41 protein-coding genes (2 of these 41 cut by a window edge) are annotated in these 57,671 nt (G+C 45.6%); 8 read left to right on the forward strand and 33 right to left on the reverse strand.

Annotated elements, in window-relative coordinates:
• On the reverse strand, window positions 1-794 hold the 5' portion of the coding sequence (gene rfbB, locus GPK60_RS04220; RefSeq protein ID WP_022119984.1) for a dTDP-glucose 4,6-dehydratase. 286 nt of this gene lie to the left of the window's left edge; only the first 794 of its 1,080 coding nucleotides appear in the window; its start codon is at window positions 792-794; the stop codon falls past the left edge of the window.
• A gap of 210 nt (window positions 795-1,004) precedes the next feature.
• On the opposite strand from rfbB, the gene GPK60_RS04225 reads away from it, so the two are divergent.
• Window positions 1,005-1,925 (forward strand): sugar phosphate nucleotidyltransferase, encoded by a 921-nt coding sequence (locus GPK60_RS04225; RefSeq protein WP_215658914.1) that lies wholly within the window; start codon window positions 1,005-1,007, stop codon window positions 1,923-1,925.
• Window positions 1,926-2,121: 196 nt separating this feature from the next.
• Window positions 2,122-4,011 carry a lectin like domain-containing protein gene (locus GPK60_RS04230; RefSeq protein WP_276572157.1) on the forward strand — a complete coding sequence of 630 codons (1,890 nt, stop codon included), beginning with the start codon at window positions 2,122-2,124 and terminating at the stop codon, window positions 4,009-4,011.
• A 136-nt stretch (window positions 4,012-4,147) separates the two neighbouring features.
• Here GPK60_RS04230 and nagA read toward each other — a convergent pair whose 3' ends face one another.
• The 8 genes from nagA to GPK60_RS04270 form a co-directional block, all read right to left on the reverse strand.
• Window positions 4,148-5,251: an N-acetylglucosamine-6-phosphate deacetylase gene (gene nagA, locus GPK60_RS04235; protein WP_215658916.1), complete on the reverse strand. Its 1,104-nt coding sequence runs from the start codon at window positions 5,249-5,251 to the stop codon at window positions 4,148-4,150.
• Window positions 5,252-5,995 carry a glucosamine-6-phosphate deaminase gene (nagB, locus tag GPK60_RS04240; protein ID WP_022119988.1) on the reverse strand — a complete coding sequence of 248 codons (744 nt, stop codon included), beginning with the start codon at window positions 5,993-5,995 and terminating at the stop codon, window positions 5,252-5,254. It abuts the gene before it with no gap.
• Window positions 5,996-6,021: 26 nt separating this feature from the next.
• Complete coding sequence (locus GPK60_RS04245) at window positions 6,022-6,642, reverse strand: carbohydrate-binding family 9-like protein (RefSeq protein ID WP_147632015.1); 621 nt, start codon at window positions 6,640-6,642, stop codon at window positions 6,022-6,024.
• Window positions 6,643-6,738: 96 nt separating this feature from the next.
• Window positions 6,739-8,211: an N-acetylglucosamine-specific PTS transporter subunit IIBC gene (gene nagE / locus GPK60_RS04250; protein WP_330592701.1), complete on the reverse strand. Its 1,473-nt coding sequence runs from the start codon at window positions 8,209-8,211 to the stop codon at window positions 6,739-6,741.
• A 26-nt stretch (window positions 8,212-8,237) separates the two neighbouring features.
• The gene (locus GPK60_RS04255; RefSeq protein ID WP_022119991.1) at window positions 8,238-9,092 is read right to left on the reverse strand and encodes a PRD domain-containing protein; all 855 of its coding nucleotides are present in this window, start codon (window positions 9,090-9,092) and stop codon (window positions 8,238-8,240) included.
• A gap of 408 nt (window positions 9,093-9,500) precedes the next feature.
• Complete coding sequence (locus GPK60_RS04260) at window positions 9,501-10,880, reverse strand: FAD-dependent protein (protein WP_022119992.1); 1,380 nt, start codon at window positions 10,878-10,880, stop codon at window positions 9,501-9,503.
• Window positions 10,881-10,980: 100 nt separating this feature from the next.
• Window positions 10,981-11,547, reverse strand: a complete 567-nt coding sequence (locus GPK60_RS04265) for a hypothetical protein (RefSeq protein WP_215658917.1) — start codon at window positions 11,545-11,547, stop codon at window positions 10,981-10,983.
• A 163-nt stretch (window positions 11,548-11,710) separates the two neighbouring features.
• Window positions 11,711-12,598, reverse strand: coding sequence for a LysR family transcriptional regulator (locus tag GPK60_RS04270; protein WP_022119994.1), 888 nt, complete (start codon window positions 12,596-12,598; stop codon window positions 11,711-11,713).
• A 294-nt stretch (window positions 12,599-12,892) separates the two neighbouring features.
• Here GPK60_RS04270 and GPK60_RS04275 point away from each other — a divergent pair, with 294 nt between their 5' ends.
• The 3 genes from GPK60_RS04275 to GPK60_RS04285 all read left to right on the forward strand — a co-directional run bounded on the left by GPK60_RS04275 (window position 12,893) and on the right by GPK60_RS04285 (window position 17,832).
• Window positions 12,893-14,299, forward strand: coding sequence for an alanine/glycine:cation symporter family protein (locus GPK60_RS04275; RefSeq protein WP_215658918.1), 1,407 nt, complete (start codon window positions 12,893-12,895; stop codon window positions 14,297-14,299).
• A 33-nt stretch (window positions 14,300-14,332) separates the two neighbouring features.
• A complete protein-coding gene (locus GPK60_RS04280) occupies window positions 14,333-16,222 on the forward strand; it encodes a fructose-1,6-bisphosphatase (protein WP_173896788.1) in 1,890 nt (629 codons plus the stop codon).
• A gap of 200 nt (window positions 16,223-16,422) precedes the next feature.
• Complete coding sequence (locus GPK60_RS04285; RefSeq protein ID WP_147632008.1) at window positions 16,423-17,832, forward strand: amidophosphoribosyltransferase; 1,410 nt, start codon at window positions 16,423-16,425, stop codon at window positions 17,830-17,832.
• 245 nt (window positions 17,833-18,077) lie between these two features.
• On the opposite strand, the gene GPK60_RS04290 is transcribed toward GPK60_RS04285, so the two are convergent.
• On the reverse strand, window positions 18,078-18,395 hold the full coding sequence (locus tag GPK60_RS04290) for a hypothetical protein (RefSeq protein WP_173898404.1): 318 nt from the start codon (window positions 18,393-18,395) through the stop codon (window positions 18,078-18,080).
• 391 nt (window positions 18,396-18,786) lie between these two features.
• Here GPK60_RS04290 and GPK60_RS04295 point away from each other — a divergent pair, with 391 nt between their 5' ends.
• A complete protein-coding gene (locus GPK60_RS04295; protein ID WP_215658919.1) occupies window positions 18,787-18,945 on the forward strand; it encodes a hypothetical protein in 159 nt (52 codons plus the stop codon).
• Window positions 18,946-18,983: 38 nt separating this feature from the next.
• On the opposite strand, the gene nrdD is transcribed toward GPK60_RS04295, so the two are convergent.
• The 22 genes from nrdD to GPK60_RS04405 all read right to left on the reverse strand — a co-directional run bounded on the left by nrdD (window position 18,984) and on the right by GPK60_RS04405 (window position 52,250).
• Window positions 18,984-21,116, reverse strand: coding sequence for an anaerobic ribonucleoside-triphosphate reductase (gene nrdD / locus GPK60_RS04300; RefSeq protein WP_252191288.1), 2,133 nt, complete (start codon window positions 21,114-21,116; stop codon window positions 18,984-18,986).
• Window positions 21,117-21,237: 121 nt separating this feature from the next.
• Window positions 21,238-21,672, reverse strand: a complete 435-nt coding sequence (locus tag GPK60_RS04305; protein ID WP_022120000.1) for a hypothetical protein — start codon at window positions 21,670-21,672, stop codon at window positions 21,238-21,240.
• 177 nt (window positions 21,673-21,849) lie between these two features.
• A complete protein-coding gene (locus tag GPK60_RS04310) occupies window positions 21,850-23,262 on the reverse strand; it encodes a radical SAM protein (protein ID WP_022120001.1) in 1,413 nt (470 codons plus the stop codon).
• A 247-nt stretch (window positions 23,263-23,509) separates the two neighbouring features.
• Window positions 23,510-24,520 carry an ECF transporter S component gene (locus GPK60_RS04315; protein WP_252191289.1) on the reverse strand — a complete coding sequence of 337 codons (1,011 nt, stop codon included), beginning with the start codon at window positions 24,518-24,520 and terminating at the stop codon, window positions 23,510-23,512.
• 13 nt (window positions 24,521-24,533) lie between these two features.
• A complete protein-coding gene (locus GPK60_RS04320) occupies window positions 24,534-26,360 on the reverse strand; it encodes an ABC transporter ATP-binding protein (RefSeq protein ID WP_022120003.1) in 1,827 nt (608 codons plus the stop codon).
• A gap of 16 nt (window positions 26,361-26,376) precedes the next feature.
• The gene (locus tag GPK60_RS04325; RefSeq protein ID WP_022120004.1) at window positions 26,377-27,321 is read right to left on the reverse strand and encodes an energy-coupling factor transporter transmembrane component T; all 945 of its coding nucleotides are present in this window, start codon (window positions 27,319-27,321) and stop codon (window positions 26,377-26,379) included.
• Between the two features lie 22 nt (window positions 27,322-27,343).
• Window positions 27,344-28,615, reverse strand: a complete 1,272-nt coding sequence (locus tag GPK60_RS15615; RefSeq protein ID WP_346727711.1) for a DUF4430 domain-containing protein — start codon at window positions 28,613-28,615, stop codon at window positions 27,344-27,346.
• Window positions 28,612-30,501: a prenyltransferase/squalene oxidase repeat-containing protein gene (locus GPK60_RS04335; RefSeq protein WP_173896386.1), complete on the reverse strand. Its 1,890-nt coding sequence runs from the start codon at window positions 30,499-30,501 to the stop codon at window positions 28,612-28,614. The genes GPK60_RS15615 and GPK60_RS04335 overlap by 4 nt, the downstream gene beginning before the upstream one ends.
• Window positions 30,479-32,455: an AraC family transcriptional regulator gene (locus GPK60_RS04340; RefSeq protein WP_215658921.1), complete on the reverse strand. Its 1,977-nt coding sequence runs from the start codon at window positions 32,453-32,455 to the stop codon at window positions 30,479-30,481. Before GPK60_RS04340 ends, GPK60_RS04335 begins: the two co-directional genes overlap by 23 nt.
• 421 nt (window positions 32,456-32,876) lie before the next feature.
• A complete protein-coding gene (gene ppdK, locus GPK60_RS04345) occupies window positions 32,877-35,510 on the reverse strand; it encodes a pyruvate, phosphate dikinase (RefSeq protein ID WP_215658922.1) in 2,634 nt (877 codons plus the stop codon).
• Between the two features lie 128 nt (window positions 35,511-35,638).
• Window positions 35,639-36,874 (reverse strand): 6-phosphofructokinase, encoded by a 1,236-nt coding sequence (locus tag GPK60_RS04350; RefSeq protein ID WP_215658923.1) that lies wholly within the window; start codon window positions 36,872-36,874, stop codon window positions 35,639-35,641.
• A 295-nt stretch (window positions 36,875-37,169) separates the two neighbouring features.
• Window positions 37,170-38,558 carry a glycine--tRNA ligase gene (locus GPK60_RS04355; protein ID WP_022120010.1) on the reverse strand — a complete coding sequence of 463 codons (1,389 nt, stop codon included), beginning with the start codon at window positions 38,556-38,558 and terminating at the stop codon, window positions 37,170-37,172.
• Between the two features lie 159 nt (window positions 38,559-38,717).
• Window positions 38,718-39,485 (reverse strand): hypothetical protein, encoded by a 768-nt coding sequence (locus GPK60_RS04360; protein ID WP_173865663.1) that lies wholly within the window; start codon window positions 39,483-39,485, stop codon window positions 38,718-38,720.
• A 128-nt stretch (window positions 39,486-39,613) separates the two neighbouring features.
• The gene (recO, locus tag GPK60_RS04365; RefSeq protein WP_252191290.1) at window positions 39,614-40,402 is read right to left on the reverse strand and encodes a DNA repair protein RecO; all 789 of its coding nucleotides are present in this window, start codon (window positions 40,400-40,402) and stop codon (window positions 39,614-39,616) included.
• Between the two features lie 57 nt (window positions 40,403-40,459).
• Entirely contained in the window at window positions 40,460-41,374 is a 915-nt protein-coding gene (gene era, locus GPK60_RS04370; protein WP_022120013.1) for a GTPase Era, read from the reverse strand.
• A gap of 17 nt (window positions 41,375-41,391) precedes the next feature.
• Entirely contained in the window at window positions 41,392-44,304 is a 2,913-nt protein-coding gene (locus GPK60_RS04375) for an insulinase family protein (protein WP_215658924.1), read from the reverse strand.
• A gap of 61 nt (window positions 44,305-44,365) precedes the next feature.
• Window positions 44,366-44,674, reverse strand: a complete 309-nt coding sequence (locus tag GPK60_RS04380; protein WP_215658925.1) for a hypothetical protein — start codon at window positions 44,672-44,674, stop codon at window positions 44,366-44,368.
• A 93-nt stretch (window positions 44,675-44,767) separates the two neighbouring features.
• Window positions 44,768-47,422, reverse strand: a complete 2,655-nt coding sequence (locus GPK60_RS04385; RefSeq protein ID WP_173865666.1) for a calcium-translocating P-type ATPase, PMCA-type — start codon at window positions 47,420-47,422, stop codon at window positions 44,768-44,770.
• Window positions 47,423-47,534: 112 nt separating this feature from the next.
• Window positions 47,535-48,125 (reverse strand): TerD family protein, encoded by a 591-nt coding sequence (locus tag GPK60_RS04390; RefSeq protein WP_022118219.1) that lies wholly within the window; start codon window positions 48,123-48,125, stop codon window positions 47,535-47,537.
• Between the two features lie 63 nt (window positions 48,126-48,188).
• A complete protein-coding gene (locus GPK60_RS04395) occupies window positions 48,189-48,770 on the reverse strand; it encodes a TerD family protein (RefSeq protein ID WP_173865667.1) in 582 nt (193 codons plus the stop codon).
• A 54-nt stretch (window positions 48,771-48,824) separates the two neighbouring features.
• Window positions 48,825-49,967 (reverse strand): toxic anion resistance protein, encoded by a 1,143-nt coding sequence (locus tag GPK60_RS04400; protein WP_022118221.1) that lies wholly within the window; start codon window positions 49,965-49,967, stop codon window positions 48,825-48,827.
• Window positions 49,968-49,970: 3 nt separating this feature from the next.
• Window positions 49,971-52,250 (reverse strand): YceG family protein, encoded by a 2,280-nt coding sequence (locus GPK60_RS04405; RefSeq protein WP_215658926.1) that lies wholly within the window; start codon window positions 52,248-52,250, stop codon window positions 49,971-49,973.
• A 406-nt stretch (window positions 52,251-52,656) separates the two neighbouring features.
• Between GPK60_RS04405 and GPK60_RS04410 the strand changes: the two genes are divergently transcribed.
• On the forward strand, window positions 52,657-53,322 hold the full coding sequence (locus tag GPK60_RS04410) for a TerD family protein (protein WP_346727712.1): 666 nt from the start codon (window positions 52,657-52,659) through the stop codon (window positions 53,320-53,322).
• A gap of 32 nt (window positions 53,323-53,354) precedes the next feature.
• Window positions 53,355-54,062: an AIM24 family protein gene (locus GPK60_RS04415; protein WP_022118224.1), complete on the forward strand. Its 708-nt coding sequence runs from the start codon at window positions 53,355-53,357 to the stop codon at window positions 54,060-54,062.
• Window positions 54,063-54,155: 93 nt separating this feature from the next.
• Here GPK60_RS04415 and nifJ read toward each other — a convergent pair whose 3' ends face one another.
• Window positions 54,156-57,671 carry the 3' portion of a pyruvate:ferredoxin (flavodoxin) oxidoreductase gene (nifJ, locus tag GPK60_RS04420; protein ID WP_173896132.1) on the reverse strand. The gene runs 42 nt beyond the window's last position, so only the last 3,516 of its 3,558 coding nucleotides appear in the window; its start codon lies beyond the right edge, outside the window; its stop codon occupies window positions 54,156-54,158.

A 57,671-nucleotide genomic window follows, 5' to 3' on the forward strand; every position in this document is an offset into this window, starting at 1 on the left:
ATGATCTCGATGTTCTGTTTTTCGTTGTGTCCGCCGATGTTGTATGTCTCAAACAGACGACCCTGTTCCTGAACCATATCAATGCCCTTTGCATGGTCTTCCACATACAGCCAGTCACGCACATTTTTGCCGTCGCCGTAGACCGGAAGCTTTCTGCCGTTTAATGCATTGTTGATGATCAGTGGGATCAGCTTCTCCGGGAACTGATACGGTCCGTAGTTGTTGCTGCAGTTTGTGATATTTGCCGGGAATTTGTAAGTATCCATATAGGCTTTTACCAGCATATCCGAAGATGCCTTGCTTGCAGAATACGGGCTGTGAGGATCATAAGGTGTCGTCTCGTAGAAATATTCCCCCTCGTTCTCCAGAGAACCGTAAACTTCATCCGTGGATACATGTAAAAATTTCTTGTCTGCCTTGAATGTGCCGTCCTCAAGCTCCCAGGCTGCCTTTGCCGCATTGAGCATGACCAGAGTACCAAGCACGTTTGTCTTTACAAAAACTTCCGGGTTGCGGATGCTTCGGTCTACATGGCTCTCTGCTGCGAAATGAACCACACGGTCAATGTCATTTTCATCGAAGATCTTGTTGATCGCCTCGCTGTCGCAGATATCTGCTCTTACAAATGTATAATTGTCACGATTCTCCACATCTCTTAAATTTTCCAGATTGCCTGCGTAAGTCAGCTTGTCAACGTTGATAATACGGATGTCATCCCCGTATTTTTTAAACATATAGTGAATATAATTAGAACCAATAAAACCGGCACCTCCGGTTACAAGATAAGTTCTCATGTTCTTTTTTACCTCCATCAGTCAGTTCGTTTCTCTTATTTTTCCATACGGATTCTTTATATTATACCATCTGGGGCAACAATATTCAACCGAAAAACTCCTTTTGGCAAAGCTTCCAATAAAGCCTTGCTTTTTCCTTTGCTTTTCAGACATTCTATGATATAATATAGCCACTGTTATCGTAAAAAAGACTTGAGAGGAGCATTATTTATGAAAGAAACAACACTTGTTATCCTGGCAGCAGGCATCGGAAGCCGTTTTGGCGGCGGCATCAAACAGCTGGCACCGGTCGGACCTTCCGGTGAGATCATCATGGACTATTCTATCTATGATGCCTTAAAGGCAGGATTCAATAAAATCTTATTTATCATCCGCAAGGATATCGAAGAGGACTTCAGACGCATCATCGGGGATCGCATCTCTGAAATTGCAGACGTATCTTATGCCTTTCAGGATCTGTCCGCTCTGCCGGATGGTTTTTCCGTTCCGGACGGCCGCACCAAACCATGGGGCACCGGCCAGGCTCTTCTGTGCTGCAAGGGCGTGATCGACACACCGTTTGCTGTCATCAATGCAGACGATTACTATGGAAAAGAAGGTTTTAAAAAAGTGCATGATTTCCTGGTAGAGGAACACAGCCAGGATGACCTGCTGCATTTTTGCATGGCAGGCTTTATCCTCGGAAATACCTTAAGTGAGAACGGCGGCGTCACACGCGGCATCTGTCAGGTAGATGACAGAGAACTTTTAACTTCCATCGTTGAGACCCACGATATCACCAAAACAGCAGACGGTGCCGGTGTTCCGGATGGAAACGGCGGTTTTGCACCGCTTGATACAAACAGTCATGTTTCCATGAATATGTGGGGATTTACACCGGAAATCCTCGATTATCTGGATCAGGATTTCGCAGCGTTCCTTTCTGCACAGAAAGAAGGCGATCTCAAATGCGAATATCTGATCCCGACCGTTGTCGATGACATGCTGAAAAAACAACTTGCTGATGTGCAGGTACTGGAGACACGTGACCGCTGGTTCGGTGTCACTTACGCCGAGGACAAGGCTTATGTCACAGACTCCATCCAGGCACTCGTAAAAGGAGGGATCTACCCTGAAAAACTCTTCCAATAAACGGGCTTCTCTTTTCCTGCATGGATTTCTGCTTACCCTTGGCATCACATTTGCCCCGGTCAGCGTCCACGCCGGGGAAGCTCTCCTACACCCACAACTTCCGGCTGTTCCGGTTTATGAATTTCTCTCCGATACTTCAGCGGAAGGTGATCTGCAGACAGATACTCTGGAAAACAACGCAAAAAGAGCGACGGTACTGCCCTCCAGATACAATGCGGCAGAGCACGATCTGGTGACACCGGTCAAAGATCAGAATCCCTACGGAACCTGCTGGGCATTCTCCGCCCTTTCCGCCTGCGAGACGAGCATGATCAGAAAAGGACTGCAAGATACCAGCTTTGATCTGTCCGAATTCCATTTCGCCTACTTTTTCTTTCACACTCAGGAAGACGCTCTTGGTGGTACCGCCGGTGACTGTACCCTCCTTGCAGACCCAGATTACATGGATGTCGGCGGTACAGATGCCTGTACAATGTTTGCACTCTCCAAATGGACCGGAGCTGCTGCGGAATCCCTTGCCTCTTATCCATATGAACAGCTTTATACCCCATCTTCCAGCCTGGCTTACCAGGATGTCGGCCACCTTCAGAATGTCCGCTATGTAAACGGTTCTGACACTGCCAGTATCAAACGTCTGATCCTGCAGTACGGTTCGGTATCCGCCCCGCTCTGTGTAAACCTGAAAAAATATTATTCAAAGTCTACCGGTGCTTATTACTGCAACAACAACACCGGAACAAACCATCAGCTCACGATCGTCGGCTGGGATGATGATTATTCGACGGCAAATTTCACAAGTGGCATACGTCCGAGCAAAAAAGGTGCCTGGATTGCAAAAAACAGCTACGGCGAAGATTTCGGCAATGATGGCTATATTTATATTTCCTATCAGGACAACAGCCTGAACCACCAGAAGAAATCAACCGCTGATTCGGATTCTCTGGTATTCGCCTATGATATGGAAAACAGCGATAATTATTCCCATAATTATCAATATGACGGTTCCGCTTCCTGTACATACATGCCAATCCCATCCGGAAGTTCCCTTTCCAATGTTTTTACTGTAAGTGGAAATCCGAACGGACAGGAAAAATTGAAATCCGTTTCCTTTGCCCTGGCATCCGAAAATATCCAGTATGCGATCCAGATCTACAAAAATCCAACAGCCGGTGACCCAACAAGCGGCATCGCAGTCCTCGACCGTGCACAGAGCGGCGTGACCACTTACTGCGGTTATTATACGATTCCTTTAAATACAGAGATCGTCTTCAATCAGGGTGACCGATTTTCCGTTGTGATCTCCTTTGCATCGCCGACCAACCAGACACTGTATGCCTTTATCGACAAAAGCAGCTCTCTGGAATCCCTGCATTTCGTTTCCAGTGCTGAGATTGGCCAGAGCTACTACCGCACAAAAGCCAATGGCTGGATGGATATCAGTTATCAGCAGATCAATAACCGCATCAAAGCATTTACGGAAAATACAACGGAAGCTGCCACCGAGATTCTGGCAAATGTCTCTGCTCTTCCAAAATCCTCAATCCGCAAGATAAAAAGCAGTCGCTGCTCTTCTTTACGGCTTTCCTGGAATGCGGTACAGTATGCAGACGGCTATCAGATTTTCCGCAGCACTTCCAGAAAGAAAGGCTACACACTGATCGCTGACACAAAAAAGACTTCTTATTCCGACAATACTGTCGTTCCCGGCAGGAAATACTACTACCGGATACGTGCCTATGCCAGAAGCCGCTACAACGATATTGTATACAGTCCTTATTCCCAGGTGAAAAATCAGACACTGAAGCCGGAAAAAGCACAGATACGCTCCCCGAAAAAAAAGAGCAGCAAAACCTACCTTCTGAGCTGGAGAAAAGTCCCCGGTGCTGATGGCTATGAAGTTTTCCGGCAGATTTCCGGCAAAAAATGGGAACTGTTCAAACGTATCAAACGAACCGGCACCCTGAAACTGAAACTTTCTCTCGCTTCAAAAAAAGACTGCTTCTACCGGGTACGTGCCTATAAAAAAACAGCTAAGGAAAACATTTACGGTTCTTTCTCAAAAAAAGTAAAAATTTCTGCAAAATAAAGCCGAAAACAAAAGCCTCCGCCCATCCTATGATGAGCGGAGGCTTTTTCTATCTTATCCTTTTCACACACTCCTACAGAATGGATTTCCCAGGTCCATCCTGCATCTCTGTAATTATCTCTAATTACAATACTTATTAAAACACTTGCTTTAAATGATACTCGTCATCTACCAGCAGCATATCGGCCTCTTTTCCGACACTGATAGAACCGACTCTGTCATAGACACCTATGCTCTTTGCCGGATTTCTTGTTGCTGCAAAAATCGCATCTGCTTCCGGAATATCGAAAGACATTGCAATCTTCATGCAGTCGTACAGGCAGGTTGCGGATCCTGCGATGGTTCCGTCTGCCAGTGTTGCTTTACGGTCTTTCATAAATACTTTCTGACCGCCCAGTTCATATTCTCCATTTTCCATACCGCATGCCATCATGGAATCACTGATCAGAACGATACGTTCCGGTCCGAACATACGGAATGCTGCACGGATCGCACTGCCATGAATGTGCAGACCATCACTGATCAGCTCGGCATATACATGATCGTTGTCTGCAGCTGCTCCGATAACACCCGGTGCTCTGTGATTTAATGGCGGCATTGCATTGTACAGATGTGTTACATGATCTGCACCGGCCTCAAATGCTGCCTTTGCAGTATCATAATCTGCGGTTGTATGTCCAACAGAAATATGCACTTCATCTTTGAGTTCCTTAATAAATTCTACGGAACCTTCCATCTCCGGTGCCAGAGTCACCAGTTTGATCAGTCCGCCGCTTGCCTGCTGGCATGCACGGAACGTCTCTGCGGACGGTGCCTGAATATAAGCACCATTCTGTGCTCCCTTTTTCTCCGGTGCGATAAATGGTCCTTCCATATTGATACCAATGACACGTGCTCCGTCTGCGATGCCGTCTGCTTCTTTTGCGGTCGCAAAAATATCAACCAGCATCTCTTTGGAAAGTGTCATGGATGTCGGGCAGTAAGAAGTGATACCATGTGCTTTTTCAAAACGTAAAATCTCTTTTACGCCTTCTACGTCGCAGTCACAGAAATCATGACCGCATGCACCATGGCTGTGTACATCCACAAGACCAGGAATCAGTTTGTATCCGTTTGCGTCTACCACCGTCTTATCGCTTACTTCTGCTTCCGTTGCCACGATCTTATGATCTTCTACAAAAACATCTTTTACCTGAAATGTTCCGTCTTCACAAAAAACGGATGCACCTTTAATGATCATTTAGATCACTCCCTTCTCTCTGCACAGGGACAGTGCTTCTTCATCTGCAATTACGATCACATCGTTGTGAAGCTGCAGTACAGAAGCCGGTACGCCAGGTACGATCGGTCCGAAGAAGGATTCATAAACTGCCTTTGCTTTGTTCTTTCCGCTTGCCAGCAGCAGAACTTTCTTGGCTGACATGATGTTCTTGATACCCATGGTGTATGCATATTTCGGCACATCATCCATAGTTTCAAAAAATCTTGCGTTTGCTTTGATGGTATCTTCTTTCAGTGCTACACAGTGTGTCAGGCTCTCGAAAGCTGAACCCGGCTCGTTAAATCCGATGTGTCCGTTTCCGCCGATACCAAGCAGCTGCAGGTCGATGCCGCCAACGCTGTCGATGATCGCATTATATTTTGCACATGCAACTTTGCTGTCCGGTTCTGTTCCATCCGGTACAAAGGTACGTGCCTTGTCGATATTTACATGATCAAACAGATTTTTGTTCATGAAATAACGGTAGCTCTGATCATTGTCTCCGGAAAGTCCTTTGTATTCGTCCAGGTTTACAGAAGTTACCTGTGAAAAATCGATGTCACCTTTGTTGTACCATTCAACCAGCTGTTCGTATGCACCTACCGGTGTAGAACCTGTTGCCAGACCTAAAACAGCGTTCGGTTTCATGATAACCTGGGCAGAAATAATATTTGCTGCCTTTCTGCTCATATCCTTATAATCTTTTGCCTGATATAAAACCATATTCCTCTTCCTTTCTGATTTCAGGTTTATTCCACTTCCGCTTTTGCAAAAAAGACCGGAAGATGGAAGTTTGGCTTCTCACTGTCAATTGGTGAAAAGCTGATATAATGTTCAACAGCCGGATCTTCTGAAATTTTATAGAAATTACAGTATATCTCCTTGCCGCTGCCATCCGGTAAATAATCGCAGACTTCCTTCAGAAACTTCTCCGGAATGAGCAGGCTCATTGTCCAGTGATCCTTTTCAATCACGGAATTTACGCCTGTTTCCTTATAAACTTCATCGGAAAGGAACTGTCTTCCCTGTCTGCCAAAGCCATATTTTGCATACATGGCTCCGTTTGCATTCACTTCAAAGTTCAGATACATATCATTGTTGGTAAGTTCCTTTCCTTTTTCTGCGAATGCCAGAAACACTTCCACTGCACTGTCTTTGCAGACCATTTCGTGATGCTCTGTGCATCTTGCAAGCGGATCATGCTCCTCTGTGCAAATCTGCACATAGAGTCCTTCCCCCTTCAGATACCCCATATAACCACAGGCTTTCGGAGGTGTGATCGCATGATGCCACTGCACATGGTCAATCTCAAAACGATTGCAGTTCACAATCTCTTCTTTCGAAGAAATCGTCTTAATCTTATATTCCAATGTATGTCCTCCTTCTAACGGCACGAGTACCAAAAGGGGGACACCCACTACGGCGTCCCCCTTGCAGGTCAGATTTCAGACCATTATATCAAGCTATTATTTGCACAGTTTCTTGAACTCATCAGCTACGAACTGAACCTGAGTTCCGATGATAACCTGTACACTTGTTTTGCCTGGGCGAATCACACCAGCTGCTCCAGCTGCTTTGATTGCTTTTTCGTTTACTTTTGTAGTATCTTTCACTTCCAGACGAAGTCTTGTGATGCAGTTGTCGATAGAAGTAATGTTTTCTTTACCGCCGCATCCAGCCAGAACTGCTTTTGCAACTTCTGTGTAGTTGTTGTTAGACAGTTTGATGCTCTTTTCAGCTTCGTCAATATCATCATCTTCACGTCCCGGTGTTTTCAGGTCGAATTTTGTGATTGCAAAACGGAATACTACGTAGAATACTACAAATGCTGCAATACCCAGAGGGATGATCAGCCATGTCTTAGCTGCTGCCGGAAGGGAAGCAGAGAAGACCAGGTCAGTTAAACCAGCGGAGAAACTGAATCCGGCTCTGAATCCAAGTACAACTGTGATTACTGTGAAGATAGCGTACAGCAGAGCGTATACTACATACAGTCCAGGAGCCAGGAACATGAAACCAAATTCGAACGGCTCAGTTACACCACAAACAAATGCTGCGATTGCTGCGGAAGAAAGAAGACCGATTGCAACTTTTTTCTTGTTTGATTTTGCTGTATGAACCATAGCCAGAGCAGCACCCGGGATACCAAACATCATACATGGGAAGAATCCTGACATGTACATACCAAGGCTCCATGAAACATCTGCAGATGTTTCACCAGCCCAGAAGTGAGACAGGTCACCAAGACCGATGGTATCAAACCAGAATACGTTGTTCAGTGCGTGATGCAGACCGAACGGGATCAGCAGACGGTTGAAGAATGCGTAGATACCAGCACCTACAGCTCCCATCTTTGCGATACCTTCGCCCAGTGCAACCAGAACGCCAAACAGTACCGGCCATACGAACAGCAGAACTACGGATACAACGATAGAAACAACACCTGCTACGATAGCTACGCAACGTTTGCCGCTGAAGAATGACAGCCAATCCGGCAGCTTTGTTCCTTTGAATTTATTGTAGCAGGAAGAACCGATCACACCGGCGATGATACCGATGAACGGGTTCGCAATTTTGCTGAATGCAATGTAAGCAGTTGTACCTTCTTCAAGAGTTTTGATAACAGATACAGCACCTACAGACAGCAGAGTTGTCAGCATCAGCCAAGAAGCCAGAGCTGCAAGTCCACCTGTACCGTCGTTGTCTTCAGACATACCAACACCGATACCGATTGCAAACAGGATAGCCATGTTATCAATCAGGGCTCCACCTGCTTTAACTAAATAGAAACCAATCTGCTGTACAATACCTACTACGTCACCACCCTGCATGGTAGATGGGCAAAGAGCATATCCAAGACCCATCAGGATACCACAGATAGGAAGGCAAGCAACAGGTAACATCAAAGCTTTACCTAATTTCTGTAAGAATTTCATCATAATTACTTTTTTCCTCCTTCTCTTACTTAATGAGAATCCTCCTCCAGCTCTTTTTCCGGCTGGATTCTGCGGATATGTACGGCCAGATAAGCCGTCTCCTCATCTGTAATTTCGTGATCATAGCGCATTTTTATATAATGCGCAATCTTCTCGCTGCACGCATATTCAACCGGGTACATTCCGGCGATCACTTTTCCGAAACCGTTATCATCATCCCCGAGCATCTGCCCCGTAAAAATGCGCTGTCCAAGAAATTTCAGATGAGTGATGAATCTGGCGTAATGAAGGCTTTCTTCCTGCAGTTCAATATTCAGATATTCACTGACGATATTGACCACGTCGCGAATGAGACAGGTGATGTTCATCGTATTGCGTACACCGGTGTCATATTCCGCATTTACGATATGAAGTGCGACGGATGCGGCCTCATCCTCATTCAACTCCACATCAAGCTTCTCCCTGACCTTGCGGATTGCATACTTCCCAACGCCAAACTCGATCGGATAAAAGGTCTTCACCTCAACCTTGAGCGGGTTGTCAAACTGCATTCCTTTCTTATACCGTTCAATTGCGAAACTGATATGATCTGTCAGAGTCAGATAAATACTCTGGTGTAACTTCAGCCCGATATTGTTCTTGGCATAAGTGATAATCTGGTCGGATAACTTGAGATATTCCACCGGAAGCCTCTCCACCAGCCTGGCGAACTGCCCGGCTGACTTCTTATCCTCCAGTCGGAACGTCTTCTCAATCTGCTCCTCATTCACAATCTGTCCCGGCTTTGCATGGAAACCGATACCTTTTCCCATGATGACGACTTCCTCGGCGTCTTTGTCCAAAGCACTTACTACATTGTTATTAATAACTTTGATGATTTTCATAGTAATAACGTGTCTCCCAAACAAAAAGACCCAAAGAATCCAGAATCCTTCTCCTCTGAAACTTTGGGTCTTGCCTGCATCACCAGTAACAATCCTGTCATAACTACCAAATTCTTTAATTGCATCTCTACTATAGCAGTAAATTTGAACAATGTCAATGCTTTTTTAATCTTTTGTTTATGGATTGTTTATAATTTTTATTTTTCTAAAAATGTTTTCTGTAATGCAGTGATTCCTCTAGTTTCCAATACATTTCCTGACTGCTTTTCCTTTTCCCGTTCCTATGATCACATGATGCCTGCGAATTGCTCCGTTGCAAAGTAACTCCCGCAATCTATGCTCCGCTTCGTTCTGCACGAAACGAGTGCCTGTAAACATTCGGAATCCGCATATTTACTGCATAAACAGCTACTTCCTCATGGATTCAAGAATCTCTCTTGCCACGTAAACTCCGCTTGCGGATGCATGGGAAAGGGAATGTGTCACCCCACTGCCGTCTCCGATGATATAGAGACCTTTGTGGATACTTTCAAGATGCTCATCAAGCTGTACTTCCATATTATAAAATTTCACTTCCACACCATAGAGCAGCGTGTCATCGTTTGCCGTTCCCGGTGCGATCTTGTCCAGTGCATAGATCATCTCAATGATGCCATCCAGGATACGCTTCGGCAGCACCAGACTTAAATCTCCCGGTGTTGCGGAAAGTGTCGGTCTTACAATGCCCTCTTCCACTCTCTTGACGGTACTTCTTCTTCCGCGTACCAGATCACCGAACCGCTGGACCATAACACCGCCGCCGAGCATATTGGAAAGTCTGGCAATGCTCTCGCCGTATCCGTTGCTGTCCTTGAACGGCTCGGAAAAATGCTTGGATACAAGCAGTGCGAAGTTGGTATTTTCGGTCTGTTTGGTCGGATCTTCGTAGCTGTGTCCGTTTACGGTCACGATGCCGTTTGTATTTTCACTTACCACGATGCCATATGGATTCATGCAGAACGTACGCACATTGTCCTCGAACTGTTTTGTACGGTAAACAATCTTGCTCTCGTAAAGCTCATCGGTCAGATGGGAAAAGATCACAGCCGGAAGCTCCACACGGACACCTAAGTCCACACGGTTGGAACTGGTCGGGATGCTCATCTCTTCACAGACCTTTTCCATCCATTTGCTTCCGCTTCGTCCGACAGAAACCACACATTTTCCGCATGCATAATTTTCCTCTTCACAGATGACCTGATAGCCATCTTCCCTCTTTTCGATATGCTGCACCGGCGTGTCAAAATAAAAATCTGCCCGGTCTTTGAGCCATGCATACATATTCTGCAGCACAATGTAATTGACATCGGTTCCCAGATGTCTTACGGATGCATTCAAAAGCTGCAGACGGTTCTGCAGACAAAGTTTTTTGAATTTCGTTCCGGCTGTTGAATACAGTCTGGTGCCTTCACCGCCGTACTCCATGTTAATCTCATCGACATACTGCATCAGCTCCAGAGCTTTCTCTTTGCCGATGTATTCATAAAGTGTGCCGCCAAAATCATTGGTAATATTATATTTACCATCGGAAAATGCTCCCGCACCGCCGAATCCGCTCATGATCGAACAGCTCTTGCAGTGAATGCAGCTTTTGATCTTCTTGCCATCAATCGGACATTTTCTTTTTTCCAGTGCATGTCCTTCCTCAAAAATGGCGATCTCCAGATTTTCGTTATTTTTCAGAAGCTCGTACGCGGAAAAAATGCCTCCCGGACCTGCTCCGATAATGATTACGTCATATTTTTTCATACTGTTTCCTCCAGATTGTACTTTTAAAATATGGTGTTGAGGTCAAAACCTATCAACTTATGAGCAAGCTCATGTGGATTTTGACCTTTTGCCCCTGGTATCATACATAATTCTCTACGATCTTCATGATCTTCTTCATGGTTTTCAGGGTATCTTTTATTTTTTCATGTTCCATACTGTGTCCGACATCCGGAAAACAATACCATAAAACCTCATGTTTTTTGCAGAATTTTTTTAATTTTTTCCGTTCCAGATAGTGATCCAGCTCCCCGCTTATCACAATGCAGTTTTCCTTTCGCATGTACGGAAAGGTCTGCTCAAGCGGTGTCATAAAGATATGACGGATCGTTTCCGGTTTTACACGTTTTTCCTTTTCCAGTGCATCCGCAAGCCATCCTGCAGATACCGTTCCCAGACTTTTTGACACAAAAAGAATCTCATCGTACGAAGCAAGATCTTTTTCTTTGATTCGCCCACGCACATAAGAAAGCGTCTGTCTGATATTCTCTTCGATGGTGATCATGTCTTTTTTGTCCCGGTATTCCGAATAGTGCATCAGCAGTGTATCGTATCCCTTTTCCCGGCAGATCGACTCTGCATAATAAAGCAGCGGGCAGTCTACGCCATAGCGTCTCCCCGGAAAAAATACGGCCAGTTTCTTTTTCATTTTGCAATGCTCCCTGTCACGTTCTCAAATTATGCATTCTATTTTATCATAGAATCTGCTGTTTTTCAAACCAGATTCGTGTAGAAAGAAGAAAAAATCCACGGCAGTTGTTTTCTGCCGCAGATCTTCTGTTCTTTCAAAGGCTTCTGAGATATTGATTTCTTTATGCCTGTACCTCTTTTATCACATTCATAAATGCCTGCATCTGCGGCGAAATCCATTTATCTCTGTGATATAAGAGCTGTTTCCATATTGCAAGCTGAAAATCTTTCACATCCAGCCGCACCAGTCTTTTTTCCTGTACGGCCTTTTCTGTCACATAATCCGGCAGAAGCGAGATTGCGGAAGCGTTCTTTTCCAGCATCCGGCAGATCAGTTCTGTATTTCCCACCTCAAAAACCGGCTGGATCTCCAGGGAACGGCTCGCCAGATATTCACTTAACATCCTGCGGTAGCTCATTTCTTTTTCCGTGAGGATAAACGGCTGGCAGATCAGTTCCTGCAACAGAATCTGCTTCTTTCCGTTCAAGCTATTCTGATATCCTGTCACAAAATGCACTGCTTCCTGGCTCTCTGTGACGATCACATAATCACTGTGGTAAATGTGACGGTCCAGCGTGTATACAAAATCCACCTGATTCTGATTCAAAAGCCGGAACATCTCATCCGTGCCGGCGATCACGATCTTCATCGTAACCTCCGGGTACTTCCGCTGCAAAAGAACAAACAGTTTTTCTGCAATTTCCTCGCACAGCGAATCCGACATGGCGATCCGCAGATGTCCACGCACTTCCTGCTTTGGCTGCACCATCTCCTGCATCTCACCGGCAAGCTGCTTCATGCGATGGGCGTAACGCAGGATTTCCTTGCCACGGTCTGTCAGTGTCACTGTGCGGTTGATCCGCTCAAAAAGGACGGTGCCAAGCTCCTCCTCCAACTGCCGGATCTGAAATGAGACCGTAGACTGTGAGTAGCCTAAAAGCTCGGCGGCTTTTGTGAAACTGCCAAGTTCGGCAGTGTAAATAAAGGTGTTGATGTTTTTCATATCCATGATCGGCTCTCCTTGTATCAAAAGTCGGAACAATATTTTTTCCATTGTCACTGATTAATCGGTTTTTTCGATGGTTTAAATCATTATCATTCATTTTACAAATCTATATAAGTGAAGTATACTATATTTCACCACAAGATGCTACCATTATTAGTCATTTTGACAACAATTTAAGAATATCAGATGAGCAATGGAATTCCGCTGCTGATATTAATTTGTTGCTCGCCGCCTGCAAAGGCGACATCATTTCATATCTGATTCAGGCATCTAAGATTTTACAGGGGGATTTTTATTATGAATATCATTACCGCAGTCTACAATTTTTTATGGGGTGATCTGATCACGCTGCCGCTTCCGGGCGGCAGTTCGATCGGCATCTCACTTCTGGTGCTTCTTCTGGTTCCGGCAGGGATCTATTTTACAATCCGCACCAGGTTTGTCCTGATCCGCAAGTTTCCGCATATGATCCAGATCGCCATGGAGAAAAACGAACATTCTCAGGCGGGCAGTATTTCCGGATTTCAGGCTCTCATTGTTGCCACTGCCACCCGTGTCGGCATGGGCAATCTGGTCGGCGTTGTCGCTGCTATTTCTGCCGGCGGTGCCGGTGCGGTATTCTGGATGTGGCTTCTTGCTCTGCTTGGCTCCTCCACTGCTTTTGCAGAGGGCACACTGGCTCAGATCTACCGCCAGAAGGATCCGCTCTACGGCGGCTACCGCGGCGGTCCGGCCTACTACATCCACGATTTTATGACAAAGAAAAAAACGAAAAAGCAGAACGGACCGGCAAAAGAGAAACGTTACAGCCTGATCGCGGTTCTGTTTGCGATCTCCGGCCTGATCTGCTGGTGCGGCATCAGTCAGGTTATCAGCAACTCCGTAAGTTCTGCCATGAAGAATGCATTTCACATTCCGCCGCTGTACACCACGATCTTCCTCGTCGTTGTGGCTGCGATCGTTGTTCTTCGCAAAAATGCCACTGTTCACGTCCTGGATGTCGTTGTTCCAATCATGGCCGGCTGTTATCTCCTGATCACACTGTTTGTCATCATCAAAAATATCGGTGCACTCCCTTCTGTGTTCCAGCGGATTTTTGAAGAAGCTTTTGGTCTTCGTCAGGTGGCTGCCGGTGGATTCGGTGCCGTGCTGATGAACGGGATCAAACGCGGTCTGTTTTCGAATGAGGCCGGAAGCGGATCTGCTCCATGTGCTGCCGCTGCCGCTGATGTCAGCCATCCGGCAAAGGCAGGTCTGATGCAGGCATTCGGTGTCTTTATCGATACCATCCTGATCTGTACCTGTTCTGCGCTGCTGATGTTGCTGGCTCCGTCCGATAAAATTGCCGGACTTCAGGGTATGGATCTGCTTCAGAGTGCCATGCAGTATCACCTGGGAGAATTCGGTGTCATCTTTATCGCCGTGATCCTGTTTCTGTTCAGCTTTTCAACGTTTATCGGCATTCTGTTCTATGCACGTTCCAACGTTGCCTACCTGTTCGGGGACAACTGGCTGTCACAGACCGCCTACAAAATCCTGGCACTTGTCATGCTGTTTATCGGCGGACTTGCCGCCTATACCTTTGTCTGGGATCTCGGGGATGTCGGCATCGGACTGATGACCATCTTCAATATGATCGCACTGATTCCACTGTCCGGACAGGCGATCGATTCCTTAAAAGATTACGAACGCAAAGAAAAATAATGCCGCATCATCTTTAATATGGAGATTTGAACTATGAAAGACGAAAAATATCTGGAACTGCTCGCGGAAAAATATCCGACGGAGCAGGCTGTATGTCGGGAGATTATCAATCTGAAAGCAATTCTGGGTCTTCCAAAAGGCACGGAGCATTTTATGAGCGACCTGCACGGAGAATATGAAGCTTTCTGCCATATTTTGAATAACTGTTCCGGTGTGATCCGCGAGAAAGTGGATCTGCTTTTCGAGGAAACGCTCTCGGATATCGACCGGGAAGAAATCTGCACGCTGATCTACTATCCGGTCGAAAAGCTGGAGATGATGAAAAAAGAGAGCCGCAACAACGAAGAATGGTACCGTGTGATCCTCGGCGAGCTGATCGAGATTGCCCGCCTTCTCTCCTCCAAATATACGCGTTCCAAAGTGCGTAAAGCGATGCCGGATGAGTACGCTTATATTCTGGATGAACTGATCCATGTGCAGAAGGATGAGGACGACAATCAGGTTGCCTATCATCAGAACATCATCGATACTTTGCTGGAACTTGACAGTGCCGATGCATTTATCGAAGTGCTCGCCGCCCTGATCAAACGCCTCGCCGTCGATCATCTGCACATTGTCGGAGACATTTTTGACCGCGGACCATGTGCCGACCGGATCATGGATCTTCTGATGAATTATCACTCTCTGGACATTGAATGGGGAAATCACGACATTCTCTGGATGGGTGCCGCTGCCGGAAGTGAGGCATGTATCGCTACCGTCATAAGAAACAATTTAAAATATCATAACATCCGCATTCTGGAAAACAGCTACGGTATCAGCCTGCGTGATCTGACGTTGTTTGCTGAAAAGCTTTATCCGGATACAGAGCCGATGGAAGCGGCATTAAAGGCCATTTCTGTCCTTTTATTCAAACTGGAAGGGCAGGTGATTCTTCGAAACCCGGATTATCAGATGACTGACAAACTGCTGCTCCACCAGGTCAATGTTCAAAATCACACCGTCTGCATCGCTGGCACAGACTACGAGATCTGCGAAGAAACTTTTCCGACGGTTTCCTTTGATCCTTCCAACCCAGAAGTTTCTTACGAACTGACCGCCGAAGAAAAGCAGGTAATGGAAGGGCTTCGCATGGCATTTGTCGGCAGTGTCCGTCTGCGTCAGCATATGGATTTTCTCTATCAGAAAGGCAGCATGTACCGCATTTTTAATGGAAATCTGCTCTTCCACGGCTGTGTACCTCTCGATGAAAGCGGCAATCTTGAAGGTGTTGTATTCCACCAAAAACGTTACCGCGGACGTGATTATCTGGATTATGCCGAGCGGATCGCCAGACGTGCCTGGTCTAAAGATGCCACACAAAAAGAACTGGATTTTATGTGGTATCTCTGGTGCGGCAGAAAATCACCGTTGTCCGGCAGAAATATCAAAACGTTTGAGCGTACTTATGTAAAAGATGAAAGTACCTGGCATGAGGCATCCAACCCTTATTATCAGTACTACGAGCAGGAAAAAATCTGCAATATGATCCTTCATGAATTTAATCTTTATTCTGATCGGTCACATATCATCAATGGACACACCCCGGTACGCACCTCCAGAGGGGAACACCCGGTACGTGCAAACGGCCGTCTGATGGTGATCGACGGCGGATTCTGCAAAAGCTATCACAAAACAACCGGTATCGCCGGATACACGCTGATCTTCAATTCGCACGGTATCCGCATCAAATCCCACCAGCCATTCCAGAGCGTCTATGCCGCACTGACCGAAAATAAAGACATCGAATCCAGATCTGAACTGGTCGAAACGGAGCGAGAACGGCTGATGGTACGCAACACCGACACCGGAAAAAAGATTCTGGAAGATATTAAAGGATTGAAAATGCTGCTTCAGGCTTACCGTGAAGGCACAATGGAATAAATTTTTCGGGTGTTTTGACACCCGAATTTTTTTATGTTACACTCTACGTGATGCCCGCAAGCCACAGCAAGAATGTCAAAGGCATTCTTGAATCCGTTTTGTTGCTTCCGGCATCATGACATTATATAATACGCTGTTTGGAATATTTTCCCGTATTTCGGGATTCTGAACGGACACACTCAGACAAAGGAGATTCAATAATGGGAGGACTATTTGGAGTTGCTTCAAAAACAGATTGTATCATGGACTTGTTCTACGGAGTGGATTATCATTCTCACTTAGGAACACGCCGCGGCGGTATGGCTACGCATGGGGCGGACGGTTTCTGCCGCTCGATCCACAACATCGAAAATTCCCCGTTCCGTACAAAATTTGAACGCGATGTAGAAGAACTGACCGGAAATCTCGGCATTGGCTGTATTTCTGACTATGAACCGCAGCCGCTTCTGATCCAGTCACATCTTGGAAGTTTTGCGATCACAACGGTCGGAAAGATCAACAATGCGGACGAACTTCTGAATAAGATTTACGAAAACGGTCATTCACATTTTCAGGAGATGAGTGGCGGTCAGATCAATGCCACGGAACTCGTTGCCGCACTGATCTGCAAGCAGGACAGCTTTGAGAACGGTATCCGCTATGCCCAGGAAGCCATTGACGGTTCCCTGACACTGCTGATCATGACAAAAGACGGCATTTATGCTGCCAGAGATATCTACGGAAGAACTCCACTTGTCATCGGACACCGTGAAGGTGCTTACTGTGCAGCTTTCGAGAATTTTTCTTACATTAACCTTGGCTACACAGATGTAAAAGAATTAGGTCCCGGCGAGATTGTATACATCACCCCGGAGAGTGTGGAAACGCTCGTTCCGCCTCGCAAGAAAATGAAAATCTGTTCTTTCCTGTGGGTTTACTATGGTTATCCGACTTCCAGTTACGAAGGCGTAAACGTAGAAGAAATGCGTTATAACTGCGGTGCACTGCTGGCAAAACGAGATAAAGGAAAAGTAGATCCGGATATCGTAGCCGGTGTCCCAGACTCCGGTATCGCACATGCTATCGGATATGCCAATGAATCCGGCGTTCCGTTCGCCCGTCCTTTCATTAAATATACACCGACCTGGCCGCGTTCCTTTATGCCGACGGACCAGCGTCAGAGAGAACTGATCGCCCGCATGAAGCTGATCCCGGTACATGCCCTGATCAAAAACAAAAAGCTGCTTCTGATCGATGACTCCATCGTCCGCGGTACACAGCTTCGTGAGACAACCGAGTTCCTGTATCAGAGCGGAGCCAAAGAAGTCCACGTCAGACCGGCGTGTCCTCCGCTGCTCTACGGATGTAAATTCCTGAACTTCTCCCGTTCCAAATCCGAGCTGGATCTGATCACCAGAAGAGTGATCCTGGAACGCGAAGGAAAAGATGCAGAGAAATATCTGGAAGAATATGCAGATCCGAACAGCGAACGTTATCAGGCAATGCTCGATGAAATCTGCCGCATCCAGAATTTCACCAGCCTGCGTTATCACAGACTCGATGACCTGATCAAGTCAATCGGGATCAAGCCGTGTGATATCTGCACCTACTGCTTCAATGGAGAGGAGTAGGTAGCCGGATTATTTCGTGCAGTTCCGGATACATTCTATTATAAATGCCGGACGTAAAAAGTCAGGGCTTGTGACACGCATCGTTTCCGTCACAATGCCCTGACTTTTTTCTGTCCGGCATATAAAAACCACTACTTCCATTATTTCCACTACAACTACCTTCTCACTGCTTCCACTGCAATTCCTCTCACCATACGCACCAGATACTATACTTTTCTATGATCATTCTGCTTTTATTAAAAATGCTATATTTTGTTCTTCTCTGCTTGCCAAAATCGAAACAATTTGACAAGCATCGGTAAAACAAAAAATCCCATGATTAGAAGCATTACAATCACTGAAATAATCTCCTGATATATCGCTATGGCAATTCCAACTGCCAGTTCAGCCATTGTCCATACAGCCAGCTCAAATATATTCTCTTCTGTAATTTCACGGTCTAAAATCGCTATAACAAACAGCAAATAGAACGTTACGACAGCATTTTTATAGTCTTTCCCGTATAGTCTCTGAATCAGTAAAATCGCCAGACCTGTAATTTCTACAATTCTATCTTTTCTCATTCGCTCACCTCCTGAAATCCAACCTTAAATCTCGTCACTGATGCAAATTACAGCTCTTCGCTTACAAAAATGAAAGTTGCACTATATATGATATAATTTAATATACAAACACTATGAAACAATTCATATGGCATCTTTTGACCTTAACCTCTGATAATATCTTCTTTCACAGCGTTTATTTATATCTGAATTTTATTATATTTTGATAATATTTTCAATATTTTTTTCATTCAAATCATCTATCATTTTTTACTACGATATTTCTCTTTAAATTTTCAGAAATTTTAAGCAGGTATAAAAACAGCCATAATCATCCGAAAACAAATCGCTCTGACGGTAGCAAGGATTCCGTCGTGAGTTTTGCGATGCTGCCGCCCAGGGGAGCCGCTGTTTGAGCAGCGAAGCTGCGAGTTTAGGCGAAGGGCGGCTAACCGGCGAGCGAACCGAACAGGAAACGCAGCGTGTCAGAGGATTGTTTTCGGACAATTATGGCGTCTTATTTATCTCTTCTATTATATTTTTATCAATATCCTATATTGATATCTTTTGATTTTTCTATCTTTCATCCATATCTTTGTTTCTTAATTTTTACATACTCTTACGCTCTGCGATCTCTGCCATCTTTGCCTCGTTCAGTCTGGTATCGCCATGCACGCGGCTGTAGGACAGATATCCATTCATACGGTCGATCTTTGTGAGGTTCTTGGAACCGCATTTCGGGCAGACATCCATCTCCAGTTCCTGGTGGCCGCAGTCATCGCAGTATGCAAGGGAAAGGTTGACTCCTTCGTAGTAGCCCAGATCCATCGCACGGCGGATCAGGCTCTTGATCGCCTGTACGTTGTAATCGATCGGATAACGTACATACTGGATCTTGCCTCCGTTGCACAGTTCCCAGAAACGGCCTTCCAGATCCTGTTTTTCGATTGGTGTGATATCTTCGGTTACATGGCAGTGGAAGCTGTTGCTGACGTATGGACGGTCGGATACATTCTCCACGATGCCGTATTTCTTGCGGAACTGCTCTACCTGAAGTCCGCACAGGCTCTCTGCCGGTGTGCCGTAGATCGCATACAGCCAGCCGTCTTCTTCTTTGAACTCGGACACTTTTTTGTTGATATATTCCAGTACTTCCAGGGCAAACTCACCGTCTTCGGTGATAGATTTTCCGTTATAGAGTTCCTGCAGTTCATTCAGGGCGGTGATACCAAAGGATGCCGTCATCGGCTTTAACAGCTTTTTGATGCGTTCGTTCGGTTTCAGATGGCCACCGTAGAATCCGCCCTCGCAGTAAGCCAGCGGGTTGGTGGATGCTTTCATCGCTCCCAGATACTCGTAAGTACGTTTGTGCAGGTTGCGGATCATTTCCAGATAATAGTCCAGCACTTCGTAAAAATCACGGCTCTCGGATCTTGCTTTGGCAAGGATCATCGGGAGATGCAGGCTGACAGCACCGATGTTGAAACGTCCGGTAAATACTGGCACATCTTTGTCGTCTGCCGGATACATACCGCCTCTTTCGTACCACGGACTTAAGAATGCACGGCATCCCATCGGGCTGATCACTTTTTTGTACTGTTTGTACATGCTGGAAATATAGCCTTTTCCGGTCATGGACAGCCAGTCCGGATACATGGTCTTTGCAGAACATGCCACGCCGGCCTCAAAGACATCTTCACATTCTCCGCCTACACCGTGCAGTTTCTCGTCATAAAGAAAGACAATTTTCGGGAACAGCACCGGTTTCTTGTTGCCCGGTCTTCCCTGTCCGCCCTTATGGACGTTCAGAAGGGAAATATTGCACATTTTTTCAAAACGCTGTGTACCAAGTCCGATGGTCACGGTCACAAACGGATAATCGCCTCTGGAGGAACCGACGGTATTTAACTTATACTCAATACCCTGCCATCCCTGGTCAAAATCACGTCTCACTTTGTTGATCGCATATTCTTCGGCACGTTCTTCCACGCCGTTCCATGAAGGATCTGCATATTTGATAAATTCTTCTTTATATTTCTTGTAGCTCTTCTCGGCATACGGAGCAAGCACCTTGTCCATCTCCGGCACGGTAAATCCACCGTACTGCTGTGCCGCCGTACTTAAAATAATATCACCGATCACATCAAAGGCCGTATCCAGTGTCTTCGGCTCGTTGTACCAGACATTTCCCATCTCAAATCCGCCGGTCAGAACAGCTGCCACATCAAACAGACAGCAGTTCATGGTATCCAGTCGCGCGGACTGATCGTGGATATAGATATAGCCGTCCTTGCACGCCTGAAGCTCATCACGCGTCATAAAAAATTTGCGGTACAGCTCTTTATTCAGCTCGTTAAAGATCAGGCTTCGCTTTGTCGCTACCAGAGCACTGTCCGTGTTGGCGTTACTCTTGTCTCCGATGTAACGGATCGACTGGCTCTTTGTGTAGACCTCATCCATCATATGGATAAAATCCAGCTTGTAGTTGCGGTAATCACGATAGCTTTTGGCTACTGCCGGATTGACTCTCTCGAGAGCACCTTCGACAATGTTGTGCATCTCCTGGATCGTGATCCCGTCTTTTTTAAGGGACTCCGCCCGGTCATATGCAAACTGACAGATAAATGCAATCTCATCTGTCGAAAACTCATACAAAATGCGGGCTGCTGATTTGTTGACTGCCGCTATGATCTTATCTACATTGAATTCTTCCCGTGTTCCATCTTTCTTTATGACGTACATCACCAAGTCTCCTCCTACTATATGTTGTGTATCTATCTAAATTTTGTTTTTTCATCAAACAACATGTAGAACATAGTATATACCATAATGGCATACACGTAAAGAGGCTTTTGCAACGTTTTTACAAAAATTTTTTTAATTCATCAATATTTTTCTCTTCCCGCTTCAACTGTTTTTTTGCAAAATCCAGCACTTCTGTATCCTCTCCATCATAGTCACGGATCTGTCTTGTCAGGCTGGTAACGCCCATGGTGCTGCCCTGGATCAGCATTTCCGCAAGCTTTGAAGTCTGCATATCCTGCATACTTTTCCTGTTGATATTCATGTGAGCCATCCATTTGGAGATCATCGGAGCTTCTTTTTGTTCTTCCGGTGCATTGCGTGCTTTCAGCATCTGTCCGCTGACCTGAAATGCTTTTTCATATTCCTGCATCTGCCTGCTGACCGTTTTCGAAAATTCCGCATCCTTTGTCGCATCCAGAATATGACGCAGTGTATCCTGTCCCATGTCTGCATTTTTGTGAATGTCACTCAACATTTTGATCTCTGTCTCCATAAGTTCCTCCTGTCATACATGATATTTGTCACCTCAAACCTGATTCAGGCTTTTATGAACAGTAATCATTATCTTCATTTTTGGAAATTTTATGTACACTTGCTGGACAGAAGGACGGAAGTTTGAATGAAGCTGCTTCTGACGATCCTTTTTTCTGATATATCAACTTCTGTTTTTTTATACTTCCGGCAGTGTACCTTTTTCTCTGGTGATCTGCTTTGGATTTGCTTCTTTTAATTTTTCTGCTTCCGGTGCCCAGCATTTTGCGTAAGCTTCACATTTTCCGCATAAGCTCTCTACCGTTTCCGGACTCTGCATATCGGTGCTCTTTGCATCGGTTGCATGGACGATCTTCTGCAGTGCTTCCGGATTCTCCAGCATCGGACATGGACGCAGATCATTTTCATTAAATGGCTGGCCCATCTGATAAGCACGAAACAGCGGCTGGCTTAAGCATTCCAGAAGCGGTTTGTCATGGATATTTGCATTGGAATAATGGATAAATACGCAAGGTTCTACGTCACCGTTTGGATTGATGTGACAGTAGAATCTTCCGCCAGCGATACATCCGCCGACAAACTCACCGTCATTCTGGAAGTCAAATACAAAGATTGGCTTGCCGCCTTCAAATCCTCGGATCTCACGGATTCTGTGGTACATATATTCTCTCTGCTCCGGTGTCAGAAGCAGATCTGTTGCTGCTTCATTTCCGACCGGCATATAATGGAAATACCATGCATAGCGAACACCTTTGTCGATCAGCATATCCAGGAATTCATCGCTGGTAACGGTCTTGTAGTTCTTTGATGTGTAGCAGATAGAAGTACCAAAGATCAGTCCATGCTCTTTGAGCAGATCCATTGCATGCATAACTTTCTCAAAACATCCGCTTCCGCGTCTGGAATCGTTGACTTCCTCAAATCCTTCCACGCTCAGTGCCAGAGAAATATTTCCAAGTCTCTGCATATCCTTACAGAATTCCTCATCAATCAGCGTTCCGTTTGTAAATGCATAGAACATACACTTATTATGCTTCTCTGCCAGTTTCACGATATCTTTTTTCCTCATCAGCGGCTCCCCGCCTGTCATCATGTAAAAATAGATACCCAGCTTTTCCCCCTGCGTAACGATGCTGTCCAGATCTTCGTAAGAAAGGCTCATGCGATGACCATATTCCGCTGCCCAGCATCCGGTACAGTGCATATTACAGGCAGAGGTCGGATCCATCAAAATAATCCACGGGATGCGGTATCCATGTTCCTTCTCGAATTCACAGGTTTTGGAATAACCATAAAAACCTGCCTGATATCCAAGGTTCAGGGCATGCATTTTCGCTACATGCGGGTCAATCTCATCAAGCACTTTGTTTGTGTATTTCATCCATTTTGCATCTGGATTATGGATCAGATTTCTTGCTCCGTCAAATACTTTTTTCTCAAATTTATCGCCCATCAGCTTTTCCGAAAGATCAGTCAGTTTGAGTAATGCCTCTGTTCGATCATCATGTTTATTCACGTATTTCAATACACCATCAATCGTTTTTGATACAACGGCTCTCATGGTGTTGTCTTTAAAATCTGCAAATGACATACATTTTTCCTCCATCCATATAAGCTTTCTGCAAGGTTCTTTTTATTTTTCTTTCAACCTTTGCATCATTGTATCGCTCAGGATGAATTTTCAAAATAGACAACTTGTCGAATTTGTGCATTTTTTGTACATTTTTGCAGATTTGTGTGTTTTTTTAGCAAATTATGGAATTTGTACATTTTTTTGACACTTTTTCAGAACTGTAAAACATGGTAGTAAAGCTCCCATTGCGAGTTTTTCGATTTTCCTACAGCAACCCATACTTCACCTTGATCCTCTGCAGTTTCTCCAGCAACGGCTTCGCCCCGATCCACAAAAACAAGAAGGTTGAGCTTGCATGCACCAGATCGACCGGAACACCGGAGATATAGATCGCAAGCAGTCCGCTCCAGCTGAATTGATATACGCTCATAAACAGTGCCGCCGGGTTCATGATCCCGCCGTAGATCATAAAGGTGACCAGAAAGCCATATACGGACAGCTGCAGCCGTTTTGTCGGCAGTATCCGCAGTCGGTAGAGGATACCGGATAAAAATCCGATAAATCCCATGGCAAACATCTGCCATGGCGTCCATGGGCCCTGACCGAACAGGAAGTTGCTGACCAGCATGGTCATCGATCCAACCAAAAAGCCAGCCTCTGCTCCAAAGGCGATTGCCGATATGATCACGATCGCGATGATCGGCTTAAAGCTCGGCGTCATAAAGAAAGCCGCTCTTCCGGCAGTGGCCAGTGCGATCATGGTTGCCAGCACAACCAGTTCTCTGACTTCCGGTTTTCTTCCTTCAAATGCCATAAAAAACGGCAGCAATGCATAAAGCACGATCACCAGGCTGATCAGATAATATTTTCTCGGACCAAACACCCGATCGATCCAGTCTGCCAGTGCACTTTGATCTGTCAGCCAGAATCCGGCTGCAATGGTAAGAGGGATTGCCACCAGAAGCAAAAACAGACTGACTCTGGTCCGTTTTGACAGGCGTTTCTTTTCCTGTTGTTTATAGCCTTCGGTGTCTGCCTCAAACATATCATCATCGATCACAACATCACCGGCTCCGCCTTCGCCCATCAGATCTTTGGCAAAATCTGCGATTGCTTTTGTCTTTTTGCCTTTTGGCACGAAGGTGCGTTTCAGCTTCGCCGCGATCGTATCTTCCTCTGCTTCCGGCGATTCATAAAACTGCTTCAGAAATTCTTTTGTTTCCTGTTCTCTTTCCATATTCTCGGCCTGCACTCCCTGTATCTTCTCATTTTTCATCTTTTTTTGCATATCACACACACCTGCTGTCATCCAAAAGAGCTTCCGCAACATCTGCTGCCGTCACTGCCATCGGAAAATATTTACGTGCCATCCTGTTTGCCGCTGTCGTATAGAAGTTATTTCCGGCAAAGAAAGATTTTGGTGTACCGCTCGCCGCAATATTTCCGTCAAAGAACAGACCGCAGCGGTCCGCATAAGATGCACAGAACTCGATATCATGTGAAATCATAAAGATCGTTACACCCTGCTTTTTCAGAAGATCCAAAATTTCTGCAAACTCTTTCTTAAAATAACTGTCCAGGCCTTTGGTCGGTTCGTCCATCAGAAGAAGTTTCGGGCGCAGCAGCAGAATTTTTGCAAGTGCCAGTCTCTGCTGTTCCCCGCCGCTTAAATCATATGGATGACGGTGCAGCAGTCCTTCTAAATGCGTTACTTTGACGATTCCTTCCACTGCCTCGCGTTTTTCCATGGCAAGGTGATACTCTTCATTTTTCTTTTCTTTTGTTCCGCCCACCATCTCGAACAGTTCCAGCTCCACCGTCTTTTTTACAAACAGAGACTGCGGATTCTGCGGCAGAACCCCCAAAAAGCCACGAAACAGCTCCTTTTCACTGTAACGGCGGATATCTTTTCCTTCCAGCAGCACTTTGCCGCGGTATGGCTTTCGAAGCCGGCTGATGATCGAAAGCGTCGTTGATTTTCCGGTTCCATTTCCTCCGAGCAATGCAAAAAACTCTCCTCGCTTCAGTGAGAGATTGAGTCCTTTTACAACATCCGGCTGGTCTTTGTCATAACGGAACCAGATATCTTTCGCCTCCAGAATGATTTCTTCTTTCGCCAACTTTTCTTTCGCATCTTTTCCGAAAAATTCTGCCTCCTGCGGCCGGATCTGTTTTTCTTTGCAGATCGCATTCAGCCAGTTTCTTCCGTCCCGGACTGTGATCGGACACTCCATATGCTTTCCGGAATTTACTTTTGCATAAATCTGCATCGGAACCGGCATTGCCAGAAACATTTCGTGGTTCTGTTTTTTTAATTCTTCCCCGATCTCTTCCGGTGTTCCCATGCACAGTACTTCTCCGCCCTCCATCACGACAACACGGTCTGCTGCCGGAAATACTTCTTCCAGGCGGTGCTCTGTCAACAGGATCGTTGTACCGAGATCTCGGTTGATCTTCTTTACTGTTCCCAGGAAATCGGACGCAGCGATCGGATCGAGCTGTGAAGTCGGCTCATCCAGAATCAGAATATCCGGATGCATAGCCATAATGGAAGCCAGATTCAGAAGCTGTTTCTGACCGCCTGATAATTCTGCCACATTTTTATAAAACCAGTCCTGGATTCCAAAATAACTTGCCATTTCTGCCACACGGATACGGATCTCTGCACTTTTGTATCCAAGACTCTCCAGTCCAAATGCCAGCTCATGCCACACTTTGTCTGTCACAATCTGATTGTCCGGGTTTTGCAGAACGTAACCGATTCTCTGACTCTGTTCCCTGCCTGTCATCTCATGCAGATTTTTTCCGTCAAAAAGAATTTCTCCTTTTCGTTTTCCGTGCGGTGTCAGCGGTGTCTTCATATGTTTTAACAGCGTACTTTTTCCACATCCGCTCTTGCCGCACAGCACCAGAAATTCTCCTTCTTTTATCTGAAAGGAAATGTGGTTCAGTGCTCTTTTTTCTTCTTCCGGATAAGCAAAACAGAGATCTTTGATCTCCAGGATCGAACCTGGTCTGCCTGTCTGGCTTTCTATACTATTATCAATATGATTAATATTTTTCTTATCACTTTTGCTGCTGTTTTGTTTCGTTTCTTTTCCCATCGATTCTGACATCGCCTATCTCCTTTTTCTAATCCTGTACTTCCCACAAGCGATAATTGGCCTGCTCTGCTTTTTCTACCTGTTTACGTCTCTGTTTCCACTGATATCGATCCCAGAGTTCCAGCACCACCGGAAGCACGGAGAACAGCAAAAATGCCAGATATACCAGCAGGCTTCCTGCTGTCAGAGGAATTCCCTTTACAATAATTTTCGGGTTATACTGACAGAACGTATAGCCTTTTGAAAATCCAAACAGAGTCAGTGCGAAACTTGCTCCCATAAACAAAAGGCAGAGAATGTCACGTTTATCAAATCGATACAGAGAAAATGCCGTTCTTCCTTTTTCACCGTAACCGCGGCATTTCATAGAATCTGAAGTCTCGATCGCATTTTCCAGTGCCCAGGTTACCAGAATGGAAAATATCGTGATCCCATGTTTCGCACGCTTTACCAGACTGCCGTTTTCGGTACTTCGTCCGATGCATTTCTGACCATCTGATATCACACCTGCCTCTCTGATAAATTTCGGGACAAAACGCAGACACATCGAAAGCACCAGGGACAGTGCCGGTATGATCTTTCCGAACAGATAGATAAACTTGTCCGATGTCATTACGATCGTATAACAGGAAAACCAGATCATTGTACACACCAGCATCATCGCCATCACCAGACCATACACACAGCTCTCCAGTGTAAACGGATTGCCATTGTGCAGATAACCGATGATCGTCACACCATAGTGGTTGAACATCGGATTCATCAGTGCCACGATCAGCATCATCGGTATCGAAAAGATCAGATTAAATTTAACTGTTTTTTTCCATCCTTTCAGCAAAACGGAATATGCAATTCCTCCAAACAGCGAAATTGCCAGAATGACCGGATGAACAACAAATACCGTCACTCCGATCACTCCGACAAAATAAAGCATGTTCAGAAGCGGATGGTATGTAGAAAATGTATCTTTCATATTTACCTCCGGCATCTGCCCTCTAATACATAGAATTATCGCCTACATCTTTTCCGAGATTGCAGGTATATACCCAGCAGATCTCATCACCTGCATTTACGGTATATTTGCTGCATCCGTAGTTTGGATACCAGCCATTGACGCTGAACATCCATCCGGAAAGTTCTCCGCAGTCAAATTCATACAGATTGTTGATGCCTTCTACATAAGCAGAATTATAGGCCGGTGTGAAGCTGGATTCCATCTGGATACCCGCTTCTTTGCAGACACGCTGCAGTACATCATGCACAGATTCGCCTTCGGTAAATTCTACTTCCGTCGGTGCCAAAATCCAGCCATCGGACGGAACAAACTCTGCCTTGCTGCTCTTTAAATTGTCCATATTGTCCAGAATCGTTGCACAGCTGATGGAAATCGTACAGGTATTGGAAGCTGATGCAGTATCTTCCTGATCAGCTGCATCGCCGCCCGGATCCTTGGCATCTGCTTTCTGTCCGTTTTCTTTTTTATCATTTTCGGCATCCTGACCGGCATTGTTGTTTTCTTCCGCCGGATTTTCACCATTTTCATCGGCTGCATTTTCACTTACATCGACATCCGCACTGCCTGTACCACTTTCTGATTCTTCCTGTGTTTCCTGGCTCTGCTCTTTTCCGTCTTTCTTTTTGGAACTCTGATTTGCTGCATCTGCTCCTTTATTCTGCTCTTCCGTGACACCGCCGATCACATAGCAGTCTCCGTTAAGAGAAGTTACCGTCATCACAAGTGTCGTACTTTCTTTGTCATTTGTCACCGTTACGTCACTCATTTTGGCCAGCTTGCCGTCCTGTTCTTTGACAAGATAAGCGGCATTGGATTCCCAGCTCTGCGGCAGAGTCACTTCCAGTGTCGGCACACAGATCACTCCTTTGCCGTGCATCGTCATCTGCAGGGCATCGTTTGCATCGTTTGCCTGTTTCTTGATCTCCTCTAAATTTTCCTGTGTAAAATCTATCTTCAGATTCTGATCTTCCGGATTCTGGATTTTGGCACAGTCATAAGTCCAGACATAGGTTATTCCGTCTTCAGTTGTTCCTTTAAACTGAACCTTCTGCTCTTTGCCGGCCACGCTCTGGAACTGCTCTTTTGTGATGATGCCATCGGCCGGGATATCATTCATCTCGGCCAGTGCTTTACCTGAAGTTGTTCCTGCGGTCTGCTCCTTTTCTGTTCCTTTTGCACATCCTGCCGTCAGCATCAGGATCACACACAGAAAAAGTGCTGCTATACTTTTTATATTTTTCTTTGTCTTCATCTTAGTCTTCTTCCTTTCTTTTTGCGATAGATTCCAAATGCCAGTGCCTCCAAAACAATGACAAGTGCTGCTCCGGACAATACTGCCGGTGCCATTGTTCTAACCTGTGTTTTCGGATCATTCTCCGCAGACTGTGTTACAGTCTCTGCTTCTGCTTTGCCGTCTGCTGTCAGCTCCGGCACATAGTCTTCTCCGTCAAAACTCCATCCGGAATCTTCGCTCTCTTTTTTGTTCTTTTTCTTTTTTGTTGTTGCTTTTTTCTTTTTAACTGTGCTGCTGCTTTTTTCCGTGGATGTGCTTGTTTTCTTTACAGACGGAAGTGTTTTTGTCTGCCCGGACGGTCTTTTTGCAGCATTGGGAGAGCCTGTCTGCTTCTTTTCACTCTCCGTATTCTTTTTTTCCGTCTCTTTTTTACTGTTCTTATTTTTCTTATCGTCTTTTTTCTTGTGATCTGTTTTGTGATCTTTTTTATTATTGTTTTTCTTTTCGGTTTCTTCCTGTTTTTTTGTTTCGTCTGTCCCGCCATTCTGGGATGTCTCCACCTTTTTGCCAGGTGTCAGCTCTATATCGTGCATATCATAAATAAAACTGCGTCCGTCCAGCAAACGTTGGTATGCAACCGTCGCATAAAAGCCTTGCTCCGTCGCCATACCGTCAAGCATACCGCCGATACCGCCGCCATTGTTTCCGGCATTTGCCGCAACATGCATAAATCCGCCTTCCGGAAGATAGTATTGGAATAATCCATAAAGCGGACTTTTCCCGTTTTTCAGAAAACGTGCATCCTTGCTTCCGTCAATGCCGAGTCCGGAAAGTGCCACCAGAATCTGTGCCACACTCTCGGAAGTCTCAACTCCCTGCGTGCCAAACCCGCCGCTTTCCAGCTGATTTTTCGAAATCCACGCAAGTCCTCTTTCAACCGCAGCATTTACATCTGTGCGTTTTCCATAATAAAAGGAAAGTGCCTGCAATGCCATACCGGTCATGTCAGCATCTCCCTGACCACCTGCCAGATTCCATCCGCCATCCTCACACTGTGCCCCCAGAACTGCCTGAAGCAGCATTTCTTCCGTATTCTGCACCGCCGCCTCTTTGTTCTTTGGAATAGAATAAGACGGATGGCAGTTCAGTGCGATCAGTGCCCAGATCGGTCCATTGATTCCCTGCATACGGACATTCTCATAGTCAGAAAGATAGTCGAATAAATTGTGTCCTCCGACATTCTGTGCATCGATGCCGATGGAAGTCAGTGCCATGATCAGCTTTGAATAGTCAGAATATTTTGTTCTCGTAAGTTTCCAGTTTTTCTGTTCACAATAAGCATACACATTCTGATAAAAGGTTGCTGTATAAGACCATGGAACATATAATCCGCTTCTTTGCAATCCGATCACATTCCAGATACTGCTGAAATCCGGATTGGCATCTTTTGTCAGAAGATAATTTCTCACAGAAGAAAGCACCGTACTTCGCTCCGCCGGAAGATTCTCCCCGCCTGGATTCGTTTCTGTCTCTTTTTCGGATTCAGACTCTTTCTGGGATTCGCTTTGCTTCTCACTCTCCGTTTCTTTTTGTGACTCGCTCTGCTTTTCGCTTTCCGTTTCTTTCTGGGATTCGCTTTGCTTTTCGCTCTCCGTTTCTTTCTGCGATTCGGTTTGCTTTTCGCTCTCTGTTTCTTTCTGTGATTCACTCTGCTTTTCGCTTTCTGTCTCTTTCTGAGATTCACTTTCCTTCTGCGATTCGGTTTGCTTTTCGCTTTCTGTTTCTGCCTGCTGGCATATCTCATCTGTCTTTGCATAAGAAACACCAAGAGAAGAAGAGAGCAGTACCGCAGCCACAAGCATATAAGCTATTCTTCTTTTTTTATTTTTCACTCTGTTTCTCAAAGTTTTTCTCATCCTTTCTTTCGTTTCCTCCGGTCCCTTTTTCACTGACCGGAATATAAAGATACATTTTCTGACTGGTATACCGTTCAAAGGTAAGCCTCTGCAAAGACAGCTCATCTCTGTGTTCCCGAATCCAGCCATACAGCACACATCTTGCAAACATACGCACCGTCTCCGGAAGATTCTCCATATCGTTCTCCTGATCTGACTCAAAAACAGCATATCTTCCGGCTGCGATCGTTACCTGAAAAGCATCTTCCGGAAGATTGTCAAAGGACTCTACGATCGGTCCCAGAATATATTCAATATTTTCCTTTTCCTGATACCACAATGCAATCTTATCTCTTCCTTTTTCTTCTCCTGTCAATGCATTCAGTTTCCGGTACTGCGGAGAATGCTCATCCAGCCAGAATGCCAGCTGTGCCGGAATATCTGCCTCCCGCCGATTTGCAATGATGGTCCATCCGGCCATCTTGATCTCGTCCATATCTATATATGAAATTTTGATTTTATCTTTATATTCAGAATAATAGCGGTCCAGATTGACAACCTTTGCTCCTGCTCTGGCGTATTTCGCCGGACTTGTATAAAACACTCTGCGAAATGCTTTGTCAAACCCGTTTCTCGAACAGAACCCATATTCTTTTCCAACTTCCGCCGGTAGTTTTCCTTCTCTGAGTGCTTTTGCAGCAAACTGTACTTTTCGCTGTGTGATATAAGTGATCGGTCCCATTCCAAAGACATCCTGAAACTCCTTGCGAAAATGATCCTTTGAATAATGAAACTCTTTTGCAAGCTGCTCTGCGGTCAGCTCTTCTTTCATATGCTCATCTATGTAGCGAATCCACTCTTCATTTCGAAATTCTTCCTTATAATATTTTTCCGGCGTCATACCATATTCTTCATGAAAAGCTCTGCTGAATCTGCTGCTGCTTTTAAATGCATACTGTCTGGCCACTGTCTCCGGTTTTTTTCCTTTTTTCAGTTCCTGTGCTGCAAAATATAATTTTCGTCTGCGTATATAATCATTTAATTTTATATCATAATAAATCTGAAACACATTGCGAAAATGACGTTCGGAATATCCAAATACGGTCGCAAGATTTTTGGCCGTCAGTTCCTCCTTAATATGTTCATCTATATAATCGATCCATTCATTCAGACCATATATTTTTCTTTCCTGTTTTGTAGATTTTATCTTATAGTTTTCCTGTATTCTCTTTTGCAGAGGCATATAAACATAATATTTTCCATTTTCATACGAAATAAAATAAATTTTATTCTGGTCATACCATATCTGATTTTCTGTTTCCCAGTCACACAGGGCATATTTCAGTACCATTTTCAACATGCTTTCTGCCGCTCTTCCTGTGAAATTTTCTTTCCAGGTAAATACAACATAATCCGAAGCCTCCAGTACCACTTCAAATGTTTCTCTTTCCCCTCTTTCTTTTCCTTCGTTCTTTGACTGCTCTCTTCCCGAAAGAAAGTGAAACCGATATTCACTGTCATGCCACCAGAACAGCATTCTCTCTTCTGTACTGGTTCTCTTTCTCCAGTTGTCTTTGGCATGTTCTTCAACCTTTTCCATGGCTGTCTCTAAAAAGGAACCTTTTTGGGATTTTTCTGTTTCGGACAGGATGGACTCTGCCACTATTTTCTGTTCTCTTCTTCGAACAAAACAAATTTCTGTATTTTCCTTATCTATGACTCGTTCATATGGTATTTTGCCTTTTCCCTGATAGGCTCTGATCTTCTCTATATCCCATTCTTCTAAACTTTTTTCAAAAAACAGATCAAACAGGTAAGAAAGCTGTATCGGAGCATATGCCATTCTTCCTGCCAGATCTTCCATGGTAATATCCTGATCCGGATGATTCTGTATATAAATTATACATTTCTGCATTTCACTATACAGTCTGCCGCCTGCATCCTGAAACGATACCTGTGCCATATCTATTTATCCTTATCTTTTGATTTTACGTCATGTATAATTGCCTGTCAAAACCTATATATTTTTGGCATAAATCGTTACACATTTTCTTATTGTATGTTATCAATCCAAGGATGTCAAACTCCATCTGCAATTCCTGCCTTGTCTTTAAATGCCAGAATCTCCCTGCTTTGGAAATTCTGGCATTACATTTACAAGCTGTTTTTCCTATTATAGCACAAGCTTTTTCCTTTTTTCCAACCAGAAGGGGCTATTTTGTCGATTTTTGCATAGTTTCTCACTGCCGCAACAAAAAAGACCCCTGAAACCTCAGATTATCTCCGAAGTTCCAGGAGTCCTAATTTACGCTTGGACTATGACCTGACCAAATCAGGTTCATTTATGTTTCAGGACATTTATCTGCCCTGTGACACAGCTCAAATTATGCGTTCTTCTGAGCGATTGCTGCCTGAGCTGCTGCCAGACGAGCGATCGGTACACGGAACGGTGAGCAGGATACATAGTCAAGACCGATGCTGTTGCAGAATTCTACAGAGCTTGGATCTCCACCATGTTCGCCACAGATACCTACGTGCAGTTTCGGATTAACCGGTTTTCCTAATTCGATAGCCATCTTCATCAGTTTGCCAACGCCAACCTGATCCAGTTTTGCAAACGGATCGTTTTCGAAGATCTTAGCATCGTAGTAAGCATCCAGGAATTTACCAGCGTCATCACGAGAGAAGCCGTATGTCATCTGAGTCAGGTCGTTTGTACCGAAGCAGAAGAAGTCAGCTTCTTTTGCGATATCATCAGCTGTCAGTGCTGCTCTCGGGATCTCGATCATAGTACCTACTTCGTACTGCAGATCACTTCCTGCTGCTGCGATCTCAGCATCTGCTGTCTCAACAACGAATTTCTTAACGTATTTCAGCTCTTTGATGTCACCAACCAGTGGGATCATGATTTCCGGTTTCACTGCCCAGTCCGGATGAGCTTTCTTTACATTGATAGCTGCACGGATAACAGCTGTTGTCTGCATTTTAGCGATTTCCGGATAAGTAACTGCCAGACGGCATCCACGATGACCCATCATCGGGTTGAACTCGTGCAGGCTGTCGATGATAGCTTTGATCTGCTCAACAGTCTTGCCCTGTGCGTCAGCCAGTTTCTTGATGTCCTCTTCTTCTGTCGGAACGAACTCATGCAGAGGCGGATCCAGGAAACGGATGGTAACTGGGTTACCTTCCAGTGCTTCATACAGTTTTTCGAAGTCGCCCTGCTGTTCCGGAAGGATCTTAGCCAGTGCAGCTTCTCTTTCTTCTGCAGTTTCAGAGCAGATCATTTCACGGAATGCATCAATTCTGTTGCCTTCGAAGAACATATGCTCTGTACGGCAAAGACCGATACCTTCTGCACCCAGCTCACGTGCTTTTTTAGCATCTGCCGGTGTGTCTGCGTTTGTACGAACTTTCATAGTTCTGAATTTATCAGCCCATCCCATGATTCTTCCGAATTCGCCAGCGATTGTTGCCGGTACGGTCGGGATGATGCCGTCATAGATATTACCTGTGGAACCATCCAGGGAAATGCAATCACCTTCGTGATATTCTTTTCCTGCCAGTGTAAATTTCTTGTTTGCTTCGTCCATAGTGATGTCGCCGCATCCGGATACACAGCATGTACCCATACCACGAGCTACTACAGCAGCATGAGATGTCATACCACCACGAACTGTCAGGATACCCTGTGCAGATTTCATACCTGTGATGTCTTCCGGTGATGTCTCAAGACGTACCAGAACAACTTTTTCTCCTCTTGCAGCCCATTCTACAGCATCATCAGCTGTGAATACGATCTTACCGCAGGCAGCTCCCGGTGAAGCACCCAGTGCTTTTGCCAGTGGTTCAGCAGCTTTCAGTGCAGCAGCATCGAACTGTGGATGCAGCAGAGAATCCAGGTTACGTGGGTCGATCATTGCTACAGCTTCTTCTTCTGTTCTCATGCCCTCATCTACCAGGTCACAAGCGATCTTCAGAGCAGCTTTTGCAGTTCTCTTACCATTACGTGTCTGCAGCATGTACAGTTTACCATGTTCTACTGTGAACTCCATATCCTGCATATCTCTGTAGTGTTTTTCCAGAGTTTCGCATACGTTCTTGAACTGTACGAATGCTTCAGGGAATTTCTCTTCCATTTCGGAAATGTGCATAGGTGTACGAACACCAGCAACTACGTCTTCACCCTGTGCGTTTGTCAGGAATTCACCAAACAGACCATTTTCTCCTGTAGCCGGGTCACGTGTAAATGCAACACCTGTACCGCAGTCATCACCCATGTTACCAAATGCCATCATCTGTACGTTTACAGCGGTTCCCCATGAATATGGGATATCGTTGTCACGACGATATACATTTGCTCTTGGGTTATCCCATGAACGGAATACAGCTTTGATAGCTTCCATCAGCTGTTCCTTCGGATCTGTCGGGAAGTCTTTACCGATCTTCTCTTTGTATTCAGCTTTGAACTGTTCAGCCAGGTTTTTAAGATCATCCGCATTCAGGTCTACGTCCTGTTTCACGCCTTTTTCTTCTTTCATCTTGTCGATCAGCTCTTCGAAGTATTTTTTACCTACTTCCATAACTACGTCTGAGAACATCTGGATAAATCTTCTATAGCAGTCCCAAGCCCAACGTGGATTGCCGGATGCCTGTGCCAGTGTCTCAACAACTTCTTCATTCAGACCTAAGTTCAGGATCGTGTCCATCATACCAGGCATGGAAGCTCTTGCTCCGGAACGAACGGAAACCAGAAGCGGATTCTCTTTATCTCCGAACTTTTTGCCTGTAATGCCTTCCATTTTATCGATCGCTTCCATGATCTGTCCCATGATTTCGTCATTGATCTTTCTGCCATCTTCATAGTACTGTGTACAAGCTTCTGTTGTGATTGTGAAGCCCTGTGGTACCGGCAGACCAAGGTTGGTCATTTCAGCAAGGTTGGCACCTTTTCCACCCAGCAGGTTTCTCATGGTGGCGTCGCCTTCCTTGAACATATAAACCCATTTTGTTGCCATTGTGTTATTTCCTCCTCAAAAGTAATTGTATACAGTTCAGTCAGAACTTTTTAACTTTCATACAGTAATATTCTAACATAAATCTGTTCTCAGTCAAGCTATTGTCCACAAAAAAAGAAGTTTTTTTGTTATTTTTTCAGAACAAGATGCTGTGGAAGACCATTTACCATAAATGGCGGATAATCTCCCTGGATCAGCGGTTCAATGTAATTGATAAATTCTTCTGTCACATAATCTGCTGTTTTGTTGAGCCATGCTCTCGGAACCGTTTTTTCGTTGTTTGCGATCTTGTGGACATCATAAATGCCAGCCGCACTCATGTACGGATCGTCGGATACGCGGTCAATAACGACCATCTTGCCGCTGTCTCCTTCATCTGCTGCTTTGACGGCTGCACCGCCTACCATAAACGCTTCGTTGATATCCACACGGGATGCCATATGGGAAGCACTTCGCTGAAGGGTGGAAAATTCGACTGCCCTTGTCTTGCATCCGATCTCTGCTCCCAGGAAATTCGCTAGATATGCGGCCGTTCCGGTCAGCTGCTTGTGTCCGAATGCATCCACATAATCTCCGCCGCCGGAAAGTTCACACACATAACGTCCGTCCGGAAGTTTGATTCCCTCAGACACCGCTACGATGATGGATTTTTTCTCTTTGAGCAGATCTTTGATCTTTGAAAGGAATACATCGATATCAAACGGCACTTCCGGCAGATAAATAAGATCCGGACCTTCGCATTCTTCGGTCTTTGCAAGTGCCGTCGCCCCTGTCAGCCATCCGGCATTCCTTCCCATAACTTCTATGATCGTGATCATCTCTTTTTTGTAGGTGAGTCCCAGTGCATCGCGGATCACTTCTTTTGTCGATGCTCCGATGTATTTGGCTGCACTTCCAAATCCCGGCGTGTGGTCAGTCAGTGCAAGATCGTTGTCGATTGTCTTTGGCACACCTAAAAATTTCTGTTTATGACCTTTGACAATCGCATAATCCGAAAGTTTTTTGATCGTATCCATGGAGTCATTGCCGCCGATGTAGATAAATGCCTCGATCTCCAGCTTGTCCAGGATACCGAAAATTTTCTCATAAATCTCCATGTCCTCATGGATCTCCGGAAGTTTGTAACGGCAGGAACCAAGAAATGCCGAAGGTGTCCTCTTCAGCAGCTCGATATCCATATCCGAATGAATCTGCGTGGAAAGATCCACGTACTGCTCATCCAGAAATCCCTGGATGCCGTGAAGCATACCGTATACTTTGTCAAAACCACGTTCAATCGCTGTCTTGTAAACCCCCGCAAGGCTGGAATTGATAACCGAAGTCGGCCCGCCTGACTGTCCTACAATAATGTTTCGCATTCCCATAACACAAATCCTCCTTAATACTTTATTCCGGTGCAGGCATATCATATTTCCGTCTTCTGACCCCGGCCGATGCCTGCGGATTGCTCCGTTGCAAAAATATAACGATGCATAATGATGCCTTAGAATTGCTCCGTTACAAAGTAACTCCCGCAATTCTATAAACATTATAACATAAAAGCAGAAAGACTCACAAGGTTCTTTCTGCTTTTTGTATAGTTTATTCTATTTTACTTATGCATTTTTGTGTATTTCGTACAGTTTTCAGGCAATTCTTGTCAGAATTGCTGCTCGCTTCTTAGTATGCCAGCTTTTCTTCGAAATAGGCTGCCAGATCTTCGATCTTGATACGCTCCTGCTCCATGGTGTCACGGTCACGTACGGTAACTGCTCCGTCTTCTTCAGAATCAAAGTCGTAGGTTACACAGAACGGTGTACCGATCTCATCCTGTCTGCGGTAACGTTTTCCGATGTTTCCGCGGTCATCGTATTCACAGTTCCATTTCTTTGAGAGCTGTTCGAATACTTTTGTCGCACCTTCGTTCAGTTTCTTGGACAGCGGCAGAACTCCGATCTTAACCGGTGCCAGTGCCGGATGGAAATGCAGAACGGTACGCATATCGCCGCCTTCCAGCTCTTCTTCGTCATAAGCACTGCACAGAAATGCCAGAACCACACGGTCTGCACCAAGAGAAGGCTCGATAACATACGGAATGTATTTTTCTTTCTTCTCATCATCAAAATAGCTCATATCCTGGCCGGATACATTCTGATGCTGTGTCAGGTCATAGTCGGTACGGTCTGCGATACCCCACAGCTCGCCCCATCCAAACGGGAAGAGGAACTCGATGTCGGTTGTACCTTTGCTGTAGAAGCACAGTTCTTCCGGTGAATGGTCACGTGCTCTCATCTCGTCTTCTTTCATGCCCAGATTCTTCAGCCAGTCGATGCAGAATGCTCTCCAGTACTGGAACCAGTCAAGGTCGGTACCCGGCTCACAGAAGAACTCCAGCTCCATCTGCTCAAACTCTCTGGTACGGAATGTGAAGTTACCCGGTGTGATCTCGTTACGGAATGATTTACCGATCTGTCCGATACCAAACGGGATTTTCTTTCTGGATGTTCTCTGTACGTTTTTAAAGTTTACAAAGATACCCTGTGCTGTTTCCGGTCTTAAGTATACCGTATTCTTTGCATCTTCTGTTACACCCTGGAATGTCTTGAACATCAGATTGAACTGGCGGATATCGGTAAAATTATGTTTTCCGCAGGTCGGACATGGAATCTGATGCTCTTCGATGAAATCACGCATCTGTTCCTGTGTCCATCCATCGACAGAGCCTTCCAGTGCAATGTCTTTCTCATCGCAGAAATCTTCGATCAGCTTATCTGCACGGAAACGCTCATGACATTCTTTACAGTCCATCAGCGGATCAGAAAAGCCTCCGAGATGTCCGGATGCTACCCAGGTCTGCGGATTCATCAGAATCGCACAGTCAACACCTACGTTGTATGGATTCTCTGTGATGAATTTCTTCCACCATGCCTGTTTTACATTGTTCTTCAACTCTACACCAAGATTACCGTAATCCCAGGTATTTGCCAGACCTCCGTAAATCTCGGAACCCGGATATACAAAACCTCTGGATTTTGCCAGTGCCACGATCTTGTCCATTGTTTTTTCCATTTGTCTCCTCCTGTCGGCCGTCTCTGCGGCATATGCATATATTGAAAGAAGCCGTTTATGTTTACTTCTTTGCTCGCTGTTTATCGTGTTATATCAAAATGTGCTGCCCCGAAAATACTTCTGTGCAGACATATTGTGATCTCAGACTTTTCCCTGACATCATTCGTATATGACAAATGTCAGTGTATGTTTTACTTCTTCTGCGTCATCTGCGGTATCGGAAGCTTCGTTTCCTGCTGCGGACTTACTTTCGGATTCTACTTCAAACTGGCCTTTCTCCGCATTGCCATCGGATTTTGATCCGCCGTCTGTGCTCTCACTTTCCGATGCTGTCTCCGTCTCGGATTCTGCTGCCTTTTCCCGCTCTTCTGAAATGCTGGTTGCCGTCTTTTTTCCGGTGACAACTGCATCCGTCGTAACGTAAAGGATCTTGCCCGGAACTTCGATATCCATCTCTTCCGAACAGATTACAACGTTGTAGTTCAGACCGCTCAAAATATCGGATCTTGTCACACTTCCTGTAACTTTTCCGTTTTCCACTTTCTGAAATTCATCCGGGAATTCGTACTTCTGATTGTATGCTCCCTGCAGGTCTCCCGCATAAAAGGTCACATTGTTGAAATCCTGATAATCCCTGGAAGCCGCATAGTTCATATACAGCTCTGCTTTTCCGTCTGTGACGTTAAATTTTTTGACAACGATCGGATCACCTTCCTGTGACTGATTGTACGCACTCACAGAATCATCGATCGTCTGCTTCAGCTCATCCTCGCTGTAGTAGGATTTGTCCAGCGTGTCGATCACCGCCGCCTGTACACTGCCGTCCCGTTTCACTTTTACTGCATTGTGCTCTGCCTGAAACTGACTGCAGCCGCCAAGACATCCGGTTATCAGGATGACTGCCAGAATTCCCTTCCATTTCTTCATAATATTCCCCATCCAGACACAGCAAAATCTCCTTCGCTGCCCTGCCTTTCCTGAAACTTACCATATACCCTTCTGTATATAAAGTACAGAATACGCCACCTGTTCGCGTGGCATTTTTCATCATACCATTATTGACCGTCCTTGTAAAGAGCGTTTCTGGTATGCCGCATGATCTCCAGAATCTCCAGAGATTTGAAATCCCGGTCTATGTAACGCCTCCGGAATTTCTCAACCAGACTGATAAACTCTTTCTTTACCTGTGCTGATAGTGCAAAGGCAAAGAGGCGTTCGACCGGCGTACTGATCACATATTGCATCGTATAGATTGTTGATTCCAGAACCGGTCTGCTCCTTTGTACTTTTGAGACACAGCTGCGGCACAGTACGCTGTTCTTATCTGTAAGGAAGGCACAAAGATCATGCTTTGCTCCACATACTGCACACTCGAACACTTGCGGATATTCTCCGCCTGCCGCCATCATACGCAGTTCAAAGGCATAACGGATCAGTTCCCGGTCCAGTTTTTGATTGAGCACTGCACGCAGTGCCCCGTAGAGCAGCTGGATAATCTGTGTGCCGTCATCGTTCTCTCTGGCATAATAATCGGCAAACTCCAGAAAATAGCTTCCATAGCAGGCAGCCTCCACATCTTCTGTGATCTCCCGGAAATAATTTCGAATCTCTGTCTGCACAAGCTGATAGGCAGTCCTTGCTTCTTTTACATAAAAGGTTCCAAAAGCAAAGGTGTTTGCGGCAGCCAGAAAGGGATTGCCCGGTCTTCTGGCTCCTCTTGCAAATACAGTCACCTTTCCCCGCTCTCTTGTCAGCAGCACCAGCCGTTTATCTGATTCTCCGATCGGTGCCGCTATAAGCACAATCCCTGTCAGTGCAATTTTATCATCCATATATTCTCTCATATTCTTACAGTCCCGTCAGCAAATGCTGATGTCTGTACGGAATCGTCGTTTCTGATTTCAGATATCTTTTTTATCGTATCCGAAGTTTTTGATCATGAAGTCACTGTCTCTCCAGTCTTTCTTGACTTTGACCCAGAGCTGGAGATTGACTTTTTCTTCGAGCATATCCTCGATATCACGGCGTGCCTGTGAACCGATCCTGCGGAGCATCTGTCCGCCTTTTCCGATGATGATTCCTTTGTGAGAATCCCGCTCGCAGATGATCGTCGCCTCGATATCACAGATGCTGCCGCCTTTGCTTTTGCGTTCTGTCATTTTTTCAATAGAAACGGCAATACCGTGCGGGATCTCCTCTTCCAGAGAGCGAAGTGCCTTTTCGCGGATCATCTCTGCCACGATCTGTCTCTGTGGCTGATCTGTCACCGTATCTTCATCATAAAACTGCGGTCCGTACGGCAGATATTTGAAAATACTCTCGATCACAGTATCCATATTGACACTGCGAAGTGCCGACACCGGGATGATCTCCGCAAAATCATAGACTTTGCGGTAAGCATCCATATATTTTATGATCTCTTTTTTATCTACTTTATCAATCTTGTTGATGATCAGGATGACCGGTGTTTTTGTTTTTTTGAGCTGATCCACAATATGACGCTCGCCGGCTCCGATAAAGGTACTCGGCTCCACCAGCCAGAGGATCACATCGACCTCATTGAGGGTGCGTTCTGCCACATTGACCATGTATTCACCCAGTTTGTTTTTCGCCTTGTGGATACCCGGTGTGTCCAGAAATACAATCTGTCCTTTTTCGTCTGTATAGACGGTCTGAATCCGGTTTCTCGTTGTCTGCGGTTTGTTGGACGTGATCGCGATCTTCTGCCCGATGAGGTGGTTCATGAGTGTGGATTTTCCTACGTTTGGTCTGCCGATCAGGGTCGCAAAACCGGATTTGTAACTTTTCTCTGCCATCTGTATATGATTCCTCCTTAAAGTGGTCCGAGATTTCTAAACATCTCTTTCTCTTTTTCCAGTGCATCTTCGTTTCCGAGCACGCAGATGCAGTCTTCTGCCAGGATTGCACGCATCAGCGGTGCCAGGGCACGGATATCTTCCTGTGTCGCATAGAGTACCTGGTCACGCTCTTTCTGAAGGTCGCTTTCAGTCACATGTCCGAAATAAGCAGCATCAGAACGTGCTCCCTGTGCTCTTGCTGTGAGTGGCGTATCCATCTCACTGATTGTTCCGATCACGTATTTTGTCATATCACGCTCTTCGACGTTGAAATGTTCCACGTATTCCGGCACGCCTTCGTAGATCTCGTTGGTCTGACGCAAGTTCGGATCACGGTAAGAAGCAAAATAGGAATTGCCATTTCTGCCGAATCCACTCATACAGCCATACGCCCCGCCTTTGACACGCACATTCACCCAGAGATATTCATAGCTCATGATCACCTTCAGGATCCGCAGTGCCCCGGTATAATCATAGCCTGCCTCGCGGTAATTTCCGGCACGTGTCACATACTGGATCTTGGCGGAGGTCTGGAAGCCTTCGTTCAGCTTTCCGTATGCAAGGGTTTCTTCTGAAGGTGTTCTCTTATCCAACGAAAGTTTTTCGCATAATCCTGTCACTTTCTCTTCCAGTCCGGCAAGCCCCTTCTCTTCCGCTGTTACGGAAAATACCATGGCATTCTGTCGGAAAATCACGTTCATCAGCTCTTTCAATTTACTCTTCAGATTCTCTTTTTTCGTTTCAAAATTTGCATCGAGGTCATCGAGCATGCGATAGTAGTCAATCCCGCTGCTGCGATCACTGAACGCAGCTGTCTCGGAGAAATAAGCCATGGCACGGGTTGCCGCTGCCGAATGTCCTGCCGTTGTCAGCCGCATCTGTGTCCTTGATTTCTGCTCGGAAACGATCTCTTTTAAGCGTTTCTCATCGTCCAGTTTGGATGTGAATAAAATCTCCTCGATCACATCAAACACAAAGTCGATTTTATCATAAAGTGTGCGGGCTGATACGGTAAACATCGGATACATCTTCTGTGTGTCCTTTTCTGGAAATACGACCATCCCGGTACCGATACCTCCAGTCTGCATATTGATCTCATTGAACAGATCTCCGTAAGCATAATGCTCGGTGTCGATCATGCCCAGCACATTTTTCAGAAGGCCGACATAAGGCAGATCCTCTTTTCTGACAACGGACAGATCAAAATAAAGGGTCAGATAAGCGATGCCGTTCGTGTTCACATCATGCCACAGAACTTTGGTGTTGCCAAAAGAAAGCTCTCTGTTGCAGATCGGTCTGCATTTCTTTGTGATATCCTCCCTGGTAAGCATCGGGATTTTCTCCAGCTCTTCCTGTGTGGACGGTGTCTCCTGGAATTCCTGCAGTTTTGCTGTTTTTTCTACCAGCTCCTTTACCTGTTCTTCACTGAGACCTGCCTTAAAATCTGCCAGTTTCTTTGCCGTCTCTGCCTCCAGTTTTGCAGTCAGTCCCTTTTCCGGTGCAACGACAACAACCGCCACATGTGTGTTATCCAGCAGATATTTCTGCACCAGTTTCTCGTAATAATCACTCTCTACTGCATCACGGAGTTCCTTATAAATATCCAGCTGTTTGACATAGGCAAACGGATCACCCTCGCCGTACAGCCAGCTGTCCATAATGTCGATTCCGTACATCAGGCCCTTCGGATAAGAGCCGTAATCTGCCTCACGAAAACGGAACTCGGAAGAATTGATACCTGCCAGCAGTGCTTTTTTATCGATGCCGTTTTTCACCTGCTCTTCCAGTACCTTGCGGATCACTGCCAGGAACTTTTCTTTGTCACCGACATTTGCATTTTTAGCGACTACAGAAAGGGACGGCTGCTGAATGCCGCTCTCAAAAGAGCCTAGGATATCTTTTCCAATCCCGGCATCCAAAAGAGCCTGTTTAAGCGGTGCCCCAGGTGCTGACAAAAGTGCATATTCCAGGATTGCCATGGCAGTCACAAGACGTACATCGCTGCTTATGCCAACGGACACATTCCAGGAAAGATAGGTGTTGTCTTCTTCCGATTCGGATGTGGAAATAGAATATTTTTTATAGATCTCATGCGGAGCATCGAACGCTTTCTGCATACTGATCTTTGAATCTACCTCTTTTTCTCCGTATTTAGAGAGATATTCCTGATCCAGCCAGGTAAGGCGTTCCTCAACATCCATATTTCCATAGAGATAGATGTAGGCATTGGACGGATGATAATATTTTCCATGGAAAGCCAGAAAATCTTCGTATTTCAGATCCGGGATACACTGCGGATCTCCTCCGGACTCAAATCCATACGGTGTATCCGGATAAAGTGCATTTAAAATTTCGCGATCAAGCACATCTTCCGGTGAAGAATAAGCTCCTTTCATCTCGTTGTATACCACACCATTGTAGGTGATCTCATCCTCCGGATTTTCCAGATGATAATTCCAGCCTTCCTGACGGAAAATCTCTTCTTTTTTATAAATATTGGTATGAAAAACGGCATCCATATAGACATCCATCAGGTTTGCAAAATCTTTGTCATTGCAGCTTGCAATCGGATACATGGTCTTATCCGGATAGGTCATCGCATTCAGAAAGGTATTGAGCGAACCTTTTACCAGCTCCACAAACGGATCTTTGGACGGAAACTTTTCGCTTCCACACAGCGAACAGTGTTCCAGAATATGTGCTACCCCGGTGCTGTCTACCGGAGGTGTACGAAATGTAATATGAAATACTTTATTATCGTCATCATTTGCAATGACCATGATGCGTGCACCGCTTTTTCTGTGACGCAGCAGATAGCCGACTGACTGAATATCGGAAAGCCCCTCTTCCCTTAAAAGTTCGTACGCCTGTAATTCTTTTATTGCCATGAAAAAACCTCTTTTCTTTTTATTTATTCATAAAAACTGCAGCCCTTTCTGCCATATTCTTTTACATAATAGAGTGCCTGGTCTGCATCTTTAAAAATACTCTCTCCTTTATTCGGGCGGTCTGAGTTTCTGTCCCGTCAAAATATCTTTTCAAAATATCCAGAGCTTTCTCTCTGCTCTGTTTTGTTTCTGCTTCTTCAAAATAAGCATCAATATATTTACTTTGCCCGGTCATCGCATAAAGCCTGACCTGCTCCGTCAGATAATCGGATCTGTTCTGCAGCTGCTTCGCTGCATTTCCACATGCAATATACTGGTTTGTCGTCGTCTGAAGTACATGAAACTCCTTTCGGCCAATAAAGGAAATCATCTTCTGAATTCTCTCATGTACAAACCCCTGTTATATCAACGGAAAAAGTGCGATCCCATACGTGACACCGCACTTTCCCTGTTGGATTACCTGTTATTTATTTACGCACAGTTTTCTGACCATATCTGCCGGAATCATTGTACATGCCAGCAGAACAACTGCAATCCAGCCTTTGATTCCAAACGGAACACAGCTGAACATTTCTCCAATCCACTGGAACGGGGCCAGCGGAACGATCGCCGCATTTACGAGCAATGCCTGCACGATTATAATAATCAGAAATACTTTAATAAAATCTTTATTCTCATTCAGACCGGCAAAAATTGCAAATCCATCGTCACGCACATTAAAGCCGTTGAACAAAGCTGCCACAATAAACAGTACAAAATAACCCGTCAGGTGCTGTTCCTCATTTGCAAACAGATTTACAAAGAACGGCACTTTCAGATAGATAAAGCTTACCACGGTAAGCCAGATTCCCATTGTGAGGATCTGTCCCATCATTTTTTTGCTTACAATACTTTCATCACGTTTTCGCGGTGCTTCTGCCATATATTCTTCTTTTGCCGGTTCATTGCCAAGCATCATCGCTCCCAGTCCGTCCATGACCAGATTTACAAAGAGAAGATGTGTTACTTTCAGTGGTTCATCCACACCGAAAAACGGTGCGATCGCACTGACCACAACGGCTGCCACGTTGATCACCAGCTGGAATTTACAGAATTTCAGGATGTTATGGTAGATGGTTCTTCCATAGAGGATGGCATCTTTGATGGATTTAAAATTATCATCCAGAATAACGATCTTACCTGCTTCTTTTGCTGCTTCGGTTCCGCTTCCCATGGCAAAACCAACATCTGCACGTTTCAGTGCCGGTGAGTCGTTGACACCGTCACCTGTCATGCCGACTACCAGGTTCATCTCCTGGCACAGGCGTACCATACGGGACTTGTCGGTCGGCAGTGCTCTTGCGATCACACGGATATTCGGTATGATCTTCTTCACTTCTTCATCACTCATCTCATTGAGCTGTGCGGAGGAAAGTGCACGGTCGCTGCCTCCTTTTAACAGTCCTGCATCTTTTGCGATCGCTACCGCTGTCTCAAGGCGGTCACCTGTGATCATAACGACCTGAATACCGGCTCCCTGTACTTCCCGGATCGCTTCTTTTGCTTCCGGACGTACATCGTCACGAATGCCCACCAGACCAATGATCACGATATCATCATTGATTGAATTTTCAACCATGTCTTTTTCTGAATAACCAAAGGCCAGCACACGCATTGCTTTTGCTGCCAGTTCATCGATCTTGCGGTTCAGGATGGCGTTGTCCATGGTACAGATATTGCCGTCTGCATCCAGATATTTCACTGCATTTGCCAGAAGTTTTTCCGGTGCCCCTTTATAGAAAGTTTTACCGGTGCTGTCGATGCGTGCCTGACTGAATTTATTTGCAGAGTTGAAAGACTGCTGTTTTGTTATTTTATATTCGCTGCTGTTCTCCAGCGTCTTGAATGTCTCCTCACCCAAAAACTTCATCAATGCCTGATCGGTTGCATTTCCGCCGATGACTTTATGGGATGCATCAAACATGGACTGTGTATTCTTACCGATGGCAAGATCCACAAGACCTTTCACCTTGCTGTGTTTACTCAACTGTGCAATATCAATGGAATTGCCGTCGCCGGTAAAGAAATCGACCACTTCAAGCATACCTTTTGTGATCGTTCCTGTCTTATCACTGAAGAGAATGTTTAAAGAACCTGCTGTCTCGATACCTTCTGCTTTTCTTACCAGGACATTGTGGTCAAGCATTTTGCTTGTATTTTGCATCAGCACGAGGGAGATCATCAGCGGAAGTCCTTCCGGAACTGCACAGACGATGATGACAATTGCCAGAGAAAGAGCCCTTACAACATCTTTGACAACTGGTTCAATCCCCATTGCAAAGTACTGGGAAACTCCGCCCGCCTGCATAACAAAGTAGACCAGGTAAAGTACGGCGATCAATACCGCACCGATATAACCAAACGTGGAAATCTGTTTTGCAAGTTTGGCAAGTTTTACTTTCAAAGGAGAATCCGGCTCGTCTTCCTGCATCTCTTCTGCCATTTTTCCCATCATGGTCTTCAGTCCGACCTTGCGTACATCAAGAATACCTTCGCCGTCAAATATCACTGCTCCGCGGAACAGGGAGTGTGCATCGACAAAGGTATCGCCTGTGATGTCATCTTCCAGCTGAAAATCTTCTGATGCCGCTGTTTTTTTACATTCTTCTGCCTCGCCGTTCAGTGCGGAGTTGTCCACACGCAGTGCCCCGTCGATCAGTACACCGTCTGCCGGGATTTTATCACCGGACTGCAGCAGGACTTTGTCACCGACTACAACATCATCAACATCGATCACCGTGATCACGCCGTTCCTGTGAACTTTACACTTGTCTTTCTCTGTATTGTCTTTCAGTTCACGGTACTTGGTATCGCTTGCAACACCGGTCTTTGCAGATACGGTTGCCACGATCAGCACTGCAACGATCGTTCCGAGCGGCTCGTAAATCTCCGCATACCCAAAGAAGAACATCACGATCATCAGTGCTGCGATCGCCAGCAGGATCTTGATCATCGGATCACTGAACGTCTCTTTGAATTCTTCCCAGAACGTGGTCGGCTCGGAATCCGGGATCTCGTTGGAACCAAATTTACTTCTGGACTCTTCGACCTGTTTGTCTGTCAAACCATTATACTTCATCTTTTTGTCTCCTGTTTTTATTTTTCTGCTTATAAGCAGGGAGAAACTATATGAATCACTTCATCTCAGATATAGTCTCTCCCATATCGCACCATGTCATACCGGTACGCTCTTATTTCTGAAATCTTGCTGCCATCTCACCGATGCCGCCGTCCCTTGTTCCCTGTCCGATGGCACCGAATTTCCACTCACCGTTGTAGCGATAGATCTCACCGAAGATCATCGCCGTCATTCCTGAGTAGTCCTCTGTCAGGTTGTACTTTAAGATCTCCTGGTCATTTTTTCCGTCTACCAGGCGGATAAACGCATTCTCGATCAGTCCGAAATGCTGCTTTCTCTGCTGTGCCTGATAGATCGTTACAACGATCACGATCTTGTCATACTCAGACGGCACACGGTCTAGGTCGATCACGATCTGCTCGTCATCGCCTTCTCCTTCGCCGGTCAGGTTATCACCCATGTGACGGACGGTTCCGGATTTGTGTGTCAGATTGTTATAGTATACCAGATCATCTCTTCCTGCCATTCTGCCGTTCTGCAGTAAGATTGCAGAAGCATCGCAGTCGATCGGTGCCGGTTTCAGTGCAAAAAATCCTCTAGATCTTTTGACTTCATCCCATCCAAGTCCTACTACGACTCTGGATAACCCCTTTTTCTCTTTGGACAGATTCACTTTCTGTCCTTTCTGTAAACTGATAGACATAATCATGCCCCCTTTTCCAGGTTTTTAAGCATTGCTCAAATTCATTTTATCTGCCTGTACTACTTATGCGACTTCGATTCCATAATGTCCGCACAGTGCTGCCAGACCGCCCTGGAATCCGCTGCCGATGGCGTTGAATTTCCATTCTCCGTTGTGCTTGTACAGCTCGCCTACCACAACGGCTGTCTCAATGGAGAAATCCTCTCCGAGGTCAAAATGGATCAGTTCTTTTCCGGTTGCATCATCCACGATACGGATAAATGCGTTGGATACCTGTCCGAAATTCTGTCTTCTGACATCTGCATCGTAGATCGTTACGGTAAATGCGATACGTTCGATGTCGGATGGAACCTGTGTCAGATCGACCATGATCTGTTCGTCATCGCCTTCGCCGGAACCGGTCAGATTGTCGCCCATATGTTTGACACATCCGGTCGGATGTTCCAGATTTCCGTAAAAGATAAATTCTTTTTCGGTCGGGCATTTGCCGTTGGAACCGCACATAAATGCTGCTGCATCCAGGTCAAAATCTGCTCCTGTATCAAATGCGTTCACATCCCATCCGAGTCCTACCATAATGCTTTTCAGTCCCGGATTTCCTTTTGTCAGATCTACTTTCTGTCCTTTTGATAAATTAATAGGCATAATGTTTCCTCCTTTATGGATTTATATTAAGGTGAAGATTCACCTTGTTTGCTCTCAGTATCTCTTTGTCGGCATGTGGTACATCTGGTTGAATTCCTGCTTGATGTTCTCAAGTCTTGCCTGATCTTCATGCCGCTGTTTTCTTGCATTTTCCTGGATCTGTCTTGTCTCATCGATACCGTTTACGATCGTTTTCCAGGTCGTCTCCAGCGTCTCAATCTTGATCGAACTGCCGGATGCCAGCTGTGCCGTCATCTTGGACTGCTGCACGGTATTCTGTGCATTTTTAATAAGCATCTCATTTGTTTTCTGGTCCAGTGCAGAAATGGCTTCTGCCTGGATCTTCTGGCGTTTCAGCATGATCGCCTGTGCCAGTGCCTGCTTAAATACCGGAAGTGTGATGATAAATGCGGAATTGATCTTGCGGACCAGGTTCATGTTGCTGAATGCCATCGTCTTGATCATCGGGATCGACTGCATGGCAATGTTTTCTGCGGTACGCAGATCCTGTGTCCTCTGCTCCAGCATCATCAGTGCCTGATTTAAGCTGGTAAGCTCAAACTGGATCGACTGATCCCCGGTAGCCTCCATATCTGCCTGACGCTGTGCGATATAGGCTTCCAGCTCCTGACAGCCTTGTTCTCCGGCAAGAATGTATTTCACCAGCTCGTGGTAATAATTTACATTTGCCTCAAACATCGTCTCTAATTTGCGGTTGGACTGCTTGATCTCTGTCTCATACTGTTTGAGCTGAACATAGATCTGATCTACTTCTTCGCCCATTGTATGATATTTGGCAAGAATCTTGTCCATCTGTTTGCGAAGCCCGCCGAACAGTTTGTCAAACAGGCCTTTGTTTTCTTTTAATTCATCCGGATCAAACTTCTCCATGATCTTTGCAAGCGTGTTCAGCATCTGACTGGACTCATCCAGCTGTTTCATATCCATGCTGTTTAACACCACATCCGATGCTTTGGAGATCTCTTCTGCGACCTCTGCCCCAAACGATACGATCGTCTCCAGATTGTTGACCTCGATCGTGCTGACGATATCGTCCACTTCTTTGGAACCAACCAGCTCTGCACTCATCTGCTTTCTGTCCACAACGATATCATAAGACTTCACCTGTTCCAGTTCCGCCTGTGCGGCCGGAGCTGTCTGCGTTGGAGCATCTGGTCTGTTAAAATTAAGTCCCATCTTTTACTCCCTCCTGAATAGTATGTCCCGCCAGGATTTCTGGCGTGCCTTTGGCAATGGAATCCTCGTCAGATCCGGGACATTTAAATCATATAAATACTCCCCGATCTGATGCTCTTCCATCTGTTTTCTGTTGTAAAAGTTCTCTATATTCTGATATCCGGTCGGTATGAAAAACAGAATGTCAAAACCAGCCAGATTCAAAAACGCGGTAAGGATCGCATCCTCCAGTGAGATTACTTTCTCACCGGGATTGATATAGATCAGTTTCGGATTTTTCTTTGTAAAATCAAATTTCTGAAGCATCCGCAGGATTTCTTTCGGCAGGTTCAATATCGTCGAAAGGATCGTGTACTCCGTGCCGTTTTCAAAGGTGCCGCGGATCAGCTTCTGCTCGATCAGGATCTGCAGCTTGTTCAGAATGTGCTCCTGGATCTCTTCTCTTAAAAAGCCATAGGCATACGCCGGATGGTTTTTGATCTTTGCCTTCTGCAGTCTGCCGTTTTTGTAAAATTCAGTCACATAAGGCTTGATCGGATTGGCTGCAAGCGGCTGAATATAAGGAAAGCTTTTAATCACCATGGTATCTTCTGTGATCAGCTCCCGGATCGATGACCAGTACTCGGATACTTTTCCGTCTTTTACGCCGGAAACTTTTGCAAAAATGACCGGGATATTGACAGTCCTTTCCGTCGTACTGAAATTCGGCCGGTATTTCACTTCTTCGTTCCATAAAAGCCGGATCTCCTCGTACATCGTCTGGAGATTGATGATATCCGCACTCTGATACTGCTGGTTGCGGTACAGTCCACTATCCTGATACATCAGAGTATCCAGTTCCCGCTCCGCATGATAGGCAGCCGTCCCCATCCGGACTTCGGTATTTTCCTGCGGAAAACGCTGTAAATGCAGCGTCTCCGTAAAATTCATCTGATAGAGCAGCTGATCTTCCAGTGCAAACGCAGCACTGCGATCCGGATCGAGGATCAGTACATCCACCGGAAGTCTGCCCAGCATTTTCAGAAACAACGCTTCAAAACGATTTTTGCATCCGCCCATATAAAAAAAGCATCCAATCTGCGGCATACGCCAGCTTTTGAATAACTCCGGCAGATAACGCATCATCCAGCAGATCAGATAGACTGCCTTGTTGGTCAGTTTGTTGCGGTTCTCATCCAGTGCTTTTTCCTCCTCCAGAAGCACATCAAGAAATGCTTTGATCATCAGGCTCTGAAGCTCCCGGTTCGCCGGATACTGAAGATTGCGTTTCAGATCCAGAAGCATCTCATCGGTTTTGCTGTAATTTTTTCTGGAAACTTTTGCGATCTCCTCCGGAGTCGGCGGCTCGATCTGCCCGTTTACGATCACAATGTTTCGCTTCCGGGCTTTTAATTCCTGGTAAAGCTGGTAAAGCTCGTTAGTATAAGAGATTTTATCTTCTACACCATTTATCTGGCAATAACAATTATAATAAAATTCAGGATCACTGCCCCGCACGGTTGGCGGCTTTGCAATATCCAGAAGAGGCTTTCCCTCAATCCATGCATTGGTGCAGTTTCTGACATCCGGAAGTCTGCCGTAAAGGCGGCTTCGCTCGATCTCCTGTTGCTGCTGCATGCGAAGATTCTTCAGACTGAAATCCCCCGGAAATGCCTGCATATCCGGCAAGGTCAGCGGCATAGAATATACATTCGCCGCATCCAGTCTCTGATAATTCTGATCTCCGTGGTACTGCAAAAGTACAATATCGCAGCCCGCATGGCACAATATAGACAAAAGCATCAGCTCATAATGGCTGATGTCTCCCTCGTACAGAATCTTCGGGACGGAATTTTCACCGAGCAGATTGACGATCCGCTCGAACTTATAATACAGCCAGCACATGAACTTGATGTAGGCATTTTTCAGCATACCCTCTGTCTTGCCTGCCCTTTGCATAGAAGCAAAAAAATCATACATGGACATCGCCATATTTTTCCGCTGGTACGGATTCATCCGCGGAAGCCATTTCTGTAAACGACTTTCGATAAAACCAGGAGCCATCTGAAAATCCATGCCCATCATCTCTTCATAATAAGAAAGATTCTGCCCGGCAGGATTGGGAATCCTGCCTTCGATCACAACGCCGCGAAGCCTCGCCTCCTCATAATATTTCCGGATAAAGGCCGCGACCTGCGGTGTATAACCGCTGATGCGGTAAAAGTATACTTCTTCTCTTGTCGTTCTGACCGAAAGCTCTTTAAAATAATCGTCAAGTATGCTTAATTTCTGTTGTCTGAACATAGGTGAAATGCGAATGCCGCCCTCTCTTTTTCTGTAAAATTACATATAAATCACTATATCATTTTTTGCGTTTCTTTTCAAGCATTTTAAGAAACGACCAGGCAATCGTTTCTCTTTGCATACTGTCGCCGTACAGATACCTGAAAAATTGGATCCAGACGTGACAATTTCTGCTTTTTAGCGTATACTCAAAGCAGATAAAAGAAAAGGAGGTTATTTTATGCTTGTTCTTCCAAAAAAGACTTCGCACCCCCTTCACACAGATTCGATCCTTGAGATCAACCGTGTCACCTCCAGAGCTGAGGACTATACAGGCATACACAACATAAATCGCGTGACGCAAAGTGAATCTCTCTCCTCTGCAGAAGCCGCGCCATTCACTGTATCCAGGGCATCGGAAACTCCTATGTCATCCCGTGTTTCGAATCCATCGCCGTCTTATCGGAGATCCGCACAGCAGAATACATTCACGTCATCTGCTCCTTCCGGCATCTCACACCAGATCATGCCTGCTCTGATAAATCAAACGAGGAAAGGACAGAAAACACTACTTGGAGATGCAATTTCTCTTGGAAAGATCAAGGCCTGCCTTGGCTGGAATGTCAAAAATCCAGCCTGTGATGTGGATGTTTCCGCATTTCTTCTTGGCCGTGACGGAAAAGTTTCAGGCGATGACTGGTTTGTATTTTACGGGCAAAAAGAAAGTCCGGATTGCAGTGTGATTTTTTCTGATCGGGAAAACACGGACCGCGAGTCCGTTGCGATCGATCTTTCCAGACTGAATCCATCGATCACCCGGATCGTCTTTGTGCTGACGATCAATGATGCCTTTTCCAAACGCCTGAATTTCGGCATGATCGAGGATGCCTATGTGCGGATTTTAGATGCCGCTTCTGACCGGGAGCTGGTCAGCTTTGTGATGGATGAATATTATTCCAATGTCATCTCCATGATGATTGGAGAAGTCTATTTACATAACGGAAACTGGAAATTCAATGCCATCGGAAACGGGGTCGCCAAAGACCTGGAAGGCTTATGCGGTCTGTATGGTGTGCAGGTCAAACAGACTTGAACACCGTTTCTTTTTAAGGAGGAAATCGTTTTATGTTAAATTTTGAAGTGATCAATGAACTGAGTCTGAAAGTTACCTGCACCGGAAATGATGTACTGTTCACAAAGGCCGGTGCTTTTATCGCCGGCGAAAGCCAGGGCGGAAAAAATTATCGTTTTGAAAAACTGCTGCTCGGTCCACAGAGCAACCTGATGCAGGCAGCCCTCGGTTCCCTGACAAGACGCGTCACCCGTGAAAATCTGCCTCTGATGAAAGTCACTATGAATGGCGATTCTGTCACTTATTATGCAAATCATGGACAGCATGTAGTTGTGTATAAACTTGCCCAGGGTGAAATCCTTTCGGTAGAGTCCGAGAATATTCTCGCTTTTACACAGGACTGTGATTACAGCGTCCGCTTTATCGGCTGCGGTATCTTTTCCCAGAAAGGTCTGGCAACCTCAACGCTGACCGGAGCCGGTCCGAATGCCTATGTCGCTGTGCTCTCGGACGGCAACCCAATCGCCATGGACAACACCGACAGCCATGCTACAATTTCTGTAGACCCGGATGCCGTGATCTGCTGGATGAGCCGCCGCGGATATGGCGATCCGCAGATCCGCAGTGATCTTTCCTGGAAAAACCTGATCGGGCAGGCTTCCGGAGAATCCTATGCCTATGAATGGTCCGGCAACGAACCGGTCTGCGTACTTTTGCAGCCATGTGAACGCTCCGGCGGTATCCGCGTCGGCATCGATTAAATGCAATTTTATTATTTAAGATTCACGTAAAAGACCGCAGGGCATTTCGCTCTGCGGTCTCTTTTATATTATCAGCAAATGCTGATCTTCTCATTATTCTTCTGTTTTATTTGCACCATACAGTGTGATCAGTTTGTTCAGGTATTCATAACGAGCTTTTGCTTCTGCTTCATTCTTAGCGAACAGTTTCTTAGCCTTTTCAGGGTTAGAACGCATCAGGGAGTTGTAACGAACTTCGCCGTTCAGGAATTCCTGATATTCTCCTGTCGGAGCCTTGCTGTCCAGAGTGAATGCATCTTTTCCTTCTGCTTTTGCAGCCGGATTGTAACGGAAGCAATGCCAGTAACCAGCTTTTACTGCCAGTTCTTCTTCTGTCTGAGCTTTTGCCATACCTTTCTTGATACCATGGTTGATACATGGAGCGTATGCGATGATCAGGGATGGTCCCGGATATGCTTCTGCTTCTGCGATTGCTTTTACCGTCTGGTTGAAGTCAGCACCCATAGAGATCTGTGCTACATATACATAGCCATAGCTCATTGCAATGCTTGCCATATCTTTTTTCTTCACTTCTTTACCGCCTGCTGCGAACTGTGCTACTGCACCGGTCGGAGTAGACTTGGAAGCCTGTCCACCTGTATTGGAGTAAACTTCGGTGTCGAATACCATGATGTTGATATCTTTGCCGCTTGCCAGTACATGGTCAACGCCGCCGAATCCGATATCATAAGCCCATCCGTCACCTCCGAAGATCCACTGGGATTTCTTAGCCAGGAAATCTTTGTTCTTGACGATGTCTTTGCATGTATCACAGTCGATGCCTTCCAGAGCTGCTACCAGTTTGTCTGTAGCTGTTCCGTTTGTAGCACCTACGCTATAAGTATCCAGCCATTCCTGGCAGGCTGCTTTCACTTCATCAGAAGCTTTTTCGTTTGCAGCAACAGCTTCTACTTTTGCTTTCAGTCCTTCACGGATTGCTTTCTGAGCTAACAGCATACCATAACCGAACTCTGCGTTATCTTCGAACAGTGAGTTGCTCCATGCAGGACCCTGTCCTTTTTCGTTTACGGTGTACGGTGTGGACGGTGAAGAGTTACCCCAGATAGAGGAGCATCCTGTTGCGTTTGCAATGTACATTCTGTCACCAAACAGCTGTGTAACCAGTTTTGCATACGGTGTCTCACCACAACCTGCACAGGCACCTGAGAACTCAAGCAGCGGCTGTTTGAACTGAGAACCTTTTACCGTATTTTCTTTGAATTTTTCTACCACATCTGCTTTTGCAGGCAGTTTTGTTGCATAGTCGAAGTATTTCTGTTCGCCGGCATTTGCTTCCATGTTTTCCATAGCCAGTGCTTTTGCACCTTTCTTGCCCGGGCAGACGTTTGCACAGGAACCACATCCGGTACAGTCGTAAGCGGATACAGTCATTGTGAATTTATATTCTTTCATACCGGTCATCGGCAGAGTCTTCAGTCCTTCCGGAGCTGCAGCAACCTCTTCGTCAGTCAGTGCTACCGGACGGATAACAGCGTGCGGACAAACGTATGCACAGCGGTTACACTGGATACAGTTTTCCGGATTCCATACAGGAACGTTTACTGCGATACCACGTTTTTCGAATGCAGCTGCACCGGATGGTGTCGTACCGTCCACATAATCTTTGAATGCAGATACAGGCAGTGTATTACCTTCCTGAGCGTTTACTTTGTTCTGGATGTTGTTTACGAAATCTACTACGTCCTGACGGTCGCCTGTTGCAACTTTGGTATCCAGACCTTCGTCCTGTGCGTCTTTCCAGCTTTCCGGAACGTTTACTTCAACGATCTGTTTTGCACCTTCATCGATAGCTGCCCAGTTCTTCTGAACGACATCATCACCTTTACGTCCGTAAGTTGCTTTTGCTGCTGCTTTCATCAGCTCGATCGCACTTTCTTCTGGAATGATGTTTGCCAGTTTAAAGAATGCAGACTGCAGGATGGTATTGATACGAGTCGGACCCATGCCTGTCTCGATACCGATCTTAACACCATCAATGATGTAGAATTTGATGTTGTGCTTTGCGATGTATGCTTTTACCTGACCCGGCAGATGTTTTTCCAGACCTTCCATATCCCATGGGCAGTTCAGCAGGAATGTACCGCCGTCAACCAGTTCCTGAACCATGTTGTATTTACGAACATAGGAAGGATTGTGGCATGCTACAAAGTTTGCTTTTTTGATCAGGTAGGTAGATTTGATCGGTTTCTTACCGAAACGCAGGTGAGACATGGTAACACCGCCGGATTTCTTTGAGTCATAGTCAAAGTAAGCCTGAGCGTACATATCTGTGTTGTCACCAATGATCTTGATGGAGTTCTTGTTTGCTCCAACGGTACCGTCTGCTCCCAGTCCCCAGAACTTGCAGTTGATGGTTCCTTCCGGAGTTGTGATCAGCTGCTCGCCCAGCGGCAGAGACAGATTGGTAACGTCATCTTCGATACCGATCGTGAATACTTTCTTTTCTGTGTTGTTGTATACAGCAACGATCTGAGTAGGTGTTGTATCTTTGGAACCAAGTCCGTAACGTCCTGAATATACAGGAACTGCATCGAATTTGGAACCTTTCAGAGCTGCTACTACATCCAGATACAGCGGTTCACCCATAGCACCCGGCTCTTTTGTTCTGTCAAGAACCGTGATCTGTTTTACAGATTCCGGAATTGCATCAATCAGTGCTTCTGCACAGAACGGTCTGTACAGACGAACTTTTACGACACCGACTTTTTCACCGGCAGCCATCAGGTAATCGATGGTCTCTTCGATGGTATCATTTACAGATCCCATAGCTACGATTACTTTTTCTGCATCAGCAGCACCGTAGTAGTTGAACAGTTTGTAGTTTGTACCGATCTTTGCATTTACTTTGTCCATGTATTCCTGAACGATAGCCGGCATTGCATCGTAGTAAGGGTTGCAAGCCTCTCTTGCCTGGAAAAAGATGTCCGGGTTCTGTGCAGAACCTCTCTGGCAAGGATGGTTCGGGTTCAGTGCATGTTTACGGAATGCATCGATTGCATCCATATCTGCCATATCCTTCAGATCTTCATAATCCCATGTTTCAATTTTCTGGATCTCGTGAGATGTACGGAAACCATCGAAGAAGTTGATGAACGGGATACGTCCTTTGATTGCTGCCAGATGAGCAACCGGAGTCAGGTCCATAACTTCCTGTACACTGGATTCGCAGAGCATTGCACATCCAGTCTGACGACAGGCATAGATATCGGAATGATCACCGAAGATTGACAGTGCGTGGCTTGCCAGTGCACGTGCAGAAACGTTGAATACGCCCGGCAGCTGCTCGCCTGCGATCTTGTACAGGTTCGGGATCATCAGAAGAAGACCCTGAGAAGCTGTGTAAGTAGTTGTCAGAGCACCTGCTGCCAGAGATCCGTGTACAGTACCTGCTGCACCTGCCTCAGACTGCATCTCTGTTACCTGAACTTCCTGTCCGAAAATATTTTTTCTTCCCTGAGTTGCCCATTCATCTGTTGCCTCCGCCATAACAGATGAAGGTGTGATAGGATAGATAGCTGCAACATCTGTATATGCATAAGAAGCATGAGC

Origin of the sequence: Ruminococcus sp. MCC718, assembly GCF_018783905.1 — a bacterium.
Lineage (GTDB): Bacteria > Bacillota > Clostridia > Lachnospirales > Lachnospiraceae > Hominisplanchenecus > Hominisplanchenecus faecis.

Coding starts and splice junctions, on each gene's coding strand:
- GPK60_RS04270 (WP_022119994.1), bottom strand. CDS start 12,598: ATGGATATGAAAAACATCAACACCTTTATTTACACTGCCGAACTTGGC.
- GPK60_RS04360 (WP_173865663.1), bottom strand. CDS start 39,485: ATGAAGAAATGGAAGGGAATTCTGGCAGTCATCCTGATAACCGGATGT.
- GPK60_RS04225 (WP_215658914.1), top strand. CDS start 1,005: ATGAAAGAAACAACACTTGTTATCCTGGCAGCAGGCATCGGAAGCCGT.
- GPK60_RS04280 (WP_173896788.1), top strand. CDS start 14,333: ATGAAAGACGAAAAATATCTGGAACTGCTCGCGGAAAAATATCCGACG.
- GPK60_RS04415 (WP_022118224.1), top strand. CDS start 53,355: ATGTTAAATTTTGAAGTGATCAATGAACTGAGTCTGAAAGTTACCTGC.
- GPK60_RS04260 (WP_022119992.1), bottom strand. CDS start 10,880: ATGAAAAAATATGACGTAATCATTATCGGAGCAGGTCCGGGAGGCATT.
- GPK60_RS04255 (WP_022119991.1), bottom strand. CDS start 9,092: ATGAAAATCATCAAAGTTATTAATAACAATGTAGTAAGTGCTTTGGAC.
- GPK60_RS04325 (WP_022120004.1), bottom strand. CDS start 27,321: ATGAAAGATACATTTTCTACATACCATCCGCTTCTGAACATGCTTTAT.
- GPK60_RS04410 (WP_346727712.1), top strand. CDS start 52,657: ATGTCATCCCGTGTTTCGAATCCATCGCCGTCTTATCGGAGATCCGCA.
- GPK60_RS04340 (WP_215658921.1), bottom strand. CDS start 32,455: ATGGCACAGGTATCGTTTCAGGATGCAGGCGGCAGACTGTATAGTGAA.
- GPK60_RS04380 (WP_215658925.1), bottom strand. CDS start 44,674: ATGATTTCCTTTATTGGCCGAAAGGAGTTTCATGTACTTCAGACGACG.
- GPK60_RS04320 (WP_022120003.1), bottom strand. CDS start 26,360: ATGTCAGAATCGATGGGAAAAGAAACGAAACAAAACAGCAGCAAAAGT.
- ppdK (WP_215658922.1), bottom strand. CDS start 35,510: ATGGCAACAAAATGGGTTTATATGTTCAAGGAAGGCGACGCCACCATG.
- GPK60_RS04285 (WP_147632008.1), top strand. CDS start 16,423: ATGGGAGGACTATTTGGAGTTGCTTCAAAAACAGATTGTATCATGGAC.
- GPK60_RS04405 (WP_215658926.1), bottom strand. CDS start 52,250: ATGTTCAGACAACAGAAATTAAGCATACTTGACGATTATTTTAAAGAG.
- nagE (WP_330592701.1), bottom strand. CDS start 8,211: ATGATGAAATTCTTACAGAAATTAGGTAAAGCTTTGATGTTACCTGTT.
- nagB (WP_022119988.1), bottom strand. CDS start 5,995: ATGGTTTTATATCAGGCAAAAGATTATAAGGATATGAGCAGAAAGGCA.
- GPK60_RS04310 (WP_022120001.1), bottom strand. CDS start 23,262: ATGTCATTTGCAGATTTTAAAGACAACACCATGAGAGCCGTTGTATCA.
- GPK60_RS04265 (WP_215658917.1), bottom strand. CDS start 11,547: ATGAAAAAGAAACTGGCCGTATTTTTTCCGGGGAGACGCTATGGCGTA.
- GPK60_RS04315 (WP_252191289.1), bottom strand. CDS start 24,520: ATGAAAAATGAGAAGATACAGGGAGTGCAGGCCGAGAATATGGAAAGA.
- GPK60_RS04305 (WP_022120000.1), bottom strand. CDS start 21,672: ATGGAGACAGAGATCAAAATGTTGAGTGACATTCACAAAAATGCAGAC.
- era (WP_022120013.1), bottom strand. CDS start 41,374: ATGGCAGAGAAAAGTTACAAATCCGGTTTTGCGACCCTGATCGGCAGA.
- GPK60_RS04390 (WP_022118219.1), bottom strand. CDS start 48,125: ATGTCTATCAGTTTACAGAAAGGACAGAAAGTGAATCTGTCCAAAGAG.
- recO (WP_252191290.1), bottom strand. CDS start 40,402: ATGAGAGAATATATGGATGATAAAATTGCACTGACAGGGATTGTGCTT.
- nagA (WP_215658916.1), bottom strand. CDS start 5,251: ATGATCATTAAAGGTGCATCCGTTTTTTGTGAAGACGGAACATTTCAG.
- GPK60_RS04290 (WP_173898404.1), bottom strand. CDS start 18,395: ATGAGAAAAGATAGAATTGTAGAAATTACAGGTCTGGCGATTTTACTG.
- GPK60_RS04385 (WP_173865666.1), bottom strand. CDS start 47,422: ATGAAGTATAATGGTTTGACAGACAAACAGGTCGAAGAGTCCAGAAGT.
- GPK60_RS04400 (WP_022118221.1), bottom strand. CDS start 49,967: ATGGGACTTAATTTTAACAGACCAGATGCTCCAACGCAGACAGCTCCG.
- GPK60_RS04275 (WP_215658918.1), top strand. CDS start 12,893: ATGAATATCATTACCGCAGTCTACAATTTTTTATGGGGTGATCTGATC.
- nrdD (WP_252191288.1), bottom strand. CDS start 21,116: ATGTACGTCATAAAGAAAGATGGAACACGGGAAGAATTCAATGTAGAT.
- GPK60_RS04350 (WP_215658923.1), bottom strand. CDS start 36,874: ATGGGAATGCGAAACATTATTGTAGGACAGTCAGGCGGGCCGACTTCG.
- GPK60_RS15615 (WP_346727711.1), bottom strand. CDS start 28,615: ATGAAGACAAAGAAAAATATAAAAAGTATAGCAGCACTTTTTCTGTGT.
- GPK60_RS04375 (WP_215658924.1), bottom strand. CDS start 44,304: ATGGCAATAAAAGAATTACAGGCGTACGAACTTTTAAGGGAAGAGGGG.
- GPK60_RS04355 (WP_022120010.1), bottom strand. CDS start 38,558: ATGGAAAAAACAATGGACAAGATCGTGGCACTGGCAAAATCCAGAGGT.
- GPK60_RS04395 (WP_173865667.1), bottom strand. CDS start 48,770: ATGCCTATTAATTTATCAAAAGGACAGAAAGTAGATCTGACAAAAGGA.